Origin of the sequence: Nocardia sp. NPDC005825, assembly GCF_040630175.1 — a bacterium.
Classification (GTDB): domain Bacteria; phylum Actinomycetota; class Actinomycetes; order Mycobacteriales; family Mycobacteriaceae; genus Nocardia.
Window position 1 is genome coordinate 1 of sequence record NZ_JBEXXC010000018.1, and the last position, 56484, is coordinate 56484.

55 protein-coding genes (1 of these 55 only partly in view) are annotated in these 56484 nt (G+C 69.7%); 24 read left to right on the top strand and 31 right to left on the bottom strand.

The features are described 5' to 3' along the window. Positions 1–533: 533 nt before the first annotated feature. From tyrS to ABZ382_RS32255, 3 genes are all read right to left on the bottom strand, one after another. Positions 534–1817, bottom strand: a complete 1284-nt coding sequence (tyrS, locus tag ABZ382_RS32245) for a tyrosine--tRNA ligase (RefSeq protein ID WP_357096979.1) — start codon at positions 1815–1817, stop codon at positions 534–536. Between the two features lie 173 nt (positions 1818–1990). Continuing rightward, a complete protein-coding gene (locus tag ABZ382_RS32250; protein WP_357096981.1) occupies positions 1991–2413 on the bottom strand; it encodes a DoxX family protein in 423 nt (140 codons plus the stop codon). A 116-nt stretch (positions 2414–2529) separates the two neighbouring features. Further along, positions 2530–3201, bottom strand: a complete 672-nt coding sequence (locus ABZ382_RS32255; RefSeq protein ID WP_357096982.1) for a FadR/GntR family transcriptional regulator — start codon at positions 3199–3201, stop codon at positions 2530–2532. Positions 3202–3418: 217 nt separating this feature from the next. On the opposite strand from ABZ382_RS32255, the gene ABZ382_RS32260 reads away from it, so the two are divergent. Then, a complete protein-coding gene (locus ABZ382_RS32260) occupies positions 3419–5023 on the top strand; it encodes a 2-isopropylmalate synthase (RefSeq protein ID WP_357097143.1) in 1605 nt (534 codons plus the stop codon). Between the two features lie 12 nt (positions 5024–5035). Here ABZ382_RS32260 and ABZ382_RS32265 read toward each other — a convergent pair whose 3' ends face one another. The 5 genes from ABZ382_RS32265 to ABZ382_RS32285 all read right to left on the bottom strand — a co-directional run bounded on the left by ABZ382_RS32265 (position 5036) and on the right by ABZ382_RS32285 (position 8867). After that, complete coding sequence (locus ABZ382_RS32265; protein WP_357096984.1) at positions 5036–5581, bottom strand: Clp protease N-terminal domain-containing protein; 546 nt, start codon at positions 5579–5581, stop codon at positions 5036–5038. A gap of 86 nt (positions 5582–5667) precedes the next feature. Then, on the bottom strand, positions 5668–6291 hold the full coding sequence (locus tag ABZ382_RS32270; protein WP_357096986.1) for a DNA-3-methyladenine glycosylase: 624 nt from the start codon (positions 6289–6291) through the stop codon (positions 5668–5670). 77 nt (positions 6292–6368) lie between these two features. After that, positions 6369–6659 (bottom strand): DUF3761 domain-containing protein, encoded by a 291-nt coding sequence (locus ABZ382_RS32275; protein ID WP_357096988.1) that lies wholly within the window; start codon positions 6657–6659, stop codon positions 6369–6371. A gap of 98 nt (positions 6660–6757) precedes the next feature. After that, on the bottom strand, positions 6758–7666 hold the full coding sequence (locus ABZ382_RS32280; protein ID WP_357096990.1) for an RNA polymerase sigma-70 factor: 909 nt from the start codon (positions 7664–7666) through the stop codon (positions 6758–6760). A gap of 10 nt (positions 7667–7676) precedes the next feature. Continuing rightward, on the bottom strand, positions 7677–8867 hold the full coding sequence (locus tag ABZ382_RS32285; protein WP_357096992.1) for an FAD-dependent oxidoreductase: 1191 nt from the start codon (positions 8865–8867) through the stop codon (positions 7677–7679). 177 nt (positions 8868–9044) lie between these two features. Between ABZ382_RS32285 and ABZ382_RS32290 the strand changes: the two genes are divergently transcribed. Next, positions 9045–9764 carry a DsbA family oxidoreductase gene (locus ABZ382_RS32290; RefSeq protein ID WP_357096994.1) on the top strand — a complete coding sequence of 240 codons (720 nt, stop codon included), beginning with the start codon at positions 9045–9047 and terminating at the stop codon, positions 9762–9764. A 19-nt stretch (positions 9765–9783) separates the two neighbouring features. Here the strand turns inward: ABZ382_RS32290 and ABZ382_RS32295 are convergent, their stop codons facing one another. After that, positions 9784–10992: a low temperature requirement protein A gene (locus tag ABZ382_RS32295; RefSeq protein WP_357096996.1), complete on the bottom strand. Its 1209-nt coding sequence runs from the start codon at positions 10990–10992 to the stop codon at positions 9784–9786. Positions 10993–11290: 298 nt separating this feature from the next. Between ABZ382_RS32295 and ABZ382_RS32300 the strand changes: the two genes are divergently transcribed. Continuing rightward, entirely contained in the window at positions 11291–11989 is a 699-nt protein-coding gene (locus ABZ382_RS32300; RefSeq protein ID WP_357096998.1) for a response regulator transcription factor, read from the top strand. After that, positions 11979–13013: a HAMP domain-containing sensor histidine kinase gene (locus ABZ382_RS32305; protein ID WP_357097000.1), complete on the top strand. Its 1035-nt coding sequence runs from the start codon at positions 11979–11981 to the stop codon at positions 13011–13013. Before ABZ382_RS32300 ends, ABZ382_RS32305 begins: the two co-directional genes overlap by 11 nt. Here ABZ382_RS32305 and ABZ382_RS32310 read toward each other — a convergent pair. The 4 genes from ABZ382_RS32310 to ABZ382_RS32325 all read right to left on the bottom strand — a co-directional run bounded on the left by ABZ382_RS32310 (position 12937) and on the right by ABZ382_RS32325 (position 15987). Continuing rightward, positions 12937–13392, bottom strand: a complete 456-nt coding sequence (locus ABZ382_RS32310) for a hypothetical protein (RefSeq protein WP_357097002.1) — start codon at positions 13390–13392, stop codon at positions 12937–12939. The genes ABZ382_RS32305 and ABZ382_RS32310 overlap by 77 nt on opposite strands. Continuing rightward, positions 13389–14525, bottom strand: coding sequence for a molybdopterin-dependent oxidoreductase (locus ABZ382_RS32315; RefSeq protein WP_357097144.1), 1137 nt, complete (start codon positions 14523–14525; stop codon positions 13389–13391). Before ABZ382_RS32315 ends, ABZ382_RS32310 begins: the two co-directional genes overlap by 4 nt. Before the next feature lie 89 nt (positions 14526–14614). Beyond that, positions 14615–15328, bottom strand: a complete 714-nt coding sequence (locus tag ABZ382_RS32320) for a DUF2064 domain-containing protein (RefSeq protein ID WP_357097003.1) — start codon at positions 15326–15328, stop codon at positions 14615–14617. Beyond that, positions 15325–15987 carry a glycosyltransferase family 2 protein gene (locus ABZ382_RS32325; RefSeq protein WP_357097005.1) on the bottom strand — a complete coding sequence of 221 codons (663 nt, stop codon included), beginning with the start codon at positions 15985–15987 and terminating at the stop codon, positions 15325–15327. The genes ABZ382_RS32320 and ABZ382_RS32325 overlap by 4 nt, the downstream gene beginning before the upstream one ends. Before the next feature lie 125 nt (positions 15988–16112). Between ABZ382_RS32325 and ABZ382_RS32330 the strand changes: the two genes are divergently transcribed. Beyond that, positions 16113–17498: a hypothetical protein gene (locus ABZ382_RS32330; protein ID WP_357097007.1), complete on the top strand. Its 1386-nt coding sequence runs from the start codon at positions 16113–16115 to the stop codon at positions 17496–17498. Between the two features lie 15 nt (positions 17499–17513). Here ABZ382_RS32330 and ABZ382_RS32335 read toward each other — a convergent pair whose 3' ends face one another. After that, positions 17514–18572, bottom strand: coding sequence for an NAD-dependent epimerase/dehydratase family protein (locus ABZ382_RS32335; protein WP_357097009.1), 1059 nt, complete (start codon positions 18570–18572; stop codon positions 17514–17516). 175 nt (positions 18573–18747) lie between these two features. Here ABZ382_RS32335 and ABZ382_RS32340 point away from each other — a divergent pair, with 175 nt between their 5' ends. Genes ABZ382_RS32340 through ABZ382_RS32350 form a run of 3 tightly spaced genes read left to right on the top strand, consistent with a single transcriptional unit; the run spans position 18748 to position 20881 of the window. Beyond that, positions 18748–19482 (top strand): ABC transporter ATP-binding protein, encoded by a 735-nt coding sequence (locus ABZ382_RS32340; protein ID WP_357097011.1) that lies wholly within the window; start codon positions 18748–18750, stop codon positions 19480–19482. After that, complete coding sequence (locus tag ABZ382_RS32345; protein ID WP_357097013.1) at positions 19479–20267, top strand: ABC transporter permease; 789 nt, start codon at positions 19479–19481, stop codon at positions 20265–20267. The genes ABZ382_RS32340 and ABZ382_RS32345 overlap by 4 nt, the downstream gene beginning before the upstream one ends. Next, positions 20264–20881, top strand: a complete 618-nt coding sequence (locus tag ABZ382_RS32350; protein WP_357097015.1) for a TetR family transcriptional regulator — start codon at positions 20264–20266, stop codon at positions 20879–20881. Before ABZ382_RS32345 ends, ABZ382_RS32350 begins: the two co-directional genes overlap by 4 nt. Before the next feature lie 22 nt (positions 20882–20903). Here ABZ382_RS32350 and ABZ382_RS32355 read toward each other — a convergent pair whose 3' ends face one another. The 3 genes from ABZ382_RS32355 to ABZ382_RS32365 are packed head-to-tail and all read right to left on the bottom strand — an operon-like array spanning position 20904 to position 23846. Further along, positions 20904–21125: a Trm112 family protein gene (locus tag ABZ382_RS32355; protein ID WP_357097016.1), complete on the bottom strand. Its 222-nt coding sequence runs from the start codon at positions 21123–21125 to the stop codon at positions 20904–20906. A gap of 10 nt (positions 21126–21135) precedes the next feature. Next, complete coding sequence (locus ABZ382_RS32360) at positions 21136–21615, bottom strand: GtrA family protein (protein ID WP_357097018.1); 480 nt, start codon at positions 21613–21615, stop codon at positions 21136–21138. Beyond that, entirely contained in the window at positions 21612–23846 is a 2235-nt protein-coding gene (locus tag ABZ382_RS32365) for a hypothetical protein (protein WP_357097146.1), read from the bottom strand. The genes ABZ382_RS32360 and ABZ382_RS32365 overlap by 4 nt, the downstream gene beginning before the upstream one ends. 436 nt (positions 23847–24282) lie before the next feature. Here ABZ382_RS32365 and ABZ382_RS32370 point away from each other — a divergent pair, with 436 nt between their 5' ends. From ABZ382_RS32370 to ABZ382_RS32380, 3 genes are all read left to right on the top strand, one after another. After that, entirely contained in the window at positions 24283–25314 is a 1032-nt protein-coding gene (locus tag ABZ382_RS32370; protein ID WP_357097148.1) for a glycosyltransferase, read from the top strand. Continuing rightward, the gene (gene rffA / locus ABZ382_RS32375; protein WP_357097020.1) at positions 25311–26450 is read left to right on the top strand and encodes a dTDP-4-amino-4,6-dideoxygalactose transaminase; all 1140 of its coding nucleotides are present in this window, start codon (positions 25311–25313) and stop codon (positions 26448–26450) included. The genes ABZ382_RS32370 and rffA overlap by 4 nt, the downstream gene beginning before the upstream one ends. A 185-nt stretch (positions 26451–26635) precedes the next feature. Next, positions 26636–27055 carry a hypothetical protein gene (locus tag ABZ382_RS32380; RefSeq protein WP_357097022.1) on the top strand — a complete coding sequence of 140 codons (420 nt, stop codon included), beginning with the start codon at positions 26636–26638 and terminating at the stop codon, positions 27053–27055. A 64-nt stretch (positions 27056–27119) separates the two neighbouring features. On the opposite strand, the gene ABZ382_RS32385 is transcribed toward ABZ382_RS32380, so the two are convergent. Then, positions 27120–28028, bottom strand: coding sequence for a LysR family transcriptional regulator (locus ABZ382_RS32385; RefSeq protein WP_357097024.1), 909 nt, complete (start codon positions 28026–28028; stop codon positions 27120–27122). A 71-nt stretch (positions 28029–28099) separates the two neighbouring features. Between ABZ382_RS32385 and ABZ382_RS32390 the strand changes: the two genes are divergently transcribed. Further along, a complete protein-coding gene (locus ABZ382_RS32390; protein ID WP_357097026.1) occupies positions 28100–28507 on the top strand; it encodes a nuclear transport factor 2 family protein in 408 nt (135 codons plus the stop codon). 115 nt (positions 28508–28622) lie between these two features. Here ABZ382_RS32390 and ABZ382_RS32395 read toward each other — a convergent pair whose 3' ends face one another. After that, complete coding sequence (locus ABZ382_RS32395) at positions 28623–31586, bottom strand: AMP-binding protein (protein ID WP_357097028.1); 2964 nt, start codon at positions 31584–31586, stop codon at positions 28623–28625. A gap of 346 nt (positions 31587–31932) precedes the next feature. On the opposite strand from ABZ382_RS32395, the gene ABZ382_RS32400 reads away from it, so the two are divergent. The 4 genes from ABZ382_RS32400 (at position 31933) to idi (ending at position 36456) form a co-directional block, all read left to right on the top strand. Next, the gene (locus ABZ382_RS32400) at positions 31933–33339 is read left to right on the top strand and encodes a family 2B encapsulin nanocompartment shell protein (protein WP_357097030.1); all 1407 of its coding nucleotides are present in this window, start codon (positions 31933–31935) and stop codon (positions 33337–33339) included. 15 nt (positions 33340–33354) lie between these two features. After that, positions 33355–34878 (top strand): family 2 encapsulin nanocompartment cargo protein terpene cyclase, encoded by a 1524-nt coding sequence (locus ABZ382_RS32405; protein WP_357097032.1) that lies wholly within the window; start codon positions 33355–33357, stop codon positions 34876–34878. Positions 34879–34984: 106 nt separating this feature from the next. Then, a complete protein-coding gene (locus ABZ382_RS32410; RefSeq protein ID WP_357097034.1) occupies positions 34985–35857 on the top strand; it encodes a geranyl diphosphate 2-C-methyltransferase in 873 nt (290 codons plus the stop codon). Between the two features lie 74 nt (positions 35858–35931). Continuing rightward, entirely contained in the window at positions 35932–36456 is a 525-nt protein-coding gene (gene idi, locus ABZ382_RS32415) for an isopentenyl-diphosphate Delta-isomerase (protein ID WP_357097150.1), read from the top strand. A gap of 64 nt (positions 36457–36520) precedes the next feature. Here idi and ABZ382_RS32420 read toward each other — a convergent pair whose 3' ends face one another. The 3 genes from ABZ382_RS32420 to ABZ382_RS32430 all read right to left on the bottom strand — a co-directional run bounded on the left by ABZ382_RS32420 (position 36521) and on the right by ABZ382_RS32430 (position 39909). After that, positions 36521–37768: a globin domain-containing protein gene (locus ABZ382_RS32420; RefSeq protein ID WP_357097036.1), complete on the bottom strand. Its 1248-nt coding sequence runs from the start codon at positions 37766–37768 to the stop codon at positions 36521–36523. Between the two features lie 9 nt (positions 37769–37777). Then, entirely contained in the window at positions 37778–38236 is a 459-nt protein-coding gene (locus tag ABZ382_RS32425) for an Rrf2 family transcriptional regulator (protein ID WP_357097038.1), read from the bottom strand. A gap of 182 nt (positions 38237–38418) precedes the next feature. Next, entirely contained in the window at positions 38419–39909 is a 1491-nt protein-coding gene (locus ABZ382_RS32430) for an NCS1 family nucleobase:cation symporter-1 (RefSeq protein WP_357097040.1), read from the bottom strand. Positions 39910–40126: 217 nt separating this feature from the next. Between ABZ382_RS32430 and ilvA the strand changes: the two genes are divergently transcribed. Then, positions 40127–41350, top strand: coding sequence for a threonine ammonia-lyase (ilvA, locus tag ABZ382_RS32435; protein WP_357097042.1), 1224 nt, complete (start codon positions 40127–40129; stop codon positions 41348–41350). A 15-nt stretch (positions 41351–41365) separates the two neighbouring features. Here ilvA and ABZ382_RS32440 read toward each other — a convergent pair whose 3' ends face one another. Continuing rightward, entirely contained in the window at positions 41366–41689 is a 324-nt protein-coding gene (locus ABZ382_RS32440) for a multidrug efflux SMR transporter (RefSeq protein ID WP_357097044.1), read from the bottom strand. Positions 41690–41829: 140 nt separating this feature from the next. Here ABZ382_RS32440 and ABZ382_RS32445 point away from each other — a divergent pair, with 140 nt between their 5' ends. After that, positions 41830–43029: a hypothetical protein gene (locus ABZ382_RS32445; protein ID WP_357097046.1), complete on the top strand. Its 1200-nt coding sequence runs from the start codon at positions 41830–41832 to the stop codon at positions 43027–43029. A gap of 4 nt (positions 43030–43033) precedes the next feature. Here the strand turns inward: ABZ382_RS32445 and ABZ382_RS32450 are convergent, their stop codons facing one another. After that, complete coding sequence (locus ABZ382_RS32450) at positions 43034–45859, bottom strand: LuxR C-terminal-related transcriptional regulator (RefSeq protein WP_357097048.1); 2826 nt, start codon at positions 45857–45859, stop codon at positions 43034–43036. Positions 45860–46015: 156 nt separating this feature from the next. Between ABZ382_RS32450 and ABZ382_RS32455 the strand changes: the two genes are divergently transcribed. The 5 genes from ABZ382_RS32455 (at position 46016) to ABZ382_RS32475 (ending at position 48464) form a co-directional block, all read left to right on the top strand. Beyond that, complete coding sequence (locus ABZ382_RS32455) at positions 46016–46363, top strand: VOC family protein (protein WP_357097050.1); 348 nt, start codon at positions 46016–46018, stop codon at positions 46361–46363. A gap of 50 nt (positions 46364–46413) precedes the next feature. Then, positions 46414–46872: a DUF1801 domain-containing protein gene (locus tag ABZ382_RS32460; protein WP_357097052.1), complete on the top strand. Its 459-nt coding sequence runs from the start codon at positions 46414–46416 to the stop codon at positions 46870–46872. 101 nt (positions 46873–46973) lie between these two features. After that, positions 46974–47522: an RNA polymerase sigma factor gene (locus ABZ382_RS32465; protein WP_357097054.1), complete on the top strand. Its 549-nt coding sequence runs from the start codon at positions 46974–46976 to the stop codon at positions 47520–47522. Positions 47523–47601: 79 nt separating this feature from the next. Continuing rightward, positions 47602–48072 (top strand): redoxin domain-containing protein, encoded by a 471-nt coding sequence (locus ABZ382_RS32470; RefSeq protein WP_357097056.1) that lies wholly within the window; start codon positions 47602–47604, stop codon positions 48070–48072. A gap of 179 nt (positions 48073–48251) precedes the next feature. After that, positions 48252–48464, top strand: a complete 213-nt coding sequence (locus ABZ382_RS32475) for a hypothetical protein (RefSeq protein WP_357097058.1) — start codon at positions 48252–48254, stop codon at positions 48462–48464. Positions 48465–48536: 72 nt separating this feature from the next. Here ABZ382_RS32475 and argH read toward each other — a convergent pair whose 3' ends face one another. Genes argH through ABZ382_RS32490 form a run of 3 tightly spaced genes read right to left on the bottom strand, consistent with a single transcriptional unit; the run spans position 48537 to position 52132 of the window. Further along, positions 48537–49958 (bottom strand): argininosuccinate lyase, encoded by a 1422-nt coding sequence (gene argH, locus ABZ382_RS32480; protein ID WP_357097060.1) that lies wholly within the window; start codon positions 49956–49958, stop codon positions 48537–48539. Continuing rightward, positions 49955–50881 (bottom strand): SAM-dependent methyltransferase, encoded by a 927-nt coding sequence (locus tag ABZ382_RS32485; RefSeq protein ID WP_357097062.1) that lies wholly within the window; start codon positions 50879–50881, stop codon positions 49955–49957. Before ABZ382_RS32485 ends, argH begins: the two co-directional genes overlap by 4 nt. Before the next feature lie 48 nt (positions 50882–50929). Beyond that, positions 50930–52132, bottom strand: a complete 1203-nt coding sequence (locus ABZ382_RS32490; RefSeq protein WP_357097064.1) for an argininosuccinate synthase — start codon at positions 52130–52132, stop codon at positions 50930–50932. Between the two features lie 236 nt (positions 52133–52368). Between ABZ382_RS32490 and ABZ382_RS32495 the strand changes: the two genes are divergently transcribed. After that, positions 52369–53157, top strand: coding sequence for a trans-aconitate 2-methyltransferase (locus ABZ382_RS32495; RefSeq protein ID WP_357097066.1), 789 nt, complete (start codon positions 52369–52371; stop codon positions 53155–53157). A gap of 4 nt (positions 53158–53161) precedes the next feature. On the opposite strand, the gene ABZ382_RS32500 is transcribed toward ABZ382_RS32495, so the two are convergent. The 4 genes in view from ABZ382_RS32500 to argB are tightly spaced (each overlapping or abutting the next) and all read right to left on the bottom strand, a layout consistent with a single transcriptional unit that may run on beyond the window. Beyond that, entirely contained in the window at positions 53162–53692 is a 531-nt protein-coding gene (locus ABZ382_RS32500; RefSeq protein ID WP_357097067.1) for an arginine repressor, read from the bottom strand. Beyond that, a complete protein-coding gene (argF, locus tag ABZ382_RS32505) occupies positions 53689–54633 on the bottom strand; it encodes an ornithine carbamoyltransferase (protein WP_357097069.1) in 945 nt (314 codons plus the stop codon). The genes ABZ382_RS32500 and argF overlap by 4 nt, the downstream gene beginning before the upstream one ends. Further along, on the bottom strand, positions 54630–55823 hold the full coding sequence (locus ABZ382_RS32510) for an acetylornithine transaminase (RefSeq protein WP_357097071.1): 1194 nt from the start codon (positions 55821–55823) through the stop codon (positions 54630–54632). The genes argF and ABZ382_RS32510 overlap by 4 nt, the downstream gene beginning before the upstream one ends. Beyond that, a protein-coding gene (argB, locus tag ABZ382_RS32515) for an acetylglutamate kinase (protein WP_357097073.1) crosses the window boundary here: on the bottom strand, positions 55820–56484 show its 3' portion. Its footprint extends 235 nt past the window's final position; the window shows 665 of its 900 coding nt (coding positions 236–900); its start codon lies beyond the right edge, outside the window; it ends in the stop codon at positions 55820–55822. The genes ABZ382_RS32510 and argB overlap by 4 nt, the downstream gene beginning before the upstream one ends.

The window sequence follows — 56484 nt, forward strand, 5'->3', positions numbered from 1 at the left end:
AATCAGAAGTATCTCGAACCAGAGTCCGAAAACCTAGCAATCGTCGGCTGGAAAATTAGCCGACTTAAATGTCCAACCACCCTCACGGGGGTGAGTATGATTGGAACCAAATTTAATATTTGGCACTGACATTCATCGACACACTATTGAGTTCTCAAAGAACACACGCACACGTCAGTAGATCCGAAGTTGATCAGATTTCCTAACGAGGCAACTTTTCCAGCCTAGTCATGGAACCTGACTGATGTCAAGAACTTTTTTTCTGACTGGAAGGTGTTCATGTCCGGCGCTCCTCGTCCAACCTCGTTTTCCGCTTCCGATTTCCAGCCTCTGAGCTGGGCTTTTCGGTCCCGGTCGGTGTCCGTGTCGCTCTGACCTGGACTAAGTTACGCGGCGGATAACGCCAGGTCAAATCCGCTGGTCACCGGGACGTTTGCGCAGGTGAACGGGCTGCGGATCGGGCGAATCGGGGGCCTGAGCCACCGGCTTGTGACTCAGGTCATTTCGATCTTGTTCGCCTATCGAGGATCGGGTCAGGCGTCCGCGCGGCGCACGCCGGCGAAATTCTTCTTGCCGCGACGCAGCACCAGCCAGCGTCCGTGCAGGTAGTCGGCCTCGGCGGGGATCCACTCGGGGTCGGCGATCTTCTCGTTGTTGACCGACGCACCACCCTCGTTGACCGCGCGCCGGGCCGCGCTGCGGCCCTCGCACAGACCGGAGTCGACCAGCAGATCGACGATGGTCGAGGTGGGGGTGGCCTCGGCGAGCTTGCCGTCCACCGCGGATTCCGCCAGCGCCGCCGACAGCGTGGACTCGTCGAGCTCGCGCAGGTCGCCGCGACCGAACAGGGCCTGGCTGGCGAGCTGCACCGCGCGGGTGTTCTCCTCGCCGTGCACCAGCGTGGTCATCTCCGCGGCCAGGCGCTTCTGCGCTTCACGGGCGAAAGGCCGCTCGGCGGTGGCCTTCTCCAGCTCGTCGAGTTCCTCGCGGGACAGGAAGGTGAACCAGCGCAGGTAGCGGACCACGTCCGCGTCGGCGGTGTTCACGAAGTACTGGTACCAGGCGTAGGGGCTGGTCATCTCCGGGTCCAGCCACAGGCTGCCGCCGCCGGTGGACTTGCCGAACTTCTTGCCGTCGGCCGAGGTGACCAGCGGGACGGTGAGCGCGTGCACGTGCTCGCCGTCGACGCGGCGGTTGAGCTCGACGCCCGCGATGATGTTGCCCCACTGATCGGAGCCGCCGACCTGCAGCGTGCAGCCGTATTCGCGGCGCAGCTGCAGGAAGTCGTTGGCCTGCAGGAGCATGTAGCTGAACTCGGTGTAGGACATGCCGTCCGACTCCAGGCGGCGCTTGACCGTGTCACGGGCCAGCATGACGTTCACCGAGAAGTGCTTGCCGATGTCGCGCAGGAACGAGACCGTGCTGAGCGGTCCGGTCCAGTCCATGTTGTTGGCGATGATCGCCGCGTTGTCGCCGCCGTCCAGATCGACGAAGCGTTCCAGCTGGGCGCGGATGCGGCCCGCCCACTCGGCCACGGTGTCGGTGGAGTTCATGGTGCGCTCGCCGACGTCACGGGGATCGCCGATCAGGCCGGTCGCGCCGCCGGCCAGCACCACCGGGCGGTGGCCGGCGCGCTGGAAGCGCTTGAGCGCCAGCAGCGGGACCAGGTGGCCGGCGTGCAGGCTGGCCGCGGTGGGGTCGAACCCGGCGTAGAGGGTGATCGGGCCCTTGGCCATCGCCTCGCGCATGGCGTCCAGATCGGTGGACTGCGCGATCAGTCCACGCCAGGTCAGTTCATCAATGATGTCGCCGCTCACGCCATCCATCTTTCCGCACGTGAATATCGAGGTTGCACAGGGTTGAGCCTGGCAGCGGATCGGTACAAGCCCGGACTGATCCGCTGCTCAGCGTCACCCACCGGCTACGGACACCCGTAGGCCCGCCGCCGAGTGTGACCGGCGACGGGCTGGGAGTCGAGCGAATATGCGGGTCACTTCACCAGGTCGGTGAAGGTGGCGAAGGAGGCGCGGCGCTCGTAGGCGATCCAGGCGAAGACACCGACCAGGACCAGCGGGAAGATGGCCAGGCTCGGCGCGCCGAGCAGGAAGGCCTGGGTGGCGGCGGCGCACACCATGGTGATGGACAGGCCCGCGGCGGCCGGGCCGGACAGGCGGGGGATCATCAGGCCCAGGCCGCCGGAGACCTCGACCAGGCCGGTGAGGTAGCGGAACCAGTCGCCCCAGCCGATCTCGTTGTAGATGCGGACGGCATCGGCCTGGCCCACGAACTTCGGCAGGCCGGAGGCGATGACGAAGAACAGGCCGAGGACGATCTGCAGGGTCCACAGCACGCGGTTGCGGAGCTTGCTCGGTGCGGCGACGGTAATGGTCGGGGTGGCGGCGATGGTGGCCATGTCGAATGTCCTTCCGGGGCTTGTCGGTTCGGTTTCGAACCACTTGCCGGATAGGACGGGGGCCGTCGCGAAAACTCATCGCGGTCGCGAAAGTTCTTCTTCCCGCGCAGGTCAGGCTAGGTGTCGAAGGCTGCTTTGAGGGCGCTGAGGTGCACTCGGCTGGCGGTGGCGGCGGCCTCGGGGTCGCGGGCCCGGATGGCGTCGTAGAGGTGTTCGTGCGCATCGTGGTCGCTGCGGGGTGCGCGCAGGGGGCGGATGCGCAGCATGTCGATCATGGCGTGGCGCGAGCGCGGCACGAAGGCGTTGAACAGCTCGAGCAGGATGTCGTTGTGGGCGGCGGCGACCACGGTGCGGTGGAAGGCGGTGTCGGCGTCGACCAATCCCTCGACGGTGTCGCCGCTTTCGGCGCGGGCGGCCAGGGCGCGCAGCATGGCGCGCAGGTCGGCGGGGGTGCGGCGGCGGGCGGCCAGCGCGGCGCCCTCGGCCTCGATGGCGATGCGGGCCTCGATGACGGTGACGATGTCGCTGCGGCGCAGCACCGTGTCCCAGTCCTCGGCGGTGTTCAGGGCGGTGACGAAAACGCCCGCGCCCTGGCGGCTTTCGAGTACCCCGCGACCGGCGAGTTCGCGGATGGCCTCGCGCAGAGTGGAGCGGCCGACGCCGAGCTGGGCGGCGAGGGTGGTCTCGCCGGGCAGTTTGTGGCCCAGCTGCCACTCCCCCGCACGGATCCGGGTGAGTAGCACCTCGGCGGCTTGTGCGGCGAGTGGATGCCTCTGGACCTGCGCCACTTGTCGCCGTCCTCTCTACTTGTCTGAGGAGTTGTTTCCCTCTAGTCTAGTCCACATGCTGACCGGTGCCCTGCTTCTCCTTCGCTGCCGCGACGGGGTCTGATCGACCGGCACCCCGTCAGCGGGCTCGCGGTGCTGCGCCGGTCACCTCCTCCGACGCGAAAGCGAATGCCCTGTGAGCACTCCCCCGATCTGGAATCGTCAGCAGCCCTCCGCCATGCCGTCGCATCGGTATCGCGATGTGTACCAGCGTGTTTCGGTGCCGCTGACCGAACGCGACTGGCCGTCCAACCGGATCACCGAGGCCCCGCTGTGGGTGCCGGTGGATCTGCGCGACGGCAATCAGGCGCTGGCCGAGCCGATGGATCCCATCCGCAAGCGCCGGTTCTTCGAACTGCTGGTGGCCATGGGCTACAAGGAGATCGAGGTCGGCTATCCCAGCGCCTCGCAGACCGACTTCGATTTCGTGCGGCTGATCGGCGGCGAGCGGCTGGCCCCCGAGGACGTCACCATCGTCGTCTTCACCCCCGCGCGCCGCGATCTGATCGAGCGGACCGTCGAATCGGTGCGCGGCATCCCCAATGACGTGGTGATCCACCTGTACACCGCCACCGCGCCGACCTGGCGGAACGTGGTACTGGGCAAGACCCGGGACGAACTGGCCGAGCTGATCACCACCGGTGGGCGCGATGTCCTGGAGCTGGCCGGCGATATGCCGAATGTCCGATTCCAGTTCTCCCCCGAGGTTTTCATGCTGACCGAGCCGGACTTCGTGCTCGACGTCTGCGACCGCATGACCACGCTGTGGGACGCCACCCCCGAGCGGCCGGTGACATTGAACCTGCCCGCGACCGTCGAGGTGGCGACACCGAACGTGTACGCCGACCAGATCGAGTACATGCACCGGAATCTGGCGCGGCGCGAGGCGGTGATCCTGTCCGTGCATCCGCACAACGATCGCGGCACCGGCATCGCGTGCGCGGAGTTGGCGGTGCTGGCCGGGGCGCAGCGGGTGGAGGGGTGCGTGTTCGGCAACGGCGAGCGCACCGGCAATGTGGATCTGGCGACGCTGGCGTTGAATCTGCACGCGCAGGGCGTGAATCCGATGATCGACTTCTCCGATATCGACGAGGTGCGCCGCACCGTCGAGTACTGCACCGGGCTGCCGGTCCACGACCGGCATCCGTACGCCGGGGATCTGGTGTACACCGCCTATTCGGGTACCCATCAGGACGCCATCCGGAAAGGCTTCGCCGAACATCGGGAGCGGGCGGCGCGACTGGGCGCGCCGGAGCGCGAAATCGCTTGGGAGGTACCGTATCTGCCGATCGATCCGGCGGACGTGGGCCGTTCCTACGATGCGGTGATCCGGGTGAATTCACAGTCCGGCAAGGGCGGGATCGCGTATCTGCTGGAGTCGGAGTACGGGCTGGAGTTGCCGCGCCGCTTGCAGATCGATTTCGCGCGCCACGTCCAGCGCCACACCGATCGGACCGGGACGGAGGTGTCGGCGCGGACGCTGTGGGAGCTGTTCGAGACCGCCTACGCGGGCACGATCGTCGCGACCACGCCCGGTATCCCCGCCGACGCGACGGTCGAGGAGGCGGTGGAACTGCTGGGCCGCCACGGCTATTCGGTCGAGGTGCTGTCCATGACCCACCAGACGGTGGACCGGGCGGGGGCGGATCCGGCCGTCACCTACCTGGAGTACCGCACCACCGAGGGGCCGGCCTGGGCGTTCGGTTCCGGTGGGACGGCGGCGCGCGCGACGATCGCGGCCCTGGTGGCCGCGGCTGGGGCGCACAGCGCGGTGCTCATCTAGGCAGCGCGGTGCTCATCGAGCCTGCGCGCCAAGTAGACGCTCCAGTTCGGTGACCCGGGCCTCCAGTTCCGCGATGCGCCGACGCAGATCGGATTCGGGGGCCTGGGTGGGACCGCCGAGGGGTCCGTCGGCGACGCGGGAGATGCGGGTGCGGATGTCGGCGGGTTCGGCGCCGAGGCTGATCAGTATCTGCGGGGCGATGCCGTCGCCCTCCTCGATCAGGGCGAGCAGGATGTGCTCGGGCCCGATGTAGTCGTGCCGCAACCGCATCGCCTCGCGCAGTGATCCTTCGAGGACCTTCTTGGAGCGCGGGGTGAAGGGCACGTGATCACTGGGCGACTTCTGCTCGTGTTCGCCGACCGCCTGCCGGATGCGTTCGCGCACGCTGGAGACGTCGAGGCCGAGGTCGCCGAGCACGCGGGCGGCGACCGGGTCGTCGCCGGCGAGGACGCCGAGCAGCAGGTGTTCGGTGCCGATCCAGTCGTGCCCGAGCGCCCTGGCTTCCTCCTGGGCGAGCACGATGGCGCGGCGGGACGCATCGGTGAACCGTTCGAACATGGGGCTTCCACCTAGGGGTGAGTAGATCAATCCACCGTAGTCCTCCGCGCCGCGCGCCGATACGGGGTCGGCGGCTGTCGCCGGGCCTACGCGGATCGGCCGAGTTTGGGGGCGCGCGGGCTGCGCCGATAGGCCGACACCGCCGGGGAGTCGGGCAGCCACAGTCGCCACGGGCGGTCGGCGGCCAGGCTGACCCCGACCCTGGGTCCCACCGAAACGGCGGCGGGATCGGTGATTTCGGGTCCGAGTTCCAGGCGGATCGGCGCGGCCGGATCGAACAGGTGAGTTCCGTAATCGTCGAGCCCGATTCCGAGGGCACTGCCGACATTGCCGGGCCCGCGGGCCAGATCGGCGTCGGTCTTGGCGGCGGGGCGCCGACCGCGAGCGACCTCGTGGCCTTCGATGATCTCCCCCGCTCGGACGAGCACCGCGCTGGCGGTGCCGTCGGGTCCGCTGACCACGTTCACGCAGGTGTGCATGCCGTAACTGAAGTAGACGTACAGCACACCGGGCGGCCCGAACATGACCGCGTTGCGTGGCGTCCGCCCCCGCCCCGAGTGCGCGGCCGGATCGTGCCAGGGCCCGGCCGGATCTCCGCCGTAGGCCTCGACCTCCACGATGCGCATCCCCACCGGACCGGATCGCAGCACCCCGCCGAGCAGTCGCCGCGCCGCGCGCAGCGGTTCGACGGCAAGCTCTTCGGCACTCACGCCGGGTCATTCTTCCGCACGGTCGTCCCGGACGCGGTGCCGGGACGACCGAGCGAGCTACCCGCGAGTGCCGCGCGTTAGAGCCATTCGGCGACGCCGTGGTGACCCGAGCAGGTGCCGCGACGGTGCTGGCTGAAGCTGTAGGTGCCGTCCTTGCACCGGGCGGTGGCCCCGTCGGGCACGGTGGCCGACTGTTCCGGACGGTGCACGCACGCGCCGTCGGAGTTCTCGTATTCGCTTGCGGTGCAGGCGGCGTGGAGGACCGGCGCGGCGACCGCCGGTCCGGCGAGGGCGGTGCCCGCGCCGAGGAAGGCCGCGGCGACCCAGGGCAGAATATGGCGCGCCAAGCGGCGCGTTGTACCGTTCACTTCGAAATCCCTTGCAGAATAGCGTTTTCGACACAAAGGCGGTTGCCTCCGACGAGCGACGAATAGTACGGGACCCCGGAAGGCGCGACGCCCGGTTCTTATTCGCCTACCGATCCGGCGGCCGATACGTCGCCGCCCGGCAACTGGATACCGGCCAGTTTGTCGGGATTGACCTGGAAGCGGATGTTCTCGAGGTGACCGTCGCGGATGTCGTAGGTCAGCGCGCCGACGCGGTACCCGCCGAGCATGACCAGGACACCGAGTTCGCCGTTGAGGTGGGCGGATTCGAGGTAGACCCCGGTGAGGACCGGCTTGGCCATGACCCCGAGCAGCCAGCGCGCCACGTGGTCGGGGCCGTGCAGCGGCCGCCGGGCCGCGGTGACCTTGCCGCCGCCGTCGTTCCACAGGGTCACCTCGGGGGCGAGCAGTTCCATGAGCGCGTTCACGTCGCCGCCTTGCGCGGCGGCCATGAACTTGTCGGTGATCTCGGTGCGGGTCGCGAGGTCGGTGTCGAAACGCGGCCGGCGCGAGTGGACGTGGGAGCGGGCGCGGTGGGAGATCTGGCGGACGGTGGCCTCGGGTCGGTCCAGGAAACCCGCGATCTCGGCGTGCGAGTAGCCGAACACCTCGCGCAGCACGAAGACCGCGCGTTCGACCGGGGTCAGGGTTTCGAGGACGACCAGCATGGCGGTCGAGACGCTGTCGGCCAATTCGGTCTCCTCTCCGGCGTCGGAGGTACTGGTGAGCAGGGGTTCGGGCAGCCACGGCCCGACATAGGTCTCGCGGGTGGCACGCGCCGAGGTGAGCCGGTTGAGCGCCAGGTTGGTGACGGTGCGGACCAGGTAGGCCTTGGGGTGGGTGACCGAATCCCGGTCCACCTCATGCCATTTGATCCACGCGTCCTGCAGGATGTCCTCGGCGTCGGTGACGGTGCCGAGCATCTGATACGCGGTGCCGAACAGCAGCCGGCGGTGCGCGACGAAGGGGTCGATCGGATCGTCCTGCATGGACACATACCTACCTCACGCGCGGTTCGCGGGTGGCGCGGCCGCCGTTCGACAGCTGTGCCTGCACGGTCATGTGCTTGCTCATCTTGAAGCTCGGGACCGGGCTGCCGCTGACCATCGCCTTGTACGCGCAGGCCGCCTTGCCCTTCAGGTACCAGCGGTTCGGGGTGTCGTCGGCGTTGGTGAACTGGATGACGGCATCCTGGCGGCCGAGGCTGACCGGCTGGTGGAAGTAGCCGAAACGGAAGGGCTTCACCGTCTTTCCGCGCAGCAGCCGGGCCAGGGTGTCGGCCGTGTACGCGCCGGTGGGGATGCCGCTCTGGCAGGTGCCGTGGATCTGGCCCCAGGCCATGCGGATCGCGGCGGCGTCGCCGATGGCGTGGATCTCCGGGTGCGAGACCGAGCGCAGGGTGGGATCGGTGAGGATGAGACCGCGTTCGTCGACGGCGATGCCGGCCTGGGCGGCGAGCGGCGAGACCCGCACGCCGGTGGTCCACAGAGTCAAGTCCGAGGCGACGAGTTCGCCGGTGTCCAGGCGTACGGCGTCGGGCAGCACCTTGGTGACCTTGACCCCGATCGTGCGCACGATGCCGAGCCGGTCGAGGGCGCGCTCGAGGTGGGCGCGAGCCTTGTCGCCCATCATCGAGCCCGGCTGTTGCGCGCTGATCAGGGTGACGGTCAGGCCCGGGTGCGCCTCGGCGATCTCGGTGGCGGCTTCGATGCCGGTCAGGCCGCCGCCCACCACGGTGACAGCGCCCGCGGCGGCGGCGATCTCGGTGAGCCGCCGCGAGAAGCGGCGGGCCTGGCGGGGGTCGTTGAGGGTCCAGGCGTGCTGGTCGGCGCCGGGGACGATCGAGGTGTCGGTGGTGCTGCCCAGTGCGTAGATCAGGTTGTCGTAGCGCAGCGTGGTGGCGTCGTCGAGGGTGACCACGCGGGCCTCGGTGTCGATAGCGACGGCGGCGGCCCGGTGGAAGTCGACACCCGAGCCGTCGAGGATCGCGGGGATGCGGTGGTCGGTCAGTTCCTGTCCGGCGGCGATCTGGTGCATGCGCAGCCGTTCGGTGAAACGGTCCGACGGGTTCACCAGAGTGATGTGAACATCCATCCGACGGGTGCGGCGGGCCAGCCGCACCGCGGCCATCATGCCGGTGTAGCCCGCGCCGAGGACGACGATCTCGTGGGTGGCGGTGCTGGCGTTCATCGTTGGCTCCTGAAGTCTCGTTCCGAGTGGGTCGGCTATGGGACAGGACAGCCGCCGGGAACGTGACAACTCGCCATTGTGACCTGGGTCACGATGGAACATTCGGGTCCGGTCGCCGGTTGGGACAGGGGTTGGCCGGGCCCCCGGCCTGCGACAACAGCGTCGGAGTGAGGTGTGATGGCCGTACAGGTCGAGATCTGGACCGATATCAACTGCCCGTTCTGTTACCTGGGCAAGCGGCGATTCGAGGAGGCGCTCGACGCCTTTCCGCACAAGGACGCCGTGACGGTGGTGCACCGGTCCTTCGAACTGGACCCGACGCTGCCCAAGGATCACAGCGACGCGGTGGTTCCGCACATCGCCGAGAAGTACGGCATCAGTGAGGCGCAGGCCGCCGCCAACGAGCGCGGTCTCGGGGCGCAGGCCGAGGCGGCTGGGCTGACCTATGTCACCTCGGGCCGGGATTTCGGCAACAGCTTCGACATGCACCGGCTGCTGCACTTCGCGTTGGAGCAGGGCCGCCAGGAGCAGATGCTCGACGCCTTGTACGCGGCCAACTTCGCCGAGGAGAAGGCGCTGTTCGGTGACACCGAGCGGCTGGTCGAGGTCGCGGTGTCGGCCGGATTCGACGAGGCGGCGGTGCGCGCCGTGCTCGCCGATCCCGAGGCCTACGCCGACGCGGTGCGCGCCGACGAGGCCGAGGCCGCGCAGCTGGGCGCGCGCGGAGTGCCGTTCTTCGTACTGGATCGCAAGTACGGGGTGTCGGGCGCGCAGCCGCCGGAGGTGTTCGCGCAGGCGCTGGAACAGGCCTGGAGCGATCACGCGCCGCAGCTGGCGATGGTCGCCGACGGTGACGCCTGCGGTCCCGACGGTTGCGCTGTGCCGCAGCGGGATTGAGCCGCCGCGGCGGTGAGCGTCAGCGCCCGTTGTCGCGGTGGATGCGGAACCCGACCGCCTCCACGCTCGGAATATAGGCGCTGCGCTCGCCGGAACGGATGCGCAGCACGTCGTCGGCGATGACGAAGCCGTAGGCCACCACGATCAACAGCACCAGCTGCCCCCAGGCCACCCAGGCGATGCCCAGGGGCGCGGTGGCCGTCACGACGACCGCGCCGACCAGTCGCAACCAGACCCGGGAGATGCCCAGCGCCAGCCGGAACAGGGCCTGGCCCAGGAAGAACACGGCCACACCGCCCGACAGCGCCAGGGCGGCAGCGGCACTGGCGGGCTCGTTGCCGTGGGCGATGGTCATGGAGATGCCGGCGGCGGTCAGGATGATCCCGAGGACCACCACGAACAGCGAATAGCCGTAGGCGAGCACGGCCGGGCGCGCCCGCGCCGGACCGGGCAGCGCGGCCAGGGCGTGCTCGCCGCGTTCGTCGTCGAAGCCGAAATAGGCCCACCACAGCACATATCCGAGGGTCAGCCCGAGTCCGGCCACGGCGACCAGGCCGACGGTGAGGTCCATGCCGGTCAGGTTCGCTCCGATGGCCACCACGGATTCGCCCAGCGCGATGATCACGACCAGACCGTGCCGTTCGCAGAAGTGGCTGGGCCGCACCACGAATCCGCCCGCCGGGATCAGGTACGGCGTCACCACCTGCAAGGCGATCGCGATCGCCCACAGCAGGGCCCGCGGCCAGCCGTGGACGATGCCGCCCGCCAGGACCAGCAGCGCGGACACCGCGTTCAGCGGAGCCAGCCGCCACATGGCCGCGCTGGCTCCCGAGCCGCCCGAGGTGGCGAACATGACGCTGTGCACCGTGTTCACCAGGAAGTATCCGAGTCCGAAGGCCAGCCCGGAGCCGCCGAAGGCGCTCGGGATGGCGATGGCGATGACGAAGAACCCGAACATGCCGACCAGCAGGAAGGTGCGCCGCGCGGAGCTGTTGGGCGCGACCTCGTTGGTGAGGAACACGTATCCGCTGTACATCCACCAGATCAGCGCGAACATCAGTGCCACGTGGCCCACTTCGCCCCAGCCGGGGTGATGGGTGAAGGCGTGGGTGAGCTGGGTGATGGTGAAGACGAACACGAGATCGAAGAACAGTTCCAGGGTCGAGGCCCGGACCTGTCCGCCCTCCGCCTCGAACGGGCTCGCTGAACCGGACATTTCGCTGGTCACGTGCAGATCGTAGAGCCGCGCCGCCCCACCCGCCGCATTTGCCGCGCCCACCCTCGATCGACGCGCGCCCACCCGAAGCGATGCGCGCGACAACGACGAGCCGCCCGGGTCGGATCCGCATGGGCAGCCCGATTCCACAGTGTCGTCACACAGGTCGGGAACGCCGTGGTCGCCGGCGCGGGGCGGTGGCGATGACGAAACTGTGACGGGCCGCGCGAAATGGCCGCCACCAGGTCATTCCGGTCGTGCGGCGACCTAGGGTGTGGGTGGGGTGGCAGGTCGATCGGAGTTGAGGGCGATGCGGATTCTGGTGGCGGACGACGATCCCGTGGTGCGGGAGGTGGTGCGGCGGTATCTGGAGCGGGATGGGCTCGAGGTGGTGGAGACCGCGGACGGGGCGGCGACCGCGGCGGCGTTGGCGCGCGACGATGTCGATCTGGCGGTGCTGGATGTGATGATGCCGGGGCCGGACGGGATCGAGTTGACGCGGGCGGTGCGGGCGGGGGCGCGCCCGGGGCTGCCGATCATCCTGTTGACGGCGCTCGGGGAGGAGGACGACCGGGTGATCGGATTGCAGGCGGGCGCCGATGATTACGTGACCAAGCCGTTCAGTCCGCGGGAGCTGGCGTTGCGGGTGGCGTCGGTGCTGCGGCGCACGCATCCGCAGCCGGTGGCCGAGGAGGTGTTGCGCGGTGACGGGGTGGAGCTGGATCGGGCGGCGCGGACGGTGACGGTGGGCGGGTCGCCGGTCGAGCTGACCGCACGCGAATTCGATCTGCTGGCTTTCCTGCTCGCGCATCAGCGGCGGGTGTTCAGTCGCCAGGAGCTCCTGGCGGAGGTGTGGGGCTGGAACTTCGGGGATCTGTCGACGGTCACCGTGCACGTCAAACGCTTGCGGGCCAAGCTGGGCGCCGCGCACCGCATCGAGACGGTGTGGGGCCGCGGATACGCTTGGGGCCGAGCCGATCTCGGCGCGGAGGCCGGCGATGCCGACTGATACGCCCGGACTGATCGGGTACGCGCTGGCGGGCACGCTGCCGGTGGTGGTGATCGGCGCGCTGCTGCTGCGCTACACCCGCGGTCGCGCCATGACCACGAGTATGGCCGTGCTGGTGCTGATTCCGACGCTGGCCACGCTGTGCGGCGTCGTCGCGGTGAGCGGACTGATGTTCGGCGCCGAATTCGAGCGCACCGCCGTGGTGCTGGCGGTGGTCACCGCGGTGACGGTGCCGGCGGCGATCCTGCTGGGCCGCGAGCAGGCCCGCGCCACGGTGTGGGAACGCGAGATGCTGGAGCAGGAGCGTGCCGCCGAACGGTCGCGACGCGAGCTGGTGGCCTGGGTCAGCCATGATCTGCGGACGCCGCTGGCGGGGATCCGCGCCATGGGTGAGGCGCTCGAGGACGGGGTGGTGACGCGGCCGGAGGAGGTGCGCCGGTACGCGGATCAGATCGTGCGCGAGACGAATCGGCTCTCGGCCATGGTGGACGACCTGTTCGAGATGTCGAAGATCAATGCCGGGGCGCTGCAACTGCATATGGAGCCGGTGGATCTGCGCGAGGTGATCGACGAGGTGCTGGCGACCAATCAGCCCACCGCCGCCCGTGCCGGAATCACCTTGTCCGCCACCCAGCCCGCCGACAAGCTGCTGGTGGCGGGCAGTGAGCGGGCACTGGGCCGGGTGCTGACCAATCTGGTGGCCAATGCCATCGCGCACACTCCGCCCGGCGGGCGCATCGACATGTCGGCGGGCGCGGGCGACGGGCAGGCGTGGACGCGGGTCGACGACACCGGGCCGGGCATTTCCGAGACCGATCTGCCGCGCATCTTCGAGGTCGCCTACCGCGGCAGTTCCGCCCGCTCCCCCGGCGCCGCCGAATTGGGCAGCAGCAGCGGCATGGGGCTGGCCATCGCGGCCGGGCTGGTGGCCGCGCACCACGGGGACATCACGGCGCGGAACCGTCCGGAGGGGGCGCGATTCGAGATCCGGCTACCGCTGCTGGAGTCCGCCGGGCGGCGGTGAGCAGGCAGGCGGCGGCCACCGCCCAGACCACGGTCAGCGAGATCAGCAGGCCGACGGTGTAATTCCGGTCCAGGATGGTGTCGTTGCCGGGGACCGCGCCCTCGCGGCCGAGGACCGGGATCGCGAGCAGGATCAGGGCCAGGCTGACGAACGCGCCGACGGTGAAGACGGGCCACCAGCGGGCGGGGAGCACATAGCGGCCGAGGGTGCCCGCGAGGGCGGCGACCGGGCCGAAGATCAGGTTCTCGGCCAGGATCGCGCCGACGAACCACAGCGCGATCGATCGCTGGTCGGTGGCGCTCATTGCCAGCAGCAGGTCCACCCCGTAGGCGGCACAGCCGATTCCGAACGTGCCCAGCAGGATTCGAAGGGCTGTCATGCGATTTCCTCGATGGTCTTCAGCCATTTGGTCTGCAGTACGCCCGGCCGGTTCGGGGCGATGAGTCGGCAGGGGTAACCGTGGTCCAGGGCCAGATCCTCGCCGTCGAGACGCAGCGCGATCAGGGTGGCGGCATCCACGACGTGGGTGTGCGGCAGCACGGAGGAGCCGTAGATGCCGGTGGTCTCGAGCGACACGAAACGCACATCGCCGCCGCCGTATTCACCGGCCCGGGCCAGCAGGTCGCGCAGGCGTACGCCGGACCAGCGGCCCTGGGCGCTCCAGCCCTCGACGCAGGCGATGGGTAACGCGCTGTCGTACTGCGGCAGGGCTTCGAGCTCGGCGCGGGAGAAGACGCTTTCCCGGCCACCGACTTTGACGGTCAAGACATACTGCGGCGAGCGGGCCGTCTCGGTGACAGCCGCCGCCGCTGCCGTCCTGTTGATCGGAATTCCCTGCGGTCCTTCGCCACTACGCGGAGCCAGCAGCGACGCCCAGCGCAGGAACGGAACCGATTGCCCGACCACCGCGATACCGGCCGCCACCGTGCCCAGCCCGGCCGCCGCCAGCACGGTTCTGCGCGAAATACCGTGGGGTACTTCTGCGTCGATGGGCTCGTCGACGGGTCTCGACAGCGCCTGACGCACGACGGGAAGCTTGACCGCCAGGTGCACGGCGACGGCCCCGAAGGCCACATATGCCATGGCGTGATGCGTGGTGGTGAAGAAGAACTTCCACGGGTAGTACTGCGCGGTGTTGAACAGGCCCGTCACGATCTGGAACAGCACCGCGCCGATCAGCACCGCCACCGACAACCGCTCCAGCGCCTCCGGGAGGCCCCGCCGCAGCGACGGTTTGATGAAGAACCGCGGATACACCGACCAGAGCTTCACCAGCAGCAGCGGGATCATCATGACCCCGACCGTGACGTGCGTGCCCTGGGTGAGCCGATACAGCCACACCGGGTGGGCGGGCCACCAGAACCAGTCGGGCGGATGCTGGATCAGGTGACTGATCAGCCCCGTCACGAACAGGATGGTGATTCCGGCCCCGAGTGCCAGGCCGGTGCGCGCGGCCACGGCCGTCGAGCGGCCCGGACTCCACCGGCGGGAAAGCCCCTCGGGGAGTAGCAGTTCGGGCCGCTCGATCGGGTCGGGACCGGCGTCCGCGGTTTCGGTGGGCTGACTCGGCGACACCGCGGGCTCCTTTCGAGAAGTGAATATCAGAGTGGGACAGGCATTTTCGCGGTCACCAGCTCGGTGACAGCGCGAGCGAAGCGGCCCCGGGACACCGCCGCCACCGAGACGGCGTCGGCGTAGGTGTCGACGTCGGTGAGTGTCGGCAGCGCGTGCACCCGTAATCCGCTGTGCCGCAGGGCCGTCGCGGTGAGCTCGCCGGTCCGGTCGGTCGACATGGGGATGTCGGCGAGCAGGTGCGCGGCTCGTGGACCGGACAGGCCCAGCGCCCACCAGCCGCCGTCGGTGGCCGGCCCGAGCACGGTGTCGCCGGTGGCGACCAGCCGGGCGGCCGAACGGGCGAGCAGGACCGGGTCGACCTGCGGGGTGTCCATGCCGATCTGCAGCACCGGGACGCCGAACTCGGCGGCGTCGACGTGGGCGTGGGCGAGGCGTTCGCCGAAGCTGTCGCCGCGCTGCGGGATCACGGTCACCGCGCGCAGAGCGGCGTTCAGTTCGACCGAGCGCTCGGCCCGGTCCAGGTCACCGGTCCAGGCGACGACGGGGTGGCGGATGCCGCTCTCGCGCACCGCGTCCAGGGTGTCGAGCAGCGCGCAGGCCGCCAGGTAGGCGGCGTCGACCGGCGAGAACTGCGGGGTGAGGCGGGTTTTGGCGAAGCCCGGAATGGGCGATTTGGCCATGATGAGCAAGGCGGCGGGGACGGTGTCGTCGAGCGGGGCGTGGTCTATCTCGGTGGTCATCGCACACTCCAGAAGTCACGGGCGGCCCGCAGGGTGCCGCGCCAGGAACCGGAGACCTTGGACTCGCCGTGAGTCCGCGGCCGATAGGTGATGTCGCGCTCCAGCACCAGCCAGCCCGCACGGGCCGCGCCGGTGAGCAACGCCAGCGGATATCCGGACCGGGCGTGCAGGTGGCCGAGCGCCTGCAATCGGTCGCGGCGGGTGACGCGCATGGCGGCGATATCGTGCACCGGCAGGCCGTACCGGCGGCGCAGCCGGAAAGCGAAGGCCCAGTTGCCGATTCGCGCATGCACCGGCAGCGCGCCGGGGACGGCGCGGCGACGGCCGACCACCATGTCGACGCCGGGGACGAATTCGGCCACCAGCCGGGGTAGTTCGCCGGGGTCGAGAGAGCCGTCGCCGTCGAGGACGGCGACCAGTTCGGTACGGGCGGCATCGACGCCGGCGTGGACGGCGCTGCCGTATCCGGGCTTCGATTCGGTCACCACGGTGGCGCCCGCCGCGCGGGCCACCGCCGCGGTGCCGTCGGTGGAGCCGTTGTCCACCACGATCACCCGGTACCCGATGGGAATTGCCGACAGTACGCCAGGAAGGGCTTCCGCCTCATCCCGGCAGGGGATCACCACCGTGACCCCGGGCTCGGAGTCCAACTCGGTCATGGCCTCGACGGTAAGCCCAATCGGGGCGTTCGACCCCCGGGACACGCATGACGAAAGTATGACGGGAGCAGCAAGAATCGCGATCCGGACAGTTCCGGCGGGTTTCGGGGCCTATGGTTTCCGGCATGGCGAACGCTTCCGCGACGAGGGTCGCGCGCTACGTCTCCACCCGCGTCGACAGTTACGGCGCACTCGCGGCCTTCGTTCTCGTCCTGGCCGCCTTCCTGATTCCGCGAATCGAGGGCAAACTCTGGCGGGACAAGCTCTACGCCGGGGCCGCACCGCTCTTCGGCGGCTGGCTCCCCCATCTGGGCTGGGGCACGGTCCCGGCGGTGGCCATCGCGGCGGCGGTGGTGCGGTTCGGGCCGGACCTGGCGCGACGGCTCTCGTTCGGGCGGCTGCTGCTGGCCGCCTGGGCGACAGCGGCGGCATGGGCCTTCGCGCTGGCCATGATCGACGGCTGGCAGCGGGGCTTCGCCGGGCGGCTCACCACCCGCGACGAATACCTGCACGAGGTCGGCGGGGTGCACGACATCGGGGCCATGGTGCGCGGATTCTCCGGCCGCATCCTGGATTTCCAGCCCGACTCGTGGACCACGCACGTGTCCGGGCATCCGCCGGGGGCGCTGCTGGTGTTCGTGCTGCTGGACCGGATCGGGCTGGGCGGTGGGGCGTGGGCGGGCCTGTTGTGCCTGGCGGTGGGGACGAGTGCGGCGGCCGCGGTGCCGTTCACCTTGCGGGCCTTGGGCTCCGAGCATCGGGCGCGGGCCGCGTCGCCCTTCCTGGCCCTGATGCCGGCGGCGATCTGGATCGCGGTCTCCGCCGACGGCTTGTTCGCGGGCGTGGCGGCGTGGGCGGTGGCGCTGCTGGCGCTCGCCACCCGGCTCGAGCGGGGCTGGGTCGCGGCCGCGCTGGGGTCGGGCGTGCTGTTCGGGTTCACCGTCTTCCTGAGTTACGGCCTTGTGCTGATGGCGATTCCGGCTGCGGCGGTCCTGATGGCGCGGTCGCTGCGGCCCGCGTTGCCCGCGCTCGCGGGTGCGCTGGCCGTGGTGGCGGCGTTCGCGGCGGCCGGGTTCTGGTGGTTCACCGGCTATCACCTGGTGGTGCAGCGGTACTACCAGGGCATCGCGCACGAGCGGCCGTACGGGTACTGGGTGTGGGGCAATCTGGCCGCGACGGTGTGCGCGGTGGGTCTGGCCACCGCCGCGGCCGGCTGCCGGGTCCTGGTCGAGCTGGAGATCCCGCCGCTGCGTCCGCTACGGGAATGGTTGTCGCGCTGGCGTTCTCACGTCGATCCGGCCGCGCTGATGGCGGGGGCCGGGCTCACCGCCATCCTGATCGCCGACATCAGCGGTCTCAGCAAGGCCGAGACCGAACGCATCTGGCTGCCGTTCGACGTGTGGGCGCTGGCGGCGACCGCGCTGCTCCCCCGCCACAGTGCCCGGTTCTGGCTGGTGGTGCAGGCGGCGGGGGCGCTGATCGTCAATCATCTGATCCTGACGAACTGGTGACCGCGGCACGCGGATTCACCGCCAGGTGGGCGCTCCGTCCCCCGAGGCGGCGCGCAACGGCGCGGACGAGAATTCGGCCAGGCCCGCGGTCGGGGTGACGGCGGCGGTGAAACCCAGTGCGCGCCGCGCCCGTTCGGGTCCGGCCACGATGTGGCGGACATCGCCGGAGCGGTATTCGCCGGTCACCACCGGCTGTTTGCCGGCGCACGCGGTGGCCAGGGTGGCCGCCACGTCGCCGATCGTGATGGGGATGCCCGAGGCGATATTGAGCGCGGTGAACGCCGTCAGCGGCTGTTCGAGAGCGGACACATTGGCGGCGGCGATATCGCGGACGTGCACGAAATCGCGGGCCTGGGTGCCGTCCTCGAAGACGCGCGGGGCCTCACCCGCCTCGAGCGCCGACCGGAAGATGGCGGCGACACCGGAATACGGTGTGTCCCTGGGCATGTCGGGTCCGTAGACATTGTGGTAGCGCAGGGCGGTGACGGTGCCGCCGGTGGCCGACGCCCAGGCCGTGGCGTAGTGCTCCTGCGCGACCTTGGAAGCGGCGTAGAGGCTGCGCGGCCGCAGCGGCGCGTCCTCGTCGATGGGCGCCCAGGACAGCGGGCGGCCGTCGGGGCCGCGATGGTCGAAGCGCCCGGCGTCGAGGTCGGCGCGGGTGCGCGGGGCCGGATCGACCGGATCCCCCGCGGAGTCGACATAGCGGCCCTCGCCGTAGACCACCATGGACGAGGCCAGCACCAGATGGCGGCAGCGGGCCCGGTCCATGGCGGCGAGCAGGACCGCGGTGCCGAGGTCGTTGTGGCTGGCGAAGGCGGGCGCGTCCTGCGCGCTCACCCCCGCGCCGACCACGGCCGCCTGGTGGCAGACCGCGTCGACGCCGGTCAGCAGTTCGGCCAGGGCGTCCGGGTCGCGGACGTCGGCCGGGACGATGCCGGGCGGCGGGACGGCGTCGCGGCCGTGGGCGGCGGCGAGCATGAGGTCGACCGGGACGACCTCGTGGCCGGCGGCGAGCGCCGCGCGGTGGATGTGCGAGCCGATGAATCCGGCTGCGCCGGTCAGGAGTACACGCATGCGGCGATTCTGGCCGCAGTGCCGCCGGAATGCGCCCGGACCGGCCGAGGTCGCCGGGTTCGTCACGATTTGGTCAGATCGCGGCGAGCCGACACGCGGGGTCTTGCCTCGCGTCGCCGACCGGCGCACAATTCATCACGTAGTGAATTCAACACTCGATGAATTGAGGGTGACCGTGACGGCACCAGCGACAACCACCGACGCCATCGCCATCGAGCACCTGGAAGTGCGCCGCGGCGGGCATCAGGTGCTGCAGAACATCTCCCTGACCGTGCCGAAGGGCAGCATCACCGGACTCCTCGGACCGTCGGGGTGCGGCAAGACGACGCTCATGCGCAGCATCGTCGGCACGCAGATCATCGAATCCGGGACCGTGCGGGTACTCGGTGACGAGGCCGGATCGCGCGCGCTGCGGCGGCGGGTCGGGTACGTGACCCAGGCGCCCAGCATCTACGACGACCTCACCGTCGCCGACAATGTGGCGTATTTCGGCGCGCTGTACGGGGCCTCGCGGGCCGAGGTCGACACGGCGCTGGCCGCGGTCGGTTTGAGCAGTCACTCCGGCCATCGCGGCAGTGAGCTGTCGGGCGGGCAGCGCACCCGGGTGTCGCTGGCCTGCGCGCTGGTGGCCGATCCGGAACTACTCGTGCTCGACGAGCCGACCGTCGGCCTGGACCCGGTGCTGCGCGCGGACCTGTGGGAGCAGTTCCACGCGCTCGCCAAACAGGGCCGAACCCTGCTGGTGTCCAGTCACGTCATGGACGAGGCCGAGCACTGCGACCGGCTGCTGCTCATGCGCGAAGGCCGCCTGCTGGCCCAGCTCACCCCCGCCGAATTGCGTTCCGACACCGGCGAATCCAGTCTGGAGAACGCCTTCCTCAAGTTGATCCGGATGGGAGAAGAGCTGTGACCGCGACCCTTTCGCGCCCGGCGGGACCGCGCCCGCTGCGCTGCTACACCGCCACCACGGTGCGCATCCTGCGGCAGTTGCGCGCCGATCACCGCACCGTCGCCATGATCGTGCTGGTGCCCGCGCTGCTCATGACGCTGCTGTACTTCGTGTACAAGAACTATCCGATGATGCCCGGCGCGCCCCGGCTGTTCGACCGGATCGGCATCACCATGCTCGGCATCCTGCCGTTCGTGGTCATGTTCCTGATCACCGCCATCGCCATGCAGCGCGAACGGGTCTCGGGCACCCTCGAACGACTGATGACCACCCCGCTGTCCAAGCTCGATCTGCTCGCCGGGTACGGGACCGCGTTCTCCATCGCGGCGGCCGCGCAGGCGGGGGTGGCGTGCCTGGTGGCGTTCTGGCTGCTGGGCCTGAACGCGGCGGGCAGTCCCGCGCTGGTGGTGCTGATCGCGGTGATCGACGCGGTGCTCGGCGTCGCGCTGGGCCTGCTGGCAAGCGCGTTCGCCCGCACCGAGTTCCAGGCCGTGCAGTTCATGCCGGTGATCGTGCTGCCGCAGTTCTTCCTGTGCGGGCTGCTGGTGCCGCGCGGTCAGCTGCCGAGCTGGCTGGAGGCGATCAGCAATGTGCTGCCGCTGAGTTATGCCGTCGACGCGCTCGAGCAGGTGTCGACGCACACCGGAGCGACGGGCCAGATGTGGCGCGACATTCTGATCGTGGCCGCGTTCGCCGCGGTGGCACTGGTGCTGGCGGCCGCGACCCTACGTCGGCGGACCGCGTGACCGGTAGCTCCGGCACCCGCAGCGGCCGCCGGCCCGGCAACTCCGGCACCCGGGAGGCGATTCTCGACGCCGCCCGGGTGCGGTTCGCCGAGGTCGGCTTCGACAAGGCCTCCATCCGGTCGATCGCGACCGCGGCCGCCGTGGATCCGGCGCTGGTGCACCACTATTTCGGCACCAAGCACCAATTGTTCGCGGCGGCACTGCAATTGCCGATCGACCCGCAGGAGATCCTGGCCGGATTCGCGGTGATCCCCTTGGAACAGCTGGGCGAGCACATCATCCGCACGGTGGTCGGCATCTGGGACTCCCCCATCGGCATGCCCGCCGTCGCCGCCTTCCGCAGCATGCTCGCCAGCGACGATCCCACGCTGGCGCGCACCTTCCTGCTGGAGGTGGTGCTGAAAGAGATTCGCCCGCGCGTGGATTCGCCGCCCGGTACCGGCGCGCAACGCGCGGTCCTGGCGGCCTCGCAGCTCGCGGGACTGCTGGTGACCCGCAAGATCCTGCGGCTGGAACCGATCGCCTCGATGCCGATCGACCAGCTGGCCACCACCATCGGTCCCACGCTGCAGCGCTACTTCACCGGGGACCTCGACGGGCTCACCGCGGGCTGAGCGCACTCGGCCCGGGCCGGGATCAGTCCTGACCCAGGAACAGGGTGTGCTCGTCGTCGGAGACGTCGCGGGCCTCGTCCACGAGCAGGACCGGGATGCCGTTGTCGACCGGGTAGGCGCGGCGCAGGCGGGGGTTGTAGAGCACGGTGTCACCGGTGGCGGTGTGGACCAGCTGCAGGGGACCCTTGTCCTGCGGGCAGGCCAGCAGGGTCAGCAGGGTGGGGTCCAGGATTTCCTCCGACATGTCCGACAACCTACCGGTCGGGCGGCGCGGCGACGGAATCGGCGGGGCGGCGGAAGCTGATGTGGCGGTGACCGAAGAAGCTGGCCACCGCGACCAGGCCCATGACCACGACCGCGGCCGGTTTGGCCGGGGCGTGCAGCAGCGAGACGGCCAGCTGCAGCAGCACCATGTTCAGCACCATGCCGACCGCGTTCACGCCGACGAAGGCCACGAAGTCGCGCAGCAGGTGGCCGCGCACCCGGAACACCAGGGTGCGGTGCAGCGCGAAGGCGATCACCATGCCGACCGCGTAGGCCAGTGCCACCGACAGGGCGGCGGCCACATCCTCGGACACCGCGTCGCCGAGCACGGTCAGCCAGAAGATGGTGAGCACCATGCCCATCAGCGTGTTGAACCCGCCGACCAGCGCGAAGGCCACCTCCTGGCGGCGCACCAACCGCAGCAGCGGCCCGGCGGGCGCGCCCTCGGCGGGCAGCTGGGTCTCGGTCACCGCCCCGAACCCACCAGTTCGCGATCCTGGTCGTCGTCGAGCTGTTCGACGGCGGGCGCGTCCGCGCCGCGGCGGCGGGAGCGGACGTAGAGCCACTGCAGCAGGCCCAGGCCGACGAGCCCGGCTCCGGCGCTGGCGATTCCGATCTTCCAGCCCGGCGGGCGCCAGCTCAGTTCCAGTTCGGCATTGTCGGTGCCGGCCGGAATGTCCACGGCGACGAAGACTTTCGACACGGTGTGGAACGGGACGGTCTTGCCGTCGAGGGTGACCCGGTAGCCGGGCCAGCCCAGGCGGGCGAAGGTGACGCGGCCGCCGGTCTCCGAGGACACGCGCACCCGGCTGGTGGTGTCGGTGTCCTCGATCGAGGTGGCGGTGACATCGTGGGCGTCGCCGACACGGCCGTTGACCGTGGAGATCGGGCCGTTGTCGCGTTCGAGCACCCAGATGTACTTCTCGTGGCCGGGGACGTCGACGAAATGCCAGCCCTCGGGGGCGGGCTGGTCACCGGCATCGGGAAGCATGGCCTTCTGCAGCACCACCCGGTCGACGAGCATGAGGTCGGCCAGGATGCGGCCCGTGGTCGGCTCGGGGCTGAACAGGCGCTTGTAGGCGTCGGGGCAGACGCTGGAATCCCACTTCATGCACAGCATCTCGCCGAAGTAGAAGTGCCCGTTGGGGGTATAGCCGTTGACGTAGTCCAGTTCCAGGTCCTTGGCGTAGTTTCCCCACACCAGCGATCCGTAGGCCCCCTCGAGGCTCTTGTCGGCGGGCTGCAGTCGGCCGCGATCGGAGAGCTGAATGGTGGTGCCGCCGGAGAACTTCGGGAACGCGGCCATGGCCTCGGTGCGGTTGGCGGGCAGGTTCCACGACATCGGAGTGGGCTGCACCCACCACACCTGGAACCACGCGATCGGCACCATGGCGGCGATCACCAGCGCGGCGGCCCCGGACGCGCCGCGGGTGCGGCCCAGCCACACCACGCCGAATCCGAGCGCGATCACGACCGCGGCCGAGCCCAGGTGCCACAGCACCTGGTGCGGGTCGGCGGAGAAAGTGCGCACCCACAGCGCCAGCACCAGTACCAGCGCCGCGATGATCCGGTTGTTGCGGTCCTTCAGCGTGGCGAAGCGGCCCAGCAGCACACACACCAGCACCAGCAGACCGAGCGCCAGCATGGGCAGCACGCGGGCGGGCCAGCGCAGCGGGCCGACGGTCCCGGGCCCGGCGGTCCACATCAACGCCATCAAGGCGAACAGGGCGATGGCGACGAACTGCTTCCAGTGCTTCTGCGCCGCCTTCCAGTCCACGAAGGCCAGCGCCGGGATCAGGAACCAGGCGATGTAGGTCATCGGCAGCGGCTGCACATAACCCCACCACGAGGTGAACGCGGGCATGGTGGTGGGCAGGCTCGCGTTCAGCGACTCCGACCACGGCACCGTCAGGAACTGGTCGTTATTGATCTGCGAATTGCCGCGCCAGCTCACCTGCGCCGAGAGCATCGACGGCAGGAAGGTCAGCAGCCCCGCCGCACCCGCGCAGCCCGCGGCGGCGGCCAGGCGCAGCAGCGGGGCGAACGCGGCGCGCCACTGCGGCCGGCTGCGCGGTCCCCGGCACACCAGGAAGCCGACGGCCACCGCGACGAGCATGAGCACGGCCTCGACCGCGGGGAACACGTACTGCACCGAGATGGCCAGGTACAGGTAGACGAAGACCGGGATCGGACCGCCCTGGCCGCGCAGGTAGCGCTCCGAGGACGCCCAGGCGTGGATCATCCAGGCGGTGCCCGCCATGGCGGTGAACCAGCTGGCCTCGTCGAAGAACAGGAAGAATCCGGTGAACGGCATGGCCACGCCGGCGACCGCCGCCCACTGCGGGCGCGCGCCGTACGCCAGGCAGACGCGGTACACGCCGAGCCCGGCGATGATGGCGTAGATCGCCTTCACGATGGTGGCGTAGAGGGCCAGGTTCGGCACCGAGGGCGCGATCAGGTCGATCAGCAGCTGCGGCGGGTTGAACAGTCCCGCTTCCTCATTGGTGTAGTTGCCGGTCATCCACTGCTGGGGCTGCAGCAGCGGGAAGTGGCCGTCGCGGAAGGCGCGGCCGAAGAACACCCACAGTCCGGTGTACTGGGATTCGGTGTCGTCGGTGAAGAAGTGGCGGGGGTTGGCCAGCACCACGGCCAGGTAGCCGAGGATCACGCCGAGGACGGTCACGCCGCCCCAGCGATACACCTCACGCCGGGTCGCGCGGCGCGCCGCGTCGACTTCGTCCGGCCCGGATTCGGCGGCCCCGACCGCCTGGGAAACTGAGCTGTCCACCACGAGTTCCAGACCCTACAGGGCGGTGCTGTCGATGGCACTTACGCCGTGGCAGCGGGGCACTTCCGCCGACGCTCCGGCGGCGGCTCGAGCCCAAGGTCGTCCATGGCGCTTACGCCGATCCGTCACCTCCGGCGGGAATGGGCAATGATTGGCGGATGTCAACCCTTCGCACCGAATGCCGCGCCGAGCAGCGTGTTAGAGTTCACGGCGGCTCGGGCTCCGGTTTCCGGTGTGGAGTTCCGGCGCACTCCGTCATCGAAAGTACATTCAGCTGATGCCGATTCCGTCCGCCCGCACCTACGCGAGCGACCCCAGCGTGACCTCCGGCGACGAGCGCCCGGCGCGGGTGCACGCGGTCTCCGTCGTGGTGCCCGTGTACCGCGGTGAGGACACCATCGCCTCGCTGGTCAGTGAACTGGACAAGCTCGGCGAGCCGGTGACCACGCCGCGCGGCGCGAGCTTCCGGGTCGAGGAGATCGTGCTGGTGCACGACCACGGCCCCGACCGCTCCGATGTGGTGCTGCGCGAGCTCGCCGAGACCTACCCGCAGGTGCGGGTGGTGTGGCTGAGCCGTAACTACGGTCAGGACGCCGCCACCATCGCGGGCATGGCCGCCGCCCAGGGCGACTGGACGGTCACCATGGACGAGGACGGTCAGCACGACCCGGCGTTCATCGCCGACTTCCTCGACGCCGCCCTCACCGAGCGCGCCGATCTGGTCTACTCCAAGCCGGTCAACACCCGCCCGCACGGCTTCCTGCGCAACATCACCTCGCGCGGCGCGAAGCTGGTGCTGGCGACCCTGTTCGCCTTCCCCGACTCGACCCGCTTCGAGAGCTACCGGCTGATCCGCGGCGACATCGCGCGGCAGCTGGCCCGGGTGGCCTCCAACGGCGTGTACCTGGACGTGGCGCTCACCTGGGTGGTGGGCGAGGTGGCGCAGGTGCCGGTGCAGTTGCGCGCCGAGGGCCGCGACGAGTCCGGCTACAACTACCGCCGCCTGTTCTCGCTGTTCTGGAAGATGGTGCTGTGCAGCGGAACTCGCGGCCTGCGCCTGGTCAGCATGCTGGGCGTGACGCTCGCGCTGGGCGGGCTCGGCATGGCGGGCTGGGTGGTCTACCACGCGCTCACCAACAGCGGCCGGGACCCGGAGGGCTGGGCGTCGCTGATGACGGTGCTGCTGCTGTGTTCGGGCGCGGTGCTGTTCTCGCTGGGCCTGATCGCCGAATACCTCGGGGTGGCACTGCATGTGCTGGTCGGTAAGCCCCTGTATCTGACGGTGGATTCGCCGACGCCGCGCCCGGAGCAGGGCGTGGGCGCCGGAATCCGCCACACCGCAACTCGTTTCGACGGTATCGAGGGGGATCCCCGCGCGTGAGCAGTGACCGCATCATCTTCAGCCGCCCGTTCCGCGCCGCGCGCGAGCTGCCGAATGTGGAAGCCGTGCTGACGTCGGATCACAGCCACGGCGACGGTCCGTTCACCGCCGCGGCGACCACGAAGCTGCGCGACATCACCGGCGCGCCGCACGCGCTGCTGACCACTTCGTGCACGCACGCGCTCGAAATGGCCGGGCTGCTGCTGGAACTCGGGCCCGAGGACGAGGTGATCGTCCCGAGCTTCGCGTTCACCTCGACCGCCACCTCGATGGCGTTGCGCGGTTCCACCGTGGTGTTCGCCGACATCGATCTCGCGACCGGCAGCCTGGACCCGGAGTCGGTGGCCGCGGCGGTCACTCCGCGCACCAAGGCCGTGGTGGTCATCCACTACGGCGGTGTGGCCGCGGATATGGAAGGGCTGCAACGGCTGGCGGACGCGCACGGTTTCGCCATCATCGAGGACAATGCGCACGGTCTGGGCGGTTCCTACCGCGGCCGTCCGCTGGGCAGCATCGGCACGGTGGGCGCGCTGTCGTTCCACGACACCAAGAACGTGCACTGCGGTGAGGGCGGCGCGGTGCTGCTCACCGACGAGATCCTCATGGCGCGCGCGGAGATCATTCGCGAGAAGGGCACCGACCGGGCGCGGTTCCTGCGCGGCGCGGTGGACAAGTACTCGTGGCAGGACATCGGATCCTCGTATCTGCCCAGCGAATTGAACGCGGCGGTGCTGGACGCGCAGCTGGCGGAGTTCGACACCATTCAGCGCAACCGGCACCGGGTGTGGGACCACTACGCGGCGACGCTGCCGGACTGGGCCGCCCGCAACGACATTCGGCTGATGTCGGTGCCGTCGGACCGGGAGCACACGGCGCACCTGTACTACCTGCGGGTGCCCACCGAGGACCGCCGGGACGCGCTCATCGCGCACCTGTCGGGTCTGGGCATCGTGGCCCCGTTCCACTACGTGCCCCTGGACTCCTCCCCCGCCGGTTTGAAGCTGGGCCGCACACCGAACCCGTGTGTGCGCAGCGCCGAGTTCTCGGCCACCCTGGTCCGGCTGCCGCTGTGGCCGGGCTTGACCGAGGCTCAGCTGACCCGGGTCGTCGAGGGCGTCACGAGCTTCGCCGTGTAGCCCTCGGGACGGCCGGAAGGCGTACCTGGTACCGCGAGTCACGGTCCCAACCTGGGCGTATGACCAACTGTGAGTGGAATATTTTCTGAGAGAATTTTTCTCGAAATCGCTCACAGGAAGTGTGGAGCGGATACCTTTCACATCCAGTCGGCGCGTCTGGCCGACCGGATCGAGAGGTAGACACCATGGGCAAGATGCGAGCTGGTTACGGTGTGGGCGCTTTCGGCGCCATGGCCGCCGTCGCGGTACTGGCGGCACCCAACGCCAACGCGCTCATCAACAATGTGATCGTCGCGAGCACGAACCCGGTGGTCGGGTGCTCGTACCTGGTCACCGCGAACACCACCATCGGCGGCAGCCTGTTCACCGTCACGTTCCTCGACAACGGCGTCGAGTTCGGCAAGTCCAGCGTGGTCCTGGCCGCGAACCAGGCCACCATCAACTGGACCCCGAAGAGCGCGGGCAAGCACACCATCACCGCCAAGCAGGAGCTGATCAGCAGCCAGTCGGTCGACGTCAACGTCTCCGAGCAGAGCATCGTGTCGAAGCTGCTCGGCACCGGCAGCGCCTCCTGCACCTCGCAGAGCAGCCTGAGCGCGCAGTAACCCGCCGCATCGGCTCGACGCCCCCGGAGACTCCTTCCTCCGGGGGCGTTCGCCGTTTCCGGGGTCACTCCCGCAGGCGGGCCCGGACCTCGGCGGCCAAGGCCGCGGCGGAATCACGCAAGGCCTCGATCATGGGGTGATCGGGGGCGGTGGCGGCACGACGGTAGGCGAGGACGGTAGGACGCCGGGCGGCCGGGTCGTCGATGCGGACCACGGAAATCCGTGTCGGCAGCGCGGATACGACGAGCCCCGGTACCACGGTGATGCCCAGACCGGCGGCGACCAGCCCCAGTTTGGCGACCCAGTCCCGGGCGGTGTGCGCGACGCGGGGCTGCCACGCCGGCCCGGACCACGCGCCCAGCAGCGTATCGCCGGGGTCGGCGCTGCCGGCGATCCACGCCTCGGCGCGCAGCTCGGCGATCGGGACGCTGACCCGGCCCGCCAGGCGGTGAGCGGCGTGGACCGCGACGAACAGCGAATCGTCCAGCAGCGGTTCGACGTTCAGGTCTTCGGGATGATCCGGGCGGCCCGACAGCACGGCCAGATCGATGCGCCGCTTGATGAGCGCGGTCAGCAGGGACGGCGTGGCGCCTTCGCGCAGGTGTACGCGGACACCGGGATTGCGGGCGGCGACCCCGGCGATGGCGCCGGGGACGAGGGCGGCCATGGCGGTGGAGAACGCTCCCACGCGGATCCGTCCGGCGGGCAGCGGGTGACGCAGTTCGTCCCCGGCGGCGGCGATCGCGTCGAGCACGGTGTCGGCGTGGCGCAGGACGATCCGGCCCGCGTCGGTCGGATGCACGCCGCGGGCCCGCCGGTCGAACAGCGGAGCTCCCGCCGCCCGCTCCATGAGCGTGATCTGACGCGAGACCGCCGACTGGGTATAGCCGAGCCGTTCGGCCGCGCGCGTGAAGGACCCCGATCGCGCGGCCTCACGCACCACCCGCAAGCCGGTCACCGTGAACTCACCCATGCGGTCCAGTCATACCTGACATGCGAGATCCTCGCTGGTCGCATGCCCGTGCGGGTCGTAGTTTCGCAGGCATGAGCACGCTGGAGAACAAGGAAACGATTCGCGCCGTCTTCGCCGAGATGGCGGACGGCAATGGCCGCGCCCTGACCGACGCCATGGCCGAGGACTGCCGCTGGGTATTCCCCGGCAGCTGGTCGTGGGCCGCGGCGTGGGAGCCGAAATCCGTTGTGGTGCAGGGTCTGCTGCGCCCGTTGATGGCGCAGTTCGCGGGCGACTACCGAATGGTCGCCGACAGCATTCTCGCCGACGGCGACCGGGTGGTGGTGCAGGCACATGCCACCGGCACCACCCTCGCGGGCGAGCCGTACCCGCAGACCTATTGTCTGGTCCTGCGTTTGGCGGGCGGGCGGATCAGGGAGATCGTCGAATACTGCGACACCGCTCTCGTCGAACGGGTCCTGACTCCGCTCACGCCGTAGCCGTCGCCCGGATTCGCGATGGACATCCACCGAAATTCCCGCGCCACAACATTTTCCGCACCGGTGCCGCGACAAGCGCCCCGGCACCGGTGCCGGGGCGCTTGTCGCGGATCGATCAGGCGAACAGGCGTGACGCCAGTTCCGGGGTGAGCACCTCGTAGGCGTCGGTGGTGCGGTTGTACCACCAGGTCCGGTCATCGGGCTCGGCGCGGCCCGCGGCCTGCACCGCGCGGGTGGACGGCCGGAAGGTGGAGCTGCGCGGAATGTCGTCGACCACGTAGACGATGTCGGGGCGCTGCTCGGGAGCCAGGGCACGGACCGCCTCGGTGACATCCTTGGGGGCCAGGCCGAAGCCCTGGCGGACGCTCACCGCGGCCACCGCCAGCACCCGGTCGCGGGCCGGGATGGCGAAGGCCACCTCCATGTCGACCGCGGTGATGTCGTTGAGGACGTCCACGATCGGCTGGGTGTAGACCGGACCGCGCGGCGTCGGGATCACCGTGTCGCGGCGGTCCATCAGCCAGTAGTCGCCGTCGCTGTCGCGGCGGAAGAGGTTCTCGGTCGGCATCCAGGCGTCGCCGGGGGTGAACACCCCGCGCAGGCCGCCCGCGGACAGGTCGACGGTGTCGGTCACCGTGCCGATCAGCAGGCCCACCTCGTTGTCGGCGCAGCGCCGGGCGAAACCGCTGTCCTCGGTGAGGATCTCGTCGGTCAGCGGGTCGTAGGCGATGAGCTCCACCTTCGCGGTGCCCGGCACCGGACGGCCCTTGGAACCGATCTTCGCGCCGGCCACATTGGCCAGCACCACGTCACCCTCGATGGAGGCGTAGAACTCGACCACCTTGGCGGGGGTGAAGCGTTCCTCGGTGCGCCGCCACAGGCCCGCGGGCATGCCCGAGCCGATGAACAGGCGGATCGGGTGCGGGTGCCCGGCGACGAAGGTGTCGGTGTCGAGGATGTCGCGCAGCATGGTCCAGGTGTAGGTGACCACGGTGACGCCGTAGCGGTGCACCTCCTCCGCGAACCGGGGCGGCTCGAGCGAGCGGGCCAGCGCGATGCGGCTGCCACCGGCGACCGCGCCGCCCAGACTCACCAGCAATCCGGACGAATGGTGCAGCGGCGCAAGGCAGTACACGGTGTCGTGCCGGCCCAGGTCGGCGGCCGAAGCGGTGCCGAAGGCCGACAGCGCCCAGCGGTGGTTGGTCACGTACTTGACGTCGAACTTGTCGCCGGTGCCGGTGACCAGGATGAAGGCCAGTTCCCGGGCCAGGCCCGGATTCGGGCGGTACCAGGCGGGCAGCTCCACCGTGTCGGGGTCGATCTGCTCCATGTCGATCACGTCGGCGCCCGACGGGACGTCCAGTTCGCGAGCGTCGCCGCCGCCCAGCACCAGCACCCGGTGCCCGGTGGCCGCGGCGCTGGCCAGGTTCTCCGGATCGGCGATGAGCAGCTTGGTGCCGGTCAGCTCGGCGATCTTGGCCAGTTCGCTGCCCGGCGCCAGCAGCACCGCGACCGCGCCCAGGCGCGAGAGCGCCGCGATGGCGGCCAGCGCGCTGGGCCGGGTCTCCATGACCACGCCGACCCGGGTCGCGGGGCGCACCCCGACCGAGATCAGCCCGCGCACCACATTGTCGATGCGCTGGTTGACCTCCTCCTGGGTGTGCACGCGGTCGTCGAACAGGAACAGGTCCCGGCCCGGCGCGCGCTGGGCCTGCTCGGTGAGCAGGCGGCCCAGCGAGATCCGGGTGTGCGGCTGGATCATGCCCAGCCGGGTCAGCCGGGGCAGCGCGCGGGCGGCCTCGCTGGTGAGCTCGACGGTGCCGCGCAGGGTCTGCCCGGCCACGCCCTCGATGGTCTTGCCGACGCTGGTCCCGGCCTCGGCCAGGGTGCCCAGGGCGTGCACCACCCGGGTGAGCCCGGTGCGCGGGCCGCCGCGGACCACCTCGGTGCTCATCCGCTCGACCTGCTCGGGCAGGTCGCCGCGGCCACTGACGTGGTTGACCCAGTCGCGGACCACGGGCCAGGTCTGCTTGGTGGCGGTGGATCCCGACACCAGTCCGAAATGCCCTGCCACGATGCTGGTCTCGTACACCTCGGCGTTGGGGGCGGCGCGCACGATGCCGCGCACGGCGGCGGGCTGGCCGATGTCGTCGACCTCGCCGACGAACGCCAGGATCGGGCACTTGATCTCGGCCAGCGAGATGAGCTGGTCGCGGATCACGAAGCCGCCCAGCATCATTCGATTGTGCTTGACGAACTGCTGCAGCAGGTCGGTGAGCGCCGGGCCGGGATATCCGAGCCAGCCGTCGACCTCGAGGAAGCGGCGCTGGCGCTCCTTGGGCAGCAGCGCCTCACGGTTGTGCAGCTGGCGCAGGAAGTCCAGCCGGGCGCGCACCGTCTTGACCGGGTCCAGGGCCTGGAAGCCCAGGCGCACCATGGAATCGGTGATGGGCAGCCGGTTCAGCACGTGGTCGGTGAGGAAGTCCGCGGCGTCGGCGGCCAGCCCGTGCGGCAGGCCGAACGGCATGCCGGCCACGGCGTCGACCGGGCTGCCGAAGGTCACGATGGACTCGATGCCCTTGCCGTAGCGGTAGGCGGCGGTCTGATAGGCGAACATGCCGCCCTGCGAGTAGCCCATGAGATGGACGGCGCGCCCGGTGATCTCGGTGACCGTGTCGATGGCGCTCGAGACCGCCAGCACGTGGTCGGCGAGGTCGCGGTCCCAGCCGCCCTCCTCGGTGGCGGGCGAGCCGAAATCGACCACCCAGCAGTCGATTCCGCCCTGGTGCAGAATGCCGACCGCCCCATCGGCGGCATTCACGTCCCAGATCTCGGCGGTCACCATGATGGGCGGCACCAGCACCACCACGGGGCGCTCGGCCCCGGTGTCATCGGGGAAGTAGTGCCGCAGGCGGTACATCCGCTTCCGCTCCACCACTTCGTACGGTGACGATTCGATGTCGTGAACCAGCCCCCCGAACCGGATCACCTCCAGCCCGTTCTGCGCGGTCGCGACCAGTCGCTCGATCGGACCCACGACGGACCTCGTATTGAATTTCACGGCTTCTCTCCCAGACATTTCCTGGCCTTGACCAGCGTCACCCGCCCCGACGCGTCCCGATGAGCTTGCCATACCCCCAGCCTACTGCGCTGGCGCTGTGACCAGCACCATGCGAGCTATTCGTGGCTAACCAAACCGGCCGTTCGGGGTTTACGGGATACAGCAACATTCCAGGCATCATGTTTTGCCTTTTCGGTCCGCAGCACCCAAGCGACCTCTACCATCGGTATCGCTGGAACGCAGTGTCGCGCTTGTCAATTCACTCACTTGTCTAATTTCTGCAGGCCTTTTCCCCGGCCTGCTGCTCTGCCGTGGACTCCACCGCTCTATGACCGCGGTGGCCCTTCTAGGTGAGGACCGCAGCATGACCATCGAATTGCCCATCGAGCTCACTAACGGCCAACGCAAGTCCCTCAGCACCGCCGCGGCCAGCCAGCTGGCCCACACCACCAAATCCGAACCGCAGATGCAGGGCATCAGCTCCCGCTGGCTGACCCGCTCCCTGCCGTGGACGCAGGTGAAGGGCGGTGTCTACCGGGTCAACCGCCGCCTCACCCACACCGTCGGCAACGGCGAGGTGGAGTACATCATCAACGGCCCGCACGCCCGGGTCATCCCGCTCGAACTGCAGGAGCTGCCGCAGCTGCGCGGCTTCGACGACGAAGAGGTGCTGGCCGCCGTGGCCGGGCGCTTCGAACAGCGGGACCTGCCCGCCGGCACCGTGGTCGCCGAATTCGGCAACCCCATGGACCAGGTGCTGCTCATCGTGCACGGCAAGCTCTCCAAGATCGGCGCCGGCGAGTACGGCGAGACCACCAAGCTCGGCATGCTCGGCGGCGGCGACTTCTTCGGCGACGAGACCCTCACCAGCGGCGACGCCATCTGGCCGGTCACCATCAAGACGGTCACCCCGACCACCATGCTGGTGCTGGCCCGCTCCACCGTGGAGCAGCTCACCGAGAACATTCCGGCACTGGCGGAACACCTTTCCGCCGTGGCCACCGCGCCCGCGCTGCCGCAGAACAAGTACGGCGAGGCCGAGATCCTCATCTCCTCCGGCCATTCCGGGGAGCCGATGCTCGAGGGCACCTACGTCGACTACGACGACCAGCCCCGCCAGTACGAGCTGAGCCTGGGCCAGTCGGTGCTGCGCGTGCACACCCGCGTCGCCGACCTGTTCAACGATCCGATGGATCAGATCGAACAGCAGCTGCGCCTGACCATCGAGGCCCTCTACGAGCGCCGCGAATACGACCTGGTCAACAACCCGGACTTCGGTCTGCTCAACAACTGTGACCTCAAGCAGCGCATCTACACCGAGTCCGGTGCGCCCACCCCGGACGACATGGACGACCTGCTGTCCATGCGCCGCAGCACCAAGCTGTTCCTGGCCCACCCCAAGGCGATCGCCGCGTTCGGCCGCGAATGTTCCAAGCGCGGACTGTATCCGGACCCGGTGGAGGTCGACGGCCATCGCGTGCCGGCCTGGCGTGGGGTGCCGATCTTCCCGTGCGGCAAGATCCCGGTCTCCGACACCCAGACCACGTCCATCCTCGCCATGCGGACCGGCGAGAAGGATCAGGGCGTGATCGGCTTGCACCAGACCGGAATTCCGGACGAGTACGAGCCCAGCCTGAACGTGCGATTCAAGGGCATCGACGATCAGTCGATCATCTCCTACCTGGTCAGCTGCTACTACTCGGCCGCCGTCCTGGTCCCCGACGCGCTCGGCATTCTCGACAATGTGCTGGTCGCCCGTCAGTCCGACTGAGCGAGGTGTCCCCCCATGTCGGTGCTCTCCCGCGCCGCGGCCCCGCCTGCCACCCATGAGGTGGCGGCGGCCGTCGCCGCTCTGCTGACCAATCTCGACACCACCGCACCCGAGACCCTGTTCGCCGCCGCCGAAGCCGCGGCAGCCCAGGGTGATCGATCCCTCGGCCTCGCCGATCCCGGCCTCGGCGCGCCCGAGGAGCTCTCCCCCCGACGGCTACTCGGCCCCTCCGGCCTCGGGGCCCCGAGTCTCCGCGTGAACCTACCCACCCCCCAGGTGATCACGGAGCTCGCGGGACAGGCATCGCGTCCGCCGTCGCCTGCCGGCGGCGCGGTGCCGACGCCGCGGCCGCCGATCTCCCCGGACCGGCCGCGGGGTCCCATCCCCCGGTCCCTGGGTTCGGGTCGGATTCCCGCGCCCCCGGCCACTCCGCCCGTCGCACCGGTGACCCCGGTCTCCGGTGCGGTGCCGAGTTCGGTTGAGCCCCGCCAGTTCTCGCACGGACCGTCCGGTATCGGGACGGCTTCCACCCATCGGGGCCAACCGCGCGGATCGATGATCCCCACGCTCTACTGTCCGCCGCCGGTGCGGGACAACCCAGCGCTCGCGGAGGCGGTGAACATCGGAATCATCGCGTGGGCCGAGGAGATCGGGCTCTACGAGGGCCGGCTCGACGAGCTCCGCAAGGCCGACTTCGGCCGGTTGATCATGCTCGCGCATCCGGACTGCGACGATGCGGACCGCTTGCTGGCCGCCGCGAAATGCGCGGTCTCGGAGTGGTCGGTCGACGACTACTACTGCGAGGAGGACGCCAGCGACATCGCGCCCGACGGCAGCAAGTCCAGCGCGGAGGCCGAGCTGGGGCCCCGGCTCGAACTGGCCGCCGCCGCCATGGATCCCGTGCACCTGCCACCCCGCTACCAGGTCGAGGTGGAGGAGGCGATGCGCGCCGATCCCATCCTGCGCGCCTTCCGCACCTCCTTCGAGCACCTGTCGCGGTTCGCGACCCCGGCCCAGGTGGCCCGGTTGCGCACCGAGATCGCGGGCTGGTTCATCGCGCTCGGCGCCGAGGCGGGCTGGCGGGCGGCCGGCCGGATGCCGCCGGTGTGGGAATACCTGCTGAACCGGCAACCGCACAGCTTCCTGCCCTGCATGGCCCCGCTGGACGCTGTCGGCGGGTACGAGCTGCCCGCCGCGGAGTACTCCGATCCGCGGGTGCGGCGGGTGGTCACCACCGCCGCGCTGGCCAGCCAGATGGTCAACGACCTCTACTCGATGGCCCGCGAGGACCTGTCGGGCGGGCGGGAATTCAACCTCCCGACCGTGCTGGCCGCCGAGGAGAACTGCTCGCGCCGCGAGGCCGTGCGGCGCACCGCCGAGGTCCACGACGAACTGGTGCACCGCTTCGAGGCCGAGGCGGGTGCGCTCGCCGCCACCGGATCCCCGGAGCTGCGCCGCTTCCTGACCGGGCTGTGGTCCTGGATGGGCGGCAACCGCGCCTGGCACGCGGACAGTCGCCGCTACAACGACAACCCCTGAGCCGCTTCGCATTCCACGCGATCCGGTGTTCCCGTCCCGCACTCCGGTGTGTCCGTTCGCGCAGTACTTCCAGCGTCATATCACCCATTCGAGAGGATGACCTGCCATGACCGCGCTCCACCCCCAGACCGACGCCGTCCTGAAGACCGAGTACCAGAAATCGGTCGCGTCGTACTGGAACAACAACCCCAACGACGACCGGGTCAACACCAAACTCGGCGAGGTGGACGGGCTCTATCACCACCACTACGGCATCGGCGCACCCGATCTGTCGGTCCTCGAGGGTCCGGAGGAGACCCGCCAGGAACGACTGGTCAAGGAGCTGCACCGGCTCGAGACGGCCCAGGCCGACTTACTGCTCGACCAGCTCGGCGACGTCCGCCCCGGCGACGCGCTGATGGACGGCGGATCCGGCCGCGGCGGCACCAGCTTCATGGCCAACCAGCGCTTCGGCTGCCGGATGGATGGCGTCACCATCTCCGAGTACCAGGTGGGCTTCGCCAACGACCAGGCCGGCGAGCGGGGCGTCTCGGACAAGGTGCGGTTCCACTTCAAGAACATGCTCGACACCGGGTTCGAGACCGGCTCCAAGCGCGGCATCTGGACCAATGAGACCACCATGTACGTGGACCTGTTCGAGCTGTTCGCCGAGTTCTCCCGGCTGCTCGAGCCGGGCGGGCGCTACGTCTGCATCACCGGCTGCTCCAATGACGTGTTCGGCGCCCGCTCCTCCTCGGTGAGCTGGATCGACGCCCACTACGGCTGCAATATCCACCCGCGCAGCCAGTACTTCAAGGCGCTGGCGGCCAACAACCTGGTGCCGGTCGCGGTCCGGGACCTCACCCCGGACACCATCCCGTACTGGGAGCTGCGCACCCACTCGGAGCTGGCGACCGGAGTCGAGAAACCCTTCCTGACCTCGTACAAGGAGGGCAGCTTCCAGTACCTGATGATCGTCGCCGATAAGGTGGGCAGGTGACCGGCACCCTTGACACATCCGGCACCACCCCGGTGGCGGATTCCGACGCCACCCCGGTGGCCGACCGCGAGACCCTGCTCGTCGAACTCGTCGACGAGCAGGGCCACGCGCGCGGATCACTGTCGGTGGCGGCGGCGCACACCGCGCCCGGACAGCTGCATCGAGCGTTCTCGGTGCTGCTGTTCGACGCCGGTGGGCGGGTGCTGTTGCAGCAGCGGGCCGCGGTGAAGACTCGCTTTCCGCTGCTGTGGACCAATACCTGCTGCGGGCATCCCGAGCCCGGGCAGCCGGTGCTGGAGGCCGCGGCCAAGCGGCTGCACGAGGAGCTCGGCGTCACCGCGGAACTGTCCGAGGTGGGCGCGTTCACCTACCAGGCCACCGACCCGAACACCGGCCGCGTCGAGTTCGAGTACGACCATGTCGTGATCGGGCGGCTGGACGACACCGTCCCGCACCCGGATCCGGACGAGGTGGCCGACACCGCGTGGATCCGGCCCGACACCCTCGCCGAGGACGTGGCGCGCGAACCCGCCCGCTACACCCCGTGGCTGAGCGGCGTGCTGACCGTGATCGCGGCCCGCGGGCGGGGCGCGGAGTAGGCGGCGCACCCCGCGGACCGGGCGCGCGCTCGCGGGCCGCGCCCGTCCGTTGCGCGAACGCCCGTCAGGCCGGCGCGGGCTGCGACTCGACGTCCATCAGCCAGTCGTTCGGCGCGAAGAGCTCGAAATGGACTCGGTCCGAAGGGATTCCGGCGGACATGAGCTGGGCGCGGACGTACTGCAGGAAGCCGGTGCCACCGCACAGGTAGTAGTCCGCGTCCTCCGGGAGCTCCACCCGGCTCAGATCCATCAGACCGTGGCCGTCGGCGCGGTACCAGGTGCGGTGGTACACATCGGCCAGGCGGCGGGCCAGGTCGGCGACCGTCTCGCGCAGCGGGTGCGCGGTGGTGGAGCGGTCCGCGTGCAGGATGACCGTTCGGCGCGTGGGGGTTTCGGCGGCCAGGTATTCCAGGATGCCCGCCATGGGGGTGACGCCGATGCCCGCGGAGATCAGCACCAGCGGAGTGGTGGCCGCCGGATCGATGGTGAGATCGCCGAAAGGCAGCGTGATCTCGAGGGTGTCGCCCACGCCGATGTTCTCGTGCAGCCAGTTCGACACCTCACCGGCGGGGGTGGCCTCCTCGGCCACCACCTTGCGGACGGTGAATGCGAGCGAACCGTCGCCACCCCGGTTGACCAGGCTGTACTGCCGCAGCTGCCGGGCGCCGTCGGACAGTCGCGCACCGACCGAAATGTACTGTCCCGGTTCGAAACCGGGCAGCGGGCGAGCGGGATCGGCGGACTCGACGACGAAGGTGGCCACCCCCGAGGGGTCGTCGGCGCGGCGCACCACCCGGGTCTCGCGGAAGACGTCACCGGGCTCGACCCCGGCCGCCGTGTAGAGCTCGCGCTCGAAATCGATGAGGGTCGTGGCCATCAGCCAGTACACGCGATCCCAGGCCGCGGCGATCTCCGCGGTGACCACGTCCGCGCCCAGCACCTCGACGATGGCGGCGAACAGGTGCTCGTGCACGATGCGGTACTCGGGTTCGGTGACGCCGAGCGAGGCGTGCTTGTGGCCGATGCGGGCCAGCAGTTCCCGCGGATGCGGCAGATTCGGGTCCACGAGGTGGGTGGCGAAGGTGGCGATGGAGGCGGCGAGGGCCTTCTGCTGTGCGCCGTCGTGCTGGTTGCCGCGATTGAAGCGGTCGCGCAGCAGTTCCGGGTGGGCGGCGAACATTTTCGAGTAGAACAGCGCGGTGATCCGGTCGATGTGCGCGGCCACCAGGGGCAGGGTCGCGCGAATCACGTCGGCGTGCTCGGGTTCCAGGTCGACGACATTGTGGAGGGTGGAATCCGGCGCGAGCCTCATGAAGGTCTCCTAGGTGTCGATGAGTTCCGCTGCCGGGAAGACCGGCAGATGCAGCAGTTCCACGGTTCGCTGATCCACCAGATCGGACAGCCGGTACCGGTCCAGCTCGGCATAGAATGCGTTCTGCGCGGTCGCGAGGAGACCCCGCAAACGGCAGGCATTCGCGAGCGGGCACGGATTGACTCCGGCACAGTCGATGACTTCTTCGTCACCTTCCAGCTGCCGGACAATGGTGCCGATGGTGGTGGTGCGGCCGGCCTCGGTCAGGAAGATCCCGCCCGTGCGCCCGCGCTGGGACTCGACGTAGCCGAGTTCGGCCAGCTTGGAGACGGCCTTGGCGACATAGTTCTCCGAGGCGTTCACCTGCCGCGCAATGAGTTTGACGGTGACGCGCTCGTCGGCCCCACTGCTGACCGCCAGGCGCATGAGCGACCGCAAGCCGAGATCGGTGAACCGGGAGAGCTGCATGAGATCCACCGTACTAATTGCGATTCGGAAAAGCCGAATATTTTGACTGTGCCCTTTAATACGCGAAATCGTGGGGATTATGTAATCCGCGCCACATTCACCGAGGGTTCGATATCACTGAAATGGCAAATCCCTGGCAGCGTCCGGCACCGCTGCCAGGGATTCGGTGAGGGGGATGCCCCTCAGGCCGTGACCATCAGCTTGGTGCGGGTGGCGAGCCCGTAATAGATGACCAGCGCCAGCCCACAGCCGATGAACCAGCTGTACTGGGCCGCGGTGTGCATGCCGTACACGTCCTTGGCCAGCACCGGGAATACCGCCGCGATGGCGCCGATCACAGTGGCGATCACCGCGACCGGGTTGAATCCGTTGCGGTACCAGTACTTTCCGGTCTCGGCCATGGTGAACAGCTCGTCGACCACGATGGTCTTCTTGCGCACCAGGTAGTAGTCGGCGATGAGCACGCCGAACAGCGGTCCGATGAACGCGCCCAGCACTTCCAGGGTGTAGTGGATGACGTCCGGGTTGTTGTACAGGTTCCACGGCGTGATGAGTACCGACCCGACCGCCGCGATCATGCCGCCCATCCGCCACGAGATCTTCTGCGGGCTCACGTGCGAGAAGTCGAAGGCGGGTGAGATGAAGTTGGCGACGATATTGATGCCGACCGTGGCGATGGTGAAGGTGAGCGCGCCGAGCACGATCGCGAAGGTGGAGTCGATGCGCGAGACGGTCTCGACGGGATCGGTGATGAGCTCGCCGTACACCGGGATGGTCAGCGACGCGGTGATCACCACCAGCAGTGAGAAAGCCAGGAAGTTGACCGGCAGCCCGAGCAGGTTGCCGCGCCTCACCGCCTCCATGGACTTGCTGTAGCGGGAGAAGTCGCCGAAGTTCAGCATGGGCCCGCAGAAGTAGGACACCACCAGCGCGATCGCGCCCAGCAGCACCGGCAGGGCGTCCCAGCCGTGGTACTTCACCGCGCCCAGTTGCAGGTCGATCGCGCCCCAGCCGGCCTGGTAGATCAGGTAGCCGCACAGGAAGAACATGACGACATACACGGCGGGACCGCAGAAGTCGATGAACTTGCGGATGGACTCCATGCCCTGCCAGAACACGGCGGCCTGCACGATCCACAGCACCAGGTAGGCGCCCCAGCCGAGCAGCGACAGGCCGAGGAAGCCGTAGTCGCCGGACTTGGCGTAGGGGGCCAGGCTCGGGAAGAGCTTGACCGCCACCACGATCAGCGCGGCCGAGGCCAGGTAGGTCTGAATCCCGTACCAGGCCACCGCGATCAGGCCGCGGATGATGGCCGGGATGTTCGCGCCCTTCACGCCGAAGGCGCTGCGGCACACGACCGGATACGGGACGCCCGCGCGCTGGCTGGGCGCGGCCACCAGATTGCACAGGAAATATACGATCGTGATGCCGATGAGCAGGGCGACCAGCACCTGCCAACCCGCCAGGCCGAGCGCGAAAAGGCTACCGGCGGTGACGTATCCGCCGACGCTGTGCACATCCGACATCCAGAAGGCGAAGATGTGGTACGAGCCCCAGGTCTGTTTCTTCAGGGGGGCGAGATCGTCATTGGTGAGCCGGAGGTCGTAGTCTGGAGCGGGCGGCGGTGCCGCTGATTCCGCACCCGCCGATGCGGGAGTGACGATGTCGGTCATGGGGTTGCATCCGATCCGAAAGCCGATGAGTGTGCTCAAGGTAGGAATCAGCCGTTCCCCATGGATTGCTTTTCGGTTTCCGGGTCATTGCGTGATCCGTATATCTTTTCCGACCAGCCCGTTCACACGTGCTTCACATTTCTCGGGCGCGCAGTGCGGGATTCGCCATTATCCGCCGCGCCGCGCCGCCCCGCGGGTGAGGTGAATTCCTGGCAACATGGCGCGCATGGAGCTCATGGCGCGGATCGAGGCGGCGGCGACCCTGCTCGAACCGGTGATCCGCCGGACGCCCGTGGTCGGTTCGCGGGTGCTGGCGGAGCGGGTCGGGCATCCGGTGTGGCTGAAGTGCGAGAACCTGCAGCGCACCGGCTCGTTCAAGCCGCGCGGCGCCTACAACCGGATCGCGAATCTGTCGCCGGCCGAGCGGGAGCGCGGCGTGGTGGCGGCCAGCGCGGGCAATCACGCGCAGGGGGTGGCCTGGGCGGCGACCTCGCTGGGTCTGGACTCCACGGTCTTCATGCCGGTCGGCGCGGCCCTGCCGAAACTGGTGGCCACCCGGGCCTACGGCGCGACCGTGTACCAGGTGGGCGACACCGTCGATCAATGTCTTTTCGCGGCAAAGGAATTCGCCGATCGTACCGGGGCGACGCTGGTGCACCCGTTCGATCATCTCGACATCGTGGCCGGGCAGGCGACGGTGGGGCTCGAAATCCTCGACCAGCTCCCGGATGTCGGCACCGTGCTGGTCCCCACCGGCGGTGGCGGCCTGCTCGCGGGAGTCGCGGCGGCCCTGCGACGGCTGCGCCCGCAGGTCCGGGTGATCGGGGTCCAGGCCGCCGAGGCGGCCGCCTGGCCCGCCTCTCTGGCCGCCGGGAAACCGATTGCCCTGGAACAGATGTCCACCATGGCCGACGGCATCGCGGTGGGCCTGCCCGGCGAGGTCCCCTTCGAGCACGTCCTCGACGCCGCGCCCACCATCGTCACCGTCGACGAGGACGCCCTGTCCAGGGCGTTGCTGCTGTGCATGGAACGGGCCAAGCTGATCGTCGAGCCCGCGGGCGCGGCCGGTGTCGCCGCCCTGATGGCCTACACCGCAGCGGAACTCGCCCTCGACGGCCCGGTCTGCGCCATCCTCTCCGGCGGCAATATCGACCCCCTGCTGCTGACCCGCGTCATCGGCCACGGCCTCAGCGCCGCCGGCCGCTACCTGGCCGCCCGCATCACCATCTCCGACCGCCCCGGCAGCCTGTCCCGCCTGCTGTCCGAGCTCAGCCGCACCGGCGCGAGCGTGCTGGACGTCGCACACTCCCGCACCGGCGCCTGGCTCGGCATCGACGAGGTCGAGGTCCTGCTCACCCTGGAGACCCGCGGCCCCGCCCACCGCGACGAGGTCCTCACCACCCTCGCCGACGCGGGCTACGAGGTCCGAGTCCAGGACTGACCTCCCGGCCGAACCTCAGTGCGCCCCACCGAGTTCCAGCGCCAGCACTCCCGCGATCACCAGCACGATCCCGCCGATCTGCACGGCGGTGATCCGCTCGTCCAGGAACAACGCCCCGATGGTCGCCACCGCCACCACCCCCACCGCCGACCAGATCCCGTACGCCACCCCGATGGCCATCCCCCGCTTCAGTGCCTGCGACAGGAAATAGAACGCCGCCCCGTACCCGATCACCACGATGACCGACGGCACCACCTTGGTGAACCCCTCGGAGATCTTCAGCGACACCGTCGCCGTCACCTCACACGCAATCGCCAACGCCAGCAACAACAAGGTCATCGCCGAAGGATAACTGCCCGAACGACGCTGGAACCGGCAGCAAGGAAGGCTGCGGTGTGCGATGGGTTTGCTGGTCGGGGGGCCGAATCATATAGTGCTGCGGTCGGATTGCCCGACCGATTGCACGATGTGGGGGTGGGATGACTACCGATCGACCGGTGGCCGACCCGGCGGAGAATGCGGCGACGCCGGGGCACGTGACCGTGGTGGCGGGCCACCAGAGGCGGTGGCCGTGGATCACGCTGCTGATCGTCGTCGCGCTCGCGGTCGCCGCCGTCGCGGCGTGGCTGGTGACCGGACCGGACGCGACCTCATCCGGCCAAGCCGCGCGCGAGGACCTGAAGTCCGCACAGCTGGCCCTCATCAACGCGCCCGGTGTTCACTACACCGGCAGCCTGTCCCGCAGCGACGGCAGAGCCCCGAGCTTGGACGTGCGAGTCACCAATGCCGGTGTGGCGTCGGGAACCATCGACTACGGCTCGGGAAGGACACTGACCTACCTCGCGGTCGGAGGGAAGACCTTCCTGCAGGGCGGCAAGGACGCCTGGATCGCGCACGGCGTCGCACCCGAGATCGCCGAACAGGTCGGCGACTATCCACAGCTGCAGCCCGCCAAAATCCTCCACGTGGACATGGCCGTGCAGCTGAAACCCGAGTCACTCGCCCGGCAGTTGGGTCCCAGCCCTGGACGGTCGGAACTGGTGACCCGCGGCGCGGCCACGATCATCGACGGTCAGGCTGTCGACGGCCTCACCAGCGGTTCGATCACCACGTACCTGGTTTCGGGGCGCGCCCGGCGCATCACCGCTCCGACTTTCGATGTGACGGCGACGCCGATGACCGCCGACGAGGTCGCGCGGCTCTACAGCGAGTTGCGGCCCACGGTGGCGGCTCTGGACTACGCCACCGACAGCGAAGCCACCGTCACCGTCGCACTGTCCATGGTCGGCAGCCCCTACGGCCCGGTCTGCCTCGCGGTCGCGGACGTGACCAGCACCCCGAAGCCGTTCGCGGCAGGGAACGTCCCCGACGTCACGCCGCCCGCGGACGACGTCTTCGTCGCCTACGACACGGTCATCACCATGGGTGACGCCGTGACCCCACACCCTGAATGCGGCGGCGTCATGCAGATGACTCGCCGCGGAACTGCCAGGCTGCATTGCGGATTCTTCTCGCGCGATGGGCAACCGGCGAATATCGTCATGGCACTGCGGCCGGTACTCGGCCGCGATCGCGCCGACGCCCTGGTCGCCGCGTTCGACGACGCCGCGAAGCAGAGCTCTGACCGCGCGAAGTGCACGGTCACCTCGCTGTCGGATACGGCGACCCCGCACTGCTGACCCGCTACAGGTGCACCAGCGCGGTCATCGGGGTCACGCCCAATGTGGTGAGTGCGGCGGCCCCGGCGGCCGCCTCGGCGCCACCGGCCAGAATCCTGGTCCGTGCGGCCTGGTAGTGACAGCCCGCGGCGTCGAAAGTGGTCGCGGTGGACAGCAGTCGATCGCGGTCCTTGGCCAGCAGGGCCTCGGCGCGGTCGATGATGGCCGCGGCCACCGGGTTTCCGGCGGCCACCGCCCGAGCCTGGTCGAATTCGACTGAGGCATCGGGGTTCCCGGCGATCGCCACGGCTTCGGTTTGCAGGGCCAGGTACCAGGGCAGCCACGCGCCCGGCACTCGTGTGCTCGCCTCGGCCGCGGTGAGTTCGGTGCGTTCCAGGGCGTCCTCGGGTTGGCCGTGGTGCAGCATCAGCAGGGCGTCGAAGACCGCCTGGTAGCCGTCGGCGTCCGCGGCGGGGGTGCCGAGTTGCTGGAGGACGGTGGTCCATTCGCGTTCGGCGTCGAAGTCGTCGCGCAGGCCGTGGATCATGCGGACTCCGGCCACGGCCGCGCCGAGGGCGGAGCGGGCGGGGCGGTCCTCGCGGTGCCAGGCCTCGAGGAAGCGGGCGCCGTGGGTGAGGACGTCGTCGACATTGCCGGCCAGGGCGTCGGCGACCAGGAGGCGGCTGGTGGCGGTGTGGCCGACCTCCGCGAGCATCGGGTGTTCGGCCAGTTGCCGTCCCCAGCGGCGGGCTCCGGCGAGATCGCCTGCGCCTAGACCGAATTCGGCGGCTTGGCCGAGCGCGTCCATCAGTTCGTGGGTGCCCACGGGATTGTCCGGGGTGGTGGACAGTAGCCGGATTCGCTTGCGTGCCGTGGCGGCGGCGGCCCGGATGTCCCCCGCGGCGCTCTGGGCGGCCGCGAGCGCGTCCAGCGCGGCGGATTCGGCGAACAGATCGCGGGTGGCGTGTGCCAGGTCCACGGCGTGCTCGACCTGCGACATCGCTTCGGCGGCAGTCACTTCGGTGGTGCCTTGCGGCGCGTTGAACGGGTTGGCGAAGACCGTTGCCTCGGCCGAGGCGATGGCGGAGCGGGCGGCCGCCACCCGCGCCTCGTCATCCGCGGCGGCCGCGGTGTCGGCCAGCTGCCGGGCTTCGGTGAGGAGCGCCGCCGCGTCCTGCCGGGTGGGGAGCTGCTCGAACTTGCCCCAGAAGCGGTAGGCGGCCGAGGCGGCGGTGGCCAGGTCGATGGCCGCGGCGGCGGGATCTCCGGCGCGCCGGGCGTATTCGGCGGCGGAGCGGTGCAGCCGGTACATGTCGTCGCCGTTGCCGCCGCAGCCCGCCGCGGCCGCCGATTGGCGGAGCAGGTCGGCGGCCACGGCGGGATCGTCACAGAGGTAGGCGGCTTGTTCGTGGCGCCATTGGGATTCGCCGGTGTGGTGGCGGGCGAACAGCAGGTGGCCGAAGCCGCGGGCCAGCGCGGAAGCGTCGGCGCGCTGATCCGGGCGTTCGAAGGCCCAGCCGAGGGCGGCGCGGAAATCGTCCGCGGCCGTATCGAATCGGGGTCGCCAGCCGTCGCGCAGGGAGCACAGTTCGGTGGCCTCCGCCGCGCACCAGCGCAGGTGGGCGGCGCGGGCGTCGTCGAGCTCACCGGCGGCGTCGAGCTGTTCGAGGCCGTATTGGCGGATGGTTTCCAGGGCGCGGAACCGGGTGCCGGTCGGGGTGTCGGCGACGACGAGCAGGCTCTGCTCCGCCAGCCGCGCCAATCCGGCCGCGACCGTGCCCTTGTCGAGGTTCGCGGCCGCGGCGGCCGCCTCCACGGGGAAGGCGGCCATGAACACCGAGATCCGGCGCAGCAGGGTGCGGTCCTCGGGTTCGAGCAGGGCGTGACTCCAGTCCAGGGCCGCACGGACCGAGCGGTGCCGGTCGTCGGCGCGGGCGCCGCCCGACAGCATGCGCAACTGGTCGTCCAAACCGGCGGTGAGGCCATCCAATCCGAGGGAGGTCCAGCGGGCGGCGGCCAGCTCGATGGCCAGGGCCACGCCGTCGAGGCGTCCGCAGAACGCGGCCACCTGGTCGCGCAGCGCGTGGTTCGGCGGCCAGCCGCTCGCGGCCGCGCGGTCCATGAACAGGGCGACCGCGTCCGAATCGCCGTCTCCGGCAAGCGACATGGGCGGCACGGTGTAGGAGTGTTCGAACGGCACCAGCAGCCGCGCGCGACTGGTGGCCAGCACGCGCATGCCGGGGCAGGTAGCCAGGAGCTCTTCGATGAAGGGGGCCACACCGTCGCGGACGTGTTCGCAATTGTCCAGCACCAGTAGGGCATTGCGGTCGGCGAGCGCGGCCAGCACGGCGCGGTCGAAGGGGCGGCCGGGTTGTTCGCCGACGCCGAGGGCCATGGCGACGGTGCCCGCGACCACGCAGGTGTCGGGGCTGGCGAGCGGCACCAGGTCGACGAACCACACGCCGTCGGCGAAATCGGCGGCCACCTCGGCGGCGACCGCGAGGGCCAGACGGGTCTTGCCGACGCCGCCCGGTCCGACCGCGGTCACCTGACGCTGGGTCCGGAGCAGTTCGGCGAGTTCGGCGCGTTCGCGGGTGCGGCCGATGAACGAGGTCAACGGTTTCGGCAGGACGGGCGCGGCCTGCGGGCTCGCGGTGCGGGTGGCGGCCGCGTGCTGGGCCAGGGCCCGGCGGTCGGGCACGTCGAGTTTGCGCAGCAGCGAGGAGACGTGGCTCTCCACCGTGCGCACCGAGATGAACAGTCGCGCACCGATCTCGGCATTGCTGAGGTGCTCGCCCACCAGGGCCAGCACCTCGGCTTCGCGGGTGGAGATTTCCAACGTCACAGCCATGAACCCAGTCTGCCGCATGGGATCGCCCGCGGCGGTACGGGCGGGCTCGGTGTCGCTCTCCGTGGTGGATTCCGTGGTCGCCACGGATGTGAGCGAGGGCCCCCGGCGGCGAAGCTTGAAGCACACCGAACGAACACCCTCTCACCAGGAGAAACAATGACCACCCAGGGCATCAAGACCGTGCTGCACCCCGTCGCCGACCTGGCCGCCGCCAAGACCGTGTACGCCGCGCTGCTGGGCTTCGAGCCGCAGACCGACTCCCCCTACTACGTCGGCTTCGAGGCCGAGGGCCAGCACATCGGCCTGGTCCCGGCGGGCAGCCCGCAGAGCCCGGAATCCCCCGTCTCCTACTGGCACGTCGCCGACATCGAGGCCAAGGTCGCGGCGCTCACCGCCGCGGGCGCCACGGTGCAGCAGGCCGCCCGTGAGGTCGGCGGTGGCCGCCTGGTCGCGACCGTGACCGACCTCGACGGCAATGTCCTGGGCCTCATCCAGGACAACTGACCTCCCCTCCCACAGTCCCGTTTCCCCCACTCCCGCAAAGGAATCCAGCCATGGCCACCGAGAACCCCGCCGAGAAGACCACCGTCGGTTTCAGCGCCGACGAGCGCGCCGCCATGAAAGCCCATGCCGAGGAACTGAAGACCGCCGCCCGCCGCCGCAACTCCCGCTCCGCCAAGGCCGACGGCGAGCAGGACGTGCTGGCCAAGATCGCCGAGATGGACGACGCCGACCGCGCGATCGCCGAACGGCTGCACGCCCTGGTCAAGTCCATCGCCCCCGAGCTCGGCGCGAAGACCTGGTACGGCATGCCGTCCTACACCCGCGACGGCAAGATCGTGTTCTTCTTCCAGCCCGCCGCCAAGTTCAAGTACCGCTACGCCATCCTGGGCTTCAACGATGCCGCCAACCTGGACGACGGCGAGATGTGGCCGGTCAACTACGCGCTGCGGAGCATGACGCCCGCCACCGAGGCCCGCATCACCGAACTCATGCGGCAGGCCCTGAGCTAGGCCCCGCAGCTCGGCAACACCCACGGGCGAACTTTCCCCGGCCGGATTCGAATCCTTTTCCGGCCGGGGACGCTCTTATGGTGGTGACTGTACGAATCCAAGTGAGAGAGCAGGACGTGGAACGCGGCTGGGCTGGTGAGCAGCTGGTGACGGCGGCCCAGAACGGTGACCGCGAGGCGATCGCCGCCGTCGTGTACGGCGCGCATCCGCATGTGCGCAGGTTCGCGCAGCATCTGTGCGCCTCCGACACCGATGCCGAGGACGCCACGCAGGAAGCGCTGATCATCCTGTACCGCAAGATCGGCACGCTGCGCGCGACCACCGCGCTGGCGTCGTGGATGTTCCGCATCGTCCGCAACGAGTGCCTGCGCCGGGCCCGGCGGGTCCTGGACCACGCGCCGCGGATCGACGCCGCCGATGTCGTCCGCTCCGCCGAGGACGAGGTGCTGCGGCGGCTGGACGCCGACCAGCTGGCCGAGGCGATCACGGCCCTGCCGGAGGTGCAGCGGCGGGTGCTGATCATGCGCGATGTGCTGGGCTATCCCGGCCGTGCGACCGCCGACGCGCTCGGATTGAGCACCGCGGCAATGAAATCGCAGCTGCACCGCGCCCGCGCCGCGGTCCGTCTGGGTCTCGACGACCTCCGCTGACCGCCGGGCCGATCGCGCCACCGGTCAGCTCACGCCGTCCGGCCATCTCGTACCACCCCATGCGAAGGGACGCTCCGTCATGCTCACCACCGAACACCCCGCGCCGAACCTGGATCTGATCGATACCGCCGGACAGCCCTGGCGGCTGTCGGACAGCGGCGACGCGCGCGGCACCCTGCTGTATTTCATGCGCTCGACCGCGTGCCCGATCTGCAACCGGCACGTCCGTGACCTGATCGCGCGGCGCGACTTCTTCGACGACGAGAACATCCGGGTCGTGATCGTCGTGCCCGAGGACCGCGACGCCGCTCTGGCCTGGAAGACCAAGCACGCCCTACCGTTCGCCGTGCTGACCGGCTCGACCGGCGACCCGCACGAGTCGGTCGGCCTGACCCGCCGAATGTTCGGTGCGATGCAGCAGTCGGGCACCGTGCTCGTCGACTCCCGGGGCACCGTCCGTCACGCCCACGGCGCGACCATGCCGGTCAGCAGCTACGACCGCAAGGGCATCACCGCCGCCGTCCTCGCCCTGCGGGACACGCGGAATTAAATGGGATGCGGCGGATGCGGGCCTGTGGTTAGAGTGCTCGGCATGTGGCTGTTCCTGTTCTCCTGAGCGCGATTCGCGTCTGACGCCCGGCGGTCTGTCGTCCCGACCGCCCGTGGCTTTCCCGATTCCGACCGGCATCCGATCCGGTTAGTCGGTCACGCATATTTCTAGGAGGACTTGTGCCCGAGCACTTCTCGCTGCCCGAAATCGCCGCGTCACCTGTAATTCCAGCGCCTGAAATCCCCGCTGATGCTCCCGCCGAGCGCAAGCTCTCGCGAGCCGAACGGCGCGGCAAAGGCGCACGGAAACAACATGATCGCGACGGCAAGGTGCACGACTCCGGTCGCGCGTCGGTGCCCGCCGCGAAACACATGAATTATCGTCGCGGATGACGAACGGCCCGTGGGGTTTCCGGAAAGGGAACCCCACGGGCCGTTGTCGTGGATCAGCTGTCGCCGGGTGGGTCAGCCCAGCCAGGCGCGCTGGGTGGCGGCCGTGCCGCGCACCTCTTCGAGCTGCTTGGCGACCTGGGTTCCGGCGGTGCCGCCCCGCGCGTTGCGGGAGGCGATGGAGCCCTGCACCGTCAGCACCTCACGCACGCCGGGGGTGAGCGCCGGGTCGACGGCCGCGAACTCCGCGTCGGTCAGCTCGTCCAGGCCGACGCCGCGCGCCTCGGCGGCGCGGACGCAGCCGCCCGCGGCCTCGTGCGCGACGCGGAACGGAACGCCCTGGCGGACCAGCCATTCGGCGATATCGGTGGCGAGGGTGAAGCCCGCCGGGGCCAGCTCGGCCATGCGGTCGGTGTGGAAGGTCAGGGTGGAGACCAGGCCCGCGATGGCGGGCAGCAGCAGCTCCAGCTGGGCGACCGAGTCGAAGACCGGTTCCTTGTCTTCCTGCAGGTCACGGTTGTAGGCCAGCGGCTGCGCCTTCAGGGTGGCCAGCAAACCGGTCAGGTTGCCGATGAGGCGACCGGCCTTGCCGCGGGTCAGCTCCGAGACGTCGGGGTTCTTCTTCTGCGGCATGATCGACGAGCCGGTGGACCAGGCGTCGGCGAGGGTGATGTAGCCGAATTCCGGTGTGCTCCAGATGATCACCTCTTCGGCCATGCGGCTGAGGTCGACGGCGATCATGGACAGGACGAACGCGGCCTCGGCGGCGAAGTCACGCGAGGAGGTGGCGTCGATGGAGTTCGCGGCCGAGGAGTCGAAATTCAGTTCGGCGGCGATGGCTTCGGGATCCAGGCCCAGCGAGGAGCCCGCCAGCGCGCCGGAACCGTAGGGCGACACCGCGGCCCGCTTGTCGAAATCGCGGATCCGGTCGATGTCGCGCAGCAGCGGATGCGCGTGCGCGAGCAGGTGGTGGGCCAGCAGCACCGGCTGGGCGGCCTGCAGGTGGGTCTTGCCGGGCATGACCGCGTCGGGGTGCGCGGCGGCCTGCGCGACGATGGCGTCGACCACGTCCAGCACGCCGGCGGCGATGTGCCGCACCGCGTCCCGCAGCCACATGCGGAACAGCGTGGCCACCTGGTCGTTGCGGGAGCGGCCCGCGCGCAGCCGCCCGCCGAGCTCGGTGCCGACCCGGTCGATCAGGCCGCGCTCGAGCGCGCCGTGCACGTCCTCATCCGATTCCAGCGGACCGAACGCACCCGACGCCACATCGGCCGCCAGCTGATCCAGTCCGACCAGCATGCCCTCCAGATCCGGCGCCGACAGCAGCCCGGCCTTGTGCAGCACGCGCGCGTGCGCCTTGGAGGCGCGGATGTCGTACGGCGCGAGCGCCCAGTCGAAGTGGGTCGACTTGCTCAGCGCCGCCATCGCCGCGGCGGGACCGGACGCGAAGCGTCCACCCCACAGCGCGCCTGCATTGGTGCTGCCGCCCTGGCTCATAGCGTGTCGTCTCCTCGGGGTCGGAGTGCGGTCATCAGAATGTGGTGGCCCATACCGGCCTTGGCCGTCTCCGGGACGGTACGGCCGCGGTCCTCGAGCAGCGTGACCGGGTCGCCCTCGGTCACCAGCCACTGGTGCATGGCGAACCAGGTGCGGGGGTCCTTGCGGTCCTCCCACGGGTAGAACAGGTTTTCCAGGTCGATCTTCACCCCGGCGTCGGCCATCACCTTGGCGCGGCGTTCCCGGAACTGGTCGGCCATGTCCTTGTCGGTGCCGAGGTTCAACGCCACCCGGCTGCCGGGCGCGCTGAGTTCGGCCACCTGCGCGAGCAGCTTGTCCTGGGCGTGGCCGGGCAGGTACCGCAGCAGCCCCTCCGCCAGCCAGGCGGTCGGCTCACCGGGTTCGAAACCCTTGTCCAGCAGGGCTTTCGGCCAGTCCTGCCGCAGGTCGATCGCCACTTCGCGGCGGTCGGCGGCGGGTTCGTCGTCGGCCAGCGCTCGCGCCTTGAACGCCAGCACCTTCGGCTGATCCAGTTCGAAGATGCGGGTGCCCTCGGGCCATTCGAGCCGGTAGGCGCGGGCGTCGAGCCCGGCGGCCAGGATCACGATCTGCCGGATCCCGGCGCGCTGGACGGCGGCGAAGTACTCGTCGAAGTAGATCGTGCGAGCGATCAGGACGCTGCCCATCGACCAGTTGCTCAGGTCGGTGTCCTCGCCACCCTGCTCGCTGTCACCGAGGTCGCGCATCCCGGCCATGAGGTTGTTCCAGCCGTCGGAGCCGACGGCGCTCACCAGTTTCGCGGCGTACGGATCCTGGAACAGCGCGTCCTCGCGCCCGCTCTCGTGGGCGCGCAGGGCGGCGACGCCGAGGGCGGTCGCGCCCACGCTCTCCGTGATGTCCCAACTGTCGTCATCGGTTCGCATGGGCGCGTCTCCTTCGGCCGGGTGCGTGCACTGCCCGGATCGACGCTACTACTTGCTGTTGAGGTCCCGTCGGGCCGCGACCTTGGAGGACAGGCCGTGGATCTGGACGAAGCCCTTGGCCAGCGACTGGTCGAAGGTGTCGCCCTCGTCGTAGGTGGCCAGGTTGAAGTCGTAGAGCGACTCGTCGGAGCGACGGCCGTTGACGACCACGCTGCCGCCGTGCAGCACCATGCGGATCTCGCCGGAGACGTGCTGCTGGGTGTCCTGCACGAACGCGTCGAGGGCGCGCTTGAGCGGGGAGTACCACAGGCCGTCGTACACCAGCTCGCCCCAGCGCTGCTCGACCTGACGCTTGTAGCGGCCCAGCTCGCGCTCGATGGTGACGGCTTCCATCTCCTGGTGGGCCGCGATCAGCGCGATGGCGCCGGGGGCCTCGTAGATCTCACGGCTCTTGATGCCGACGAGCCGGTCCTCGACCATGTCCAGACGGCCCACGCCCTGACGGCCGGCGCGCTGGTTCAGCTCGGTGATGGCCTCGAGCATGGTGACCGGGCGGCCGTCGATGGCGACCGGGACACCCTTGTCGAAGGTGATGATGAGCTCGTCGGGCGCCTCGAAGTTGACCGTCGGGTCCACGGTGTAGTCGTAGACGTCCTTGGTCGGGGCGTTCCACAGGTCCTCGAGGAAGCCGGTCTCGACCGCGCGGCCCCACAGGTTCTGGTCGATGGAGAACGGCGACTTCTTGCTCACGTTGATCGGGAGCTTGTTCTCGCCGGCGAACTCGATGGCCTTCTCGCGGGTCCAGGCGTAGTCGCGGACCGGGGCGATGACCTTCAGGTCGGGGGCGAGCGCGCCGATGCCGACCTCGAAGCGGACCTGGTCGTTGCCCTTGCCGGTGCAGCCGTGTGAGACGGTGTCGGCGCCGTGGTACTCGGCGGCCTCGACCAGGTGCTTGACGATCAGCGGCCGGGAGATGGCCGAGACCAGCGGGTAGCGGCCCATGTAGAGGGCGTTGGCCTGCACGGTGGGCAGGCAGTACTCGTTGGCGAACTCGTCGCGGGCGTCCACGACGATGGACTCGACCGCGCCGCAGTCCAGCGCGCGCTGGCGCACGTCGTTCATGTCCTCGCCGCCCTGGCCGAGATCGATGGCGACGGCGACGACCTCGGCGCCGGTCTCCTTACCGATCCAGCTGATGGCGACCGATGTGTCCAGTCCGCCGGAGTAGGCGAGTACGACGCGCTTGGTCATAGTCCGTGTGCTCCTCATTAGTCCGTTTAGGCCCTCGGCCGGTGCGCTGCCCGCGGTCCCTACCCGGTCCCGTGGTGCGCTCCGTCGTCCTGCAAATGATTATGCATGACGATGCAATCCCATTCATAACCGGGGTCCCCGCCTGCGCCTATCACCCCCGGGAGTCTTGCACCGACCCCCGAACAGGAATACAGTACGTACGTACGGTTTGGTAAATCGACGATGCGGAGGAACCCATGTGGGACCCGGCCACCTACCTCGCCTTCGACGACCTGCGCGCACGCCCGTTCTTCGATCTGGTCGACCGCGTCCGAGCCGACCATCCCCGCCGCGTGGCCGACCTGGGCTGCGGCCCCGGTAATCTCACCGCCACCCTCACCGGCCGCTGGCCCGGCGCGACCATCGAAGCGTTCGACTCCTCCCCCGACATGGTCGCCGCCGCACGCGAACACGGCATCGACGCCGCCGTCGCCGACGTCCGCGACTGGCGCCCCGCCCCAGACACCGACGTGGTGGTCACCAACGCGGTCCTGCAATGGGTCCCAGACCACCTCGCCCTGCTGCCGAAATGGATCGACGCGCTGCCCGGCGGCGCATGGCTGGCCCTCCAGGTGCCCGGAAACTTCGACGCCCCTTCGCATGTCGCGATCCGTGACGTCGCATCGTCGCCCCGCTGGCGCGAACGTCTCGCGGCCGCAGGCATTCTCGACCGCCACGCCGTCCCCGCCCCCGCCGGATACGCGTCAGTGCTGGCCGCCGCCGGATGCGCGGTCGACGCCTGGGAAACCACCTACCTGCAGCCCCTGACCGGCGAAGACCCGGTCCTGCACTGGATTACGGGCACCGCCCTGCGCCCGGTCCGCGACACCCTCGACGACCACGAGTGGCAGGACTTCCGCGCCGACCTCGCCCCGATCCTGCGCGACGCCTACCCGCGCAACCCCGACGGCACGACGTGGCTGCCGTTCCGCCGCGTCTTCGCGGTGGCGCACAAGGTCCCCGCGGTAGCGCACGAGGCGGAGTGACCGCTCAGGCCAGCTGTTCGATCTTGGCGGCGAGTTCGGCGCCGGTCATGGGTTCGCGGGCGATGACGGCGATGGTGTCGTCGCCGGCGATGGTGCCGACGACCTCCGGGAGGGCGGCCCGATCCAGCGCACTCGCCAGGAAGTGGGCGGCGCCCGGCGGGGTGCGCAGGACCGCGATATTGCCGCTGGCGTCCGTGGAGACCAGCAGGTCGCCGAGGAGTTTCGAGAGGCGCTCGGTGCCGCCGGTGACGCCGCGGACGGGGCTGCCGTCCTCGGGGACCACGTAGACGCCCGCGCCGCCGTCGGCGGCGCGGAGCTTCACCGCGCCCAGTTCGTCGAGATCGCGGGAGAGGGTGGCCTGGGTGGTGTCGATGCCCTCGCCGGAGAGCAGGGCGGCCAGTTCGGACTGGCTGCGGACCTCGTGCTGGGCCAGGATGGCGACGATGCGGGCCTGCCGGCCCGCGCGCGTGCGTGCGATGGCCGCACCGGACTTACCCGAAGCCGGTGCGGCCGTGCGTCGTTCGCCGCTGCTCACCTGTCGCCTCGCGCGAATCGTTCCAGCAGCCAGACCAGCAGGGCCTTCTGGGCGTGCAGGCGGTTCTCGGCCTCGTCCCAGACCGCGCTGTGCGGGCCGTCGAGGACCTCGTCGGTGATCTCCTCGCCGCGGTGGGCCGGAAGACAGTGCAGGACCGTCACATCCGCGGCCGCGCGGGCCAGCAGCTCGGCGTTGACCTGGAACGGCCGGAACGGGGCGACGCGGTCGCGGCCGTCGTTCTCCTGGCCCATGGAGGTCCAGGTGTCGGTGACCAGGGCGTCGGCTCCCTCGACGGCGGCGAGCGGGTCGTGGGTGAGGGTGATGGTCGCGCCGGTCTCGGCGGCCCGCTTCTGGGCGGCATCCACGATCCAGCCGAAGGGCTCGAAACCCTCGGGGGCGGCGATGGTGACGTTCATGCCCGCGGTGACGCCGCCCAGCATGAGCGAGTGCGCCATATTGTTCGCGCCGTCACCCAGGAAGGTGAGGTTGCGGCCGGTCAGGTCGTCGCCCTTGCGTTCGCGCAGGGTCTGCAGGTCGGCCAGCACCTGGCACGGGTGGAACTCGTTGGACAGCGCGTTGACGACGGGAACCGTTGCCGCACCGGCCATCTCGTCCAGGCGGGCCTGTTCGAAGGTGCGCCACACAATGGCGTCGACGTAGCGGGAGAGCACGCGACCGGTGTCGGCGAGGGTCTCCTCGCGGCCCAGCTGGGTGTCGCGGCCGTCCACCACGACGGCGTGGCCGCCGAGCTGGGCGATGCCCATCTCGAACGAGAAGCGGGTGCGGGTGGAGTTCTTCTCGAACATGACCGCGACGCCGCGCGGTCCTTCCAGGGGCTTGCGGGCCAGCGGCGCGGCCTTCAATTCCGCGGCCAGGGCGAGGATCTCGGCCTGTTCGGCGGGGGTGACGTCGTCGTCGCGCAGGAAATGCCGGATGGTCACTTGGACTCCTTCTGGGCCTGGGCGGCATCGAGGATGCCGGGCAGGTCGGACAGGAAGTTCTCGGCCTGGGTCTCGGTGAGCACCAGGGGCGGAGCGAGCCGGATCACGTTGGGCTTGGCGGGATTCAGCAGATATCCGGCCTCGCGGGCGGCGAGATCGACCTCGGCGGAGACGTCGTCGGTCAACTGGATGCCGATGAGCAGGCCCGCGCCGCGCACGTGATCCACCAGCGGGTGCCCGAGGTGCTCGATGCCGTCGACGAGGATCTTGCCGACCTTCTCCACGTGCGAGAGCAAACCCTCTTCGTCGATGGTCCGCAACACGGCCAGCGCGGCCGCCGCGCACACCGGGTTGCCGCCGAAGGTGGTGCCGTGCATGCCCGGCTGCAGCAGATCCGCGGCCGGGCCCTGGGCCAGCACCGCGCCGATGGGCAGACCGCCGCCGAGACCCTTGGCCAGGGTGATGACGTCGGGCACGATGCCCGCGGCCTGGTGGGCGTAGAACGCGCCGGTGCGGCCGATGCCGGTCTGCACCTCGTCCAGGATCAGCAGCGCGCCTTGATCCTTGGTGATGGCGCGAGCCTTGGCCAGGTAGTCGGCCGGGGGCACCACGACGCCGCTCTCGCCCATGATGGGTTCGATGAACACCGCGGCGGTGTCCTTGTCGACGGCGGCGGCCAGCGCGAGCGCGTCACCGTAGGGCACGTGCACGACGCCGGCGGGCATGGGCTCGAACGGCTCCCGCTTGGACGGCTGGCCGGTGAGCGCGAGCGCGCCCATGGTGCGACCGTGGAACGCCTCCTCGCAGGCGACGATCTTGGTGCGTCCGGTCAGCCGCGCCATCTTGAACGCGGCCTCGTTGGCCTCGGTGCCGGAGTTGCAGAAGAACGCCTTGCCGTGGCCGTCACCGAAGTGCGCGAGCAGCCGCTCGGCGAGCTCGATGACCGGTTCGGACGCATAGAGATTCGACACGTGGCCGAGCGTGCCCAGCTGCTGGGTGACCGCCGACAGGATGGCCGGGTGCGCGTGGCCGAGGCTGTTGACCGCGATGCCGCCCAGGAAATCGAGGTAGCGCTTGCCGTCGGCGTCGTACACCACCGCGCCCGCGCCGCGCACCAGCGCGACCTTCGGGGTGCCGTAGTTGTTCATCAGGGCGGTCTGCCACCGCTGCTGAATGTCGGCTGTACTCATGAGATCTCCTGTGCGGGGGTGACCATCGTGCCGATGCCCTCCCCGGTGAACAGTTCCAGCAGGACCGAGTGCGCGACGCGCCCGTCGATCACGTGCGCGGTCGGGACGCCGCCCTCGACGGCGCGCAGGCAGGCTTCCATCTTCGGGACCATGCCCTCGTCCAGCGACGGCAGCAGCTTGGCCAGTTCGTCGGTGTCGATGCGGCTGGTCAGCGAGGACCGGTCGGGCCAATTGGTGTACAGGCCCTCGACATCGGTGAGGATGACGAGCTTCTCCGCGCCGATGCCCTCGGCGAGCGCGGCCGCGGCGGTGTCGGCGTTGATGTTGTGCACCACGCCGTCCGCGTCGGGTGCGATGGTGGACACCACCGGAATCCGGCCCGCCGCGATCAGATCCAGCACGGCCGAGGGTGCCACGGAGGTGACGTCGCCGACCAGCCCGATATCGGTGGCCTCGCCGTCGACCTGCACGGTGCGGCGGGTGGCGGTGAACAGGTGCGCGTCCTCACCGGAGATGCCGACGGCGTACGGGCCGTGGGCGTTGATGAGCCCCACCAGTTCCCGGCCCACCTGACCGAACAGCACCATCCGGACCACGTCCATGACCTCGGGCGTGGTGACCCGGAAGCCGCCGCGGAATTCGCCGGTCATGCCGAGCTTCT

Excerpts from the sequence above, each read along its gene's own strand:
- ABZ382_RS32285 (WP_357096992.1), bottom strand. The coding sequence starts at position 8,867 with ATGAACGCCAGCACCGCCACCCACGAGATCGTCGTCCTCGGCGCGGGC.
- ABZ382_RS32470 (WP_357097056.1), top strand. The coding sequence starts at position 47,602 with ATGCTCACCACCGAACACCCCGCGCCGAACCTGGATCTGATCGATACC.
- ABZ382_RS32330 (WP_357097007.1), top strand. The coding sequence starts at position 16,113 with ATGGCGAACGCTTCCGCGACGAGGGTCGCGCGCTACGTCTCCACCCGC.
- ABZ382_RS32425 (WP_357097038.1), bottom strand. The coding sequence starts at position 38,236 with ATGCAGCTCTCCCGGTTCACCGATCTCGGCTTGCGGTCGCTCATGCGC.
- ABZ382_RS32265 (WP_357096984.1), bottom strand. The coding sequence starts at position 5,581 with ATGTTCGAACGGTTCACCGATGCGTCCCGCCGCGCCATCGTGCTCGCC.
- ABZ382_RS32405 (WP_357097032.1), top strand. The coding sequence starts at position 33,355 with ATGTCGGTGCTCTCCCGCGCCGCGGCCCCGCCTGCCACCCATGAGGTG.
- ABZ382_RS32355 (WP_357097016.1), bottom strand. The coding sequence starts at position 21,125 with ATGTCGGAGGAAATCCTGGACCCCACCCTGCTGACCCTGCTGGCCTGC.
- ABZ382_RS32440 (WP_357097044.1), bottom strand. The coding sequence starts at position 41,689 with ATGACCTTGTTGTTGCTGGCGTTGGCGATTGCGTGTGAGGTGACGGCG.
- argH (WP_357097060.1), bottom strand. The coding sequence starts at position 49,958 with ATGAGCCAGGGCGGCAGCACCAATGCAGGCGCGCTGTGGGGTGGACGC.
- ABZ382_RS32380 (WP_357097022.1), top strand. The coding sequence starts at position 26,636 with ATGGGCAAGATGCGAGCTGGTTACGGTGTGGGCGCTTTCGGCGCCATG.
- ABZ382_RS32455 (WP_357097050.1), top strand. The coding sequence starts at position 46,016 with ATGACCACCCAGGGCATCAAGACCGTGCTGCACCCCGTCGCCGACCTG.
- ABZ382_RS32335 (WP_357097009.1), bottom strand. The coding sequence starts at position 18,572 with ATGCGTGTACTCCTGACCGGCGCAGCCGGATTCATCGGCTCGCACATC.
- ABZ382_RS32430 (WP_357097040.1), bottom strand. The coding sequence starts at position 39,909 with ATGACCGACATCGTCACTCCCGCATCGGCGGGTGCGGAATCAGCGGCA.
- ABZ382_RS32300 (WP_357096998.1), top strand. The coding sequence starts at position 11,291 with ATGCGGATTCTGGTGGCGGACGACGATCCCGTGGTGCGGGAGGTGGTG.
- ABZ382_RS32320 (WP_357097003.1), bottom strand. The coding sequence starts at position 15,328 with ATGACCACCGAGATAGACCACGCCCCGCTCGACGACACCGTCCCCGCC.
- ABZ382_RS32280 (WP_357096990.1), bottom strand. The coding sequence starts at position 7,666 with ATGCAGGACGATCCGATCGACCCCTTCGTCGCGCACCGCCGGCTGCTG.
- ABZ382_RS32385 (WP_357097024.1), bottom strand. The coding sequence starts at position 28,028 with ATGGGTGAGTTCACGGTGACCGGCTTGCGGGTGGTGCGTGAGGCCGCG.
- ABZ382_RS32495 (WP_357097066.1), top strand. The coding sequence starts at position 52,369 with ATGTGGGACCCGGCCACCTACCTCGCCTTCGACGACCTGCGCGCACGC.
- ABZ382_RS32445 (WP_357097046.1), top strand. The coding sequence starts at position 41,830 with ATGACTACCGATCGACCGGTGGCCGACCCGGCGGAGAATGCGGCGACG.
- ABZ382_RS32400 (WP_357097030.1), top strand. The coding sequence starts at position 31,933 with ATGACCATCGAATTGCCCATCGAGCTCACTAACGGCCAACGCAAGTCC.
- ABZ382_RS32390 (WP_357097026.1), top strand. The coding sequence starts at position 28,100 with ATGAGCACGCTGGAGAACAAGGAAACGATTCGCGCCGTCTTCGCCGAG.
- ABZ382_RS32460 (WP_357097052.1), top strand. The coding sequence starts at position 46,414 with ATGGCCACCGAGAACCCCGCCGAGAAGACCACCGTCGGTTTCAGCGCC.
- ilvA (WP_357097042.1), top strand. The coding sequence starts at position 40,127 with ATGGCGCGCATGGAGCTCATGGCGCGGATCGAGGCGGCGGCGACCCTG.
- ABZ382_RS32310 (WP_357097002.1), bottom strand. The coding sequence starts at position 13,392 with ATGACAGCCCTTCGAATCCTGCTGGGCACGTTCGGAATCGGCTGTGCC.
- ABZ382_RS32410 (WP_357097034.1), top strand. The coding sequence starts at position 34,985 with ATGACCGCGCTCCACCCCCAGACCGACGCCGTCCTGAAGACCGAGTAC.
- ABZ382_RS32290 (WP_357096994.1), top strand. The coding sequence starts at position 9,045 with ATGGCCGTACAGGTCGAGATCTGGACCGATATCAACTGCCCGTTCTGT.
- ABZ382_RS32485 (WP_357097062.1), bottom strand. The coding sequence starts at position 50,881 with ATGCGAACCGATGACGACAGTTGGGACATCACGGAGAGCGTGGGCGCG.
- ABZ382_RS32325 (WP_357097005.1), bottom strand. The coding sequence starts at position 15,987 with ATGACCGAGTTGGACTCCGAGCCCGGGGTCACGGTGGTGATCCCCTGC.
- ABZ382_RS32260 (WP_357097143.1), top strand. The coding sequence starts at position 3,419 with ATGCCGTCGCATCGGTATCGCGATGTGTACCAGCGTGTTTCGGTGCCG.
- ABZ382_RS32490 (WP_357097064.1), bottom strand. The coding sequence starts at position 52,132 with ATGACCAAGCGCGTCGTACTCGCCTACTCCGGCGGACTGGACACATCG.
- ABZ382_RS32510 (WP_357097071.1), bottom strand. The coding sequence starts at position 55,823 with ATGAGTACAGCCGACATTCAGCAGCGGTGGCAGACCGCCCTGATGAAC.
- ABZ382_RS32250 (WP_357096981.1), bottom strand. The coding sequence starts at position 2,413 with ATGGCCACCATCGCCGCCACCCCGACCATTACCGTCGCCGCACCGAGC.
- ABZ382_RS32395 (WP_357097028.1), bottom strand. The coding sequence starts at position 31,586 with ATGTCTGGGAGAGAAGCCGTGAAATTCAATACGAGGTCCGTCGTGGGT.
- ABZ382_RS32305 (WP_357097000.1), top strand. The coding sequence starts at position 11,979 with ATGCCGACTGATACGCCCGGACTGATCGGGTACGCGCTGGCGGGCACG.
- ABZ382_RS32420 (WP_357097036.1), bottom strand. The coding sequence starts at position 37,768 with ATGAGGCTCGCGCCGGATTCCACCCTCCACAATGTCGTCGACCTGGAA.
- ABZ382_RS32450 (WP_357097048.1), bottom strand. The coding sequence starts at position 45,859 with ATGGCTGTGACGTTGGAAATCTCCACCCGCGAAGCCGAGGTGCTGGCC.